The 57,671-nt window shown below is 51.2% G+C and carries 50 protein-coding genes and 1 tRNA gene (2 of these 51 running past the window's edge); 26 read left to right on the forward strand and 25 right to left on the reverse strand.

Features of this window, described 5'->3' with window-relative positions; genetic code table 11:
* Positions 1–1,098, forward strand: partial view of an ammonium transporter gene (amt, locus tag ABXS88_RS09625; RefSeq protein WP_353671827.1) — the 3' portion only. 480 nt of this gene lie to the left of the window's left edge; only the last 1,098 of its 1,578 coding nucleotides appear in the window; the start codon falls outside the window, past its left edge; it ends in the stop codon at positions 1,096–1,098.
* A gap of 12 nt (positions 1,099–1,110) precedes the next feature.
* Here amt and ABXS88_RS09630 read toward each other — a convergent pair whose 3' ends face one another.
* Positions 1,111–1,395 (reverse strand): hypothetical protein, encoded by a 285-nt coding sequence (locus ABXS88_RS09630; protein WP_353671828.1) that lies wholly within the window; start codon positions 1,393–1,395, stop codon positions 1,111–1,113.
* A 103-nt stretch (positions 1,396–1,498) separates the two neighbouring features.
* On the opposite strand from ABXS88_RS09630, the gene ABXS88_RS09635 reads away from it, so the two are divergent.
* The gene (locus ABXS88_RS09635) at positions 1,499–2,242 is read left to right on the forward strand and encodes a hypothetical protein (RefSeq protein ID WP_353671829.1); all 744 of its coding nucleotides are present in this window, start codon (positions 1,499–1,501) and stop codon (positions 2,240–2,242) included.
* Positions 2,243–2,261: 19 nt separating this feature from the next.
* On the forward strand, positions 2,262–2,768 hold the full coding sequence (locus ABXS88_RS09640) for a hypothetical protein (RefSeq protein ID WP_353671830.1): 507 nt from the start codon (positions 2,262–2,264) through the stop codon (positions 2,766–2,768).
* A 124-nt stretch (positions 2,769–2,892) separates the two neighbouring features.
* On the opposite strand, the gene ABXS88_RS09645 is transcribed toward ABXS88_RS09640, so the two are convergent.
* From ABXS88_RS09645 to ABXS88_RS09660, 4 genes are all read right to left on the reverse strand, one after another.
* A complete protein-coding gene (locus ABXS88_RS09645) occupies positions 2,893–3,138 on the reverse strand; it encodes a toxin-antitoxin system HicB family antitoxin (RefSeq protein ID WP_353671831.1) in 246 nt (81 codons plus the stop codon).
* On the reverse strand, positions 3,135–3,563 hold the full coding sequence (locus ABXS88_RS09650; protein ID WP_353671832.1) for a putative toxin-antitoxin system toxin component, PIN family: 429 nt from the start codon (positions 3,561–3,563) through the stop codon (positions 3,135–3,137). Before ABXS88_RS09650 ends, ABXS88_RS09645 begins: the two co-directional genes overlap by 4 nt.
* Positions 3,564–3,766: 203 nt before the next feature.
* Positions 3,767–4,360: a Uma2 family endonuclease gene (locus ABXS88_RS09655; protein WP_353671833.1), complete on the reverse strand. Its 594-nt coding sequence runs from the start codon at positions 4,358–4,360 to the stop codon at positions 3,767–3,769.
* 172 nt (positions 4,361–4,532) lie between these two features.
* Positions 4,533–5,939, reverse strand: a complete 1,407-nt coding sequence (locus ABXS88_RS09660; RefSeq protein ID WP_353671834.1) for an ammonium transporter — start codon at positions 5,937–5,939, stop codon at positions 4,533–4,535.
* Between the two features lie 1,002 nt (positions 5,940–6,941).
* Here ABXS88_RS09660 and ABXS88_RS09665 point away from each other — a divergent pair.
* The 3 genes from ABXS88_RS09665 (at position 6,942) to ABXS88_RS09675 (ending at position 10,111) form a co-directional block, all read left to right on the forward strand.
* Positions 6,942–7,940, forward strand: coding sequence for a multicopper oxidase domain-containing protein (locus tag ABXS88_RS09665; RefSeq protein ID WP_353671835.1), 999 nt, complete (start codon positions 6,942–6,944; stop codon positions 7,938–7,940).
* A gap of 141 nt (positions 7,941–8,081) precedes the next feature.
* Complete coding sequence (locus ABXS88_RS09670; protein ID WP_353671836.1) at positions 8,082–9,101, forward strand: helix-hairpin-helix domain-containing protein; 1,020 nt, start codon at positions 8,082–8,084, stop codon at positions 9,099–9,101.
* Positions 9,098–10,111: an FTR1 family protein gene (locus ABXS88_RS09675; RefSeq protein ID WP_353671837.1), complete on the forward strand. Its 1,014-nt coding sequence runs from the start codon at positions 9,098–9,100 to the stop codon at positions 10,109–10,111. The genes ABXS88_RS09670 and ABXS88_RS09675 overlap by 4 nt, the downstream gene beginning before the upstream one ends.
* 184 nt (positions 10,112–10,295) lie before the next feature.
* Here the strand turns inward: ABXS88_RS09675 and ABXS88_RS09680 are convergent, their stop codons facing one another.
* The 4 genes from ABXS88_RS09680 to ppk2 form a co-directional block, all read right to left on the reverse strand.
* A complete protein-coding gene (locus ABXS88_RS09680; protein ID WP_353671838.1) occupies positions 10,296–11,210 on the reverse strand; it encodes a DUF6515 family protein in 915 nt (304 codons plus the stop codon).
* 30 nt (positions 11,211–11,240) lie between these two features.
* Positions 11,241–12,041, reverse strand: a complete 801-nt coding sequence (locus ABXS88_RS09685) for a DUF2092 domain-containing protein (RefSeq protein ID WP_353671839.1) — start codon at positions 12,039–12,041, stop codon at positions 11,241–11,243.
* 100 nt (positions 12,042–12,141) lie between these two features.
* Complete coding sequence (locus tag ABXS88_RS09690; RefSeq protein ID WP_353671840.1) at positions 12,142–13,842, reverse strand: SulP family inorganic anion transporter; 1,701 nt, start codon at positions 13,840–13,842, stop codon at positions 12,142–12,144.
* A gap of 59 nt (positions 13,843–13,901) precedes the next feature.
* Complete coding sequence (gene ppk2, locus ABXS88_RS09695; RefSeq protein ID WP_353671841.1) at positions 13,902–14,717, reverse strand: polyphosphate kinase 2; 816 nt, start codon at positions 14,715–14,717, stop codon at positions 13,902–13,904.
* Positions 14,718–15,055: 338 nt separating this feature from the next.
* Here ppk2 and ABXS88_RS09700 point away from each other — a divergent pair, with 338 nt between their 5' ends.
* From ABXS88_RS09700 to ABXS88_RS09710, 3 genes are read left to right on the forward strand one after another with little or no spacing between them, the layout of a single operon-like run.
* On the forward strand, positions 15,056–15,685 hold the full coding sequence (locus tag ABXS88_RS09700) for an S-layer homology domain-containing protein (protein ID WP_353671842.1): 630 nt from the start codon (positions 15,056–15,058) through the stop codon (positions 15,683–15,685).
* A gap of 57 nt (positions 15,686–15,742) precedes the next feature.
* The gene (locus ABXS88_RS09705; RefSeq protein WP_353671843.1) at positions 15,743–16,345 is read left to right on the forward strand and encodes a VWA domain-containing protein; all 603 of its coding nucleotides are present in this window, start codon (positions 15,743–15,745) and stop codon (positions 16,343–16,345) included.
* Between the two features lie 3 nt (positions 16,346–16,348).
* Complete coding sequence (locus ABXS88_RS09710) at positions 16,349–16,729, forward strand: hypothetical protein (protein ID WP_353671844.1); 381 nt, start codon at positions 16,349–16,351, stop codon at positions 16,727–16,729.
* Between the two features lie 4 nt (positions 16,730–16,733).
* Here the strand turns inward: ABXS88_RS09710 and ABXS88_RS09715 are convergent, their stop codons facing one another.
* Positions 16,734–18,221: a thymidylate synthase gene (locus tag ABXS88_RS09715; RefSeq protein WP_353671845.1), complete on the reverse strand. Its 1,488-nt coding sequence runs from the start codon at positions 18,219–18,221 to the stop codon at positions 16,734–16,736.
* A gap of 108 nt (positions 18,222–18,329) precedes the next feature.
* Here ABXS88_RS09715 and ABXS88_RS09720 point away from each other — a divergent pair, with 108 nt between their 5' ends.
* Positions 18,330–21,332: a DEAD/DEAH box helicase gene (locus ABXS88_RS09720; protein ID WP_353671846.1), complete on the forward strand. Its 3,003-nt coding sequence runs from the start codon at positions 18,330–18,332 to the stop codon at positions 21,330–21,332.
* Positions 21,333–21,365: 33 nt separating this feature from the next.
* Here the strand turns inward: ABXS88_RS09720 and fumC are convergent, their stop codons facing one another.
* Positions 21,366–22,766 carry a class II fumarate hydratase gene (gene fumC, locus ABXS88_RS09725; protein ID WP_353671847.1) on the reverse strand — a complete coding sequence of 467 codons (1,401 nt, stop codon included), beginning with the start codon at positions 22,764–22,766 and terminating at the stop codon, positions 21,366–21,368.
* 197 nt (positions 22,767–22,963) lie between these two features.
* Between fumC and uvrB the strand changes: the two genes are divergently transcribed.
* Positions 22,964–24,970, forward strand: coding sequence for an excinuclease ABC subunit UvrB (uvrB, locus tag ABXS88_RS09730; RefSeq protein ID WP_353674805.1), 2,007 nt, complete (start codon positions 22,964–22,966; stop codon positions 24,968–24,970).
* On the opposite strand, the gene ABXS88_RS09735 is transcribed toward uvrB, so the two are convergent.
* Positions 24,967–25,185: a hypothetical protein gene (locus tag ABXS88_RS09735; protein WP_353671848.1), complete on the reverse strand. Its 219-nt coding sequence runs from the start codon at positions 25,183–25,185 to the stop codon at positions 24,967–24,969. The genes uvrB and ABXS88_RS09735 overlap by 4 nt on opposite strands.
* 383 nt (positions 25,186–25,568) lie before the next feature.
* Between ABXS88_RS09735 and ABXS88_RS09740 the strand changes: the two genes are divergently transcribed.
* From ABXS88_RS09740 to mraY, 8 genes are all read left to right on the forward strand, one after another.
* Positions 25,569–26,696, forward strand: coding sequence for an EAL domain-containing protein (locus ABXS88_RS09740; RefSeq protein WP_353671849.1), 1,128 nt, complete (start codon positions 25,569–25,571; stop codon positions 26,694–26,696).
* 54 nt (positions 26,697–26,750) lie between these two features.
* Positions 26,751–27,893, forward strand: coding sequence for a response regulator (locus ABXS88_RS09745; RefSeq protein WP_353671850.1), 1,143 nt, complete (start codon positions 26,751–26,753; stop codon positions 27,891–27,893).
* 73 nt (positions 27,894–27,966) lie between these two features.
* Complete coding sequence (locus ABXS88_RS09750) at positions 27,967–28,389, forward strand: TerB family tellurite resistance protein (protein WP_353671851.1); 423 nt, start codon at positions 27,967–27,969, stop codon at positions 28,387–28,389.
* Between the two features lie 98 nt (positions 28,390–28,487).
* On the forward strand, positions 28,488–29,573 hold the full coding sequence (locus ABXS88_RS09755; protein WP_353671852.1) for a calcium/sodium antiporter: 1,086 nt from the start codon (positions 28,488–28,490) through the stop codon (positions 29,571–29,573).
* A 3-nt stretch (positions 29,574–29,576) separates the two neighbouring features.
* Positions 29,577–31,022 (forward strand): DNA repair protein RadA, encoded by a 1,446-nt coding sequence (gene radA, locus ABXS88_RS09760; protein ID WP_353671853.1) that lies wholly within the window; start codon positions 29,577–29,579, stop codon positions 31,020–31,022.
* Between the two features lie 73 nt (positions 31,023–31,095).
* On the forward strand, positions 31,096–31,743 hold the full coding sequence (gene purN, locus ABXS88_RS09765; protein WP_353671854.1) for a phosphoribosylglycinamide formyltransferase: 648 nt from the start codon (positions 31,096–31,098) through the stop codon (positions 31,741–31,743).
* A gap of 75 nt (positions 31,744–31,818) precedes the next feature.
* Positions 31,819–32,070 carry a DUF3134 domain-containing protein gene (locus ABXS88_RS09770; protein ID WP_353671855.1) on the forward strand — a complete coding sequence of 84 codons (252 nt, stop codon included), beginning with the start codon at positions 31,819–31,821 and terminating at the stop codon, positions 32,068–32,070.
* Between the two features lie 33 nt (positions 32,071–32,103).
* Positions 32,104–33,213: a phospho-N-acetylmuramoyl-pentapeptide-transferase gene (gene mraY, locus ABXS88_RS09775; protein ID WP_353671856.1), complete on the forward strand. Its 1,110-nt coding sequence runs from the start codon at positions 32,104–32,106 to the stop codon at positions 33,211–33,213.
* Positions 33,214–33,274: 61 nt separating this feature from the next.
* Here mraY and dapB read toward each other — a convergent pair whose 3' ends face one another.
* The gene (gene dapB, locus ABXS88_RS09780) at positions 33,275–34,102 is read right to left on the reverse strand and encodes a 4-hydroxy-tetrahydrodipicolinate reductase (RefSeq protein ID WP_353671857.1); all 828 of its coding nucleotides are present in this window, start codon (positions 34,100–34,102) and stop codon (positions 33,275–33,277) included.
* Positions 34,103–34,189: 87 nt separating this feature from the next.
* Here dapB and ABXS88_RS09785 point away from each other — a divergent pair, with 87 nt between their 5' ends.
* Entirely contained in the window at positions 34,190–35,473 is a 1,284-nt protein-coding gene (locus ABXS88_RS09785; RefSeq protein ID WP_353671858.1) for a cyclic nucleotide-binding domain-containing protein, read from the forward strand.
* A 42-nt stretch (positions 35,474–35,515) separates the two neighbouring features.
* Here ABXS88_RS09785 and ABXS88_RS09790 read toward each other — a convergent pair.
* A tRNA-Arg gene (locus ABXS88_RS09790) sits at positions 35,516–35,589 on the reverse strand.
* Between the two features lie 151 nt (positions 35,590–35,740).
* On the opposite strand from ABXS88_RS09790, the gene ABXS88_RS09795 reads away from it, so the two are divergent.
* Positions 35,741–37,078 carry a hypothetical protein gene (locus ABXS88_RS09795; RefSeq protein ID WP_353671859.1) on the forward strand — a complete coding sequence of 446 codons (1,338 nt, stop codon included), beginning with the start codon at positions 35,741–35,743 and terminating at the stop codon, positions 37,076–37,078.
* Between the two features lie 33 nt (positions 37,079–37,111).
* Here ABXS88_RS09795 and bchH read toward each other — a convergent pair whose 3' ends face one another.
* From bchH to nfi, 6 genes are all read right to left on the reverse strand, one after another.
* Entirely contained in the window at positions 37,112–40,807 is a 3,696-nt protein-coding gene (gene bchH, locus ABXS88_RS09800; RefSeq protein WP_353671860.1) for a magnesium chelatase subunit H, read from the reverse strand.
* Between the two features lie 75 nt (positions 40,808–40,882).
* Entirely contained in the window at positions 40,883–41,812 is a 930-nt protein-coding gene (locus ABXS88_RS09805; RefSeq protein WP_353671861.1) for a hypothetical protein, read from the reverse strand.
* A 72-nt stretch (positions 41,813–41,884) separates the two neighbouring features.
* Positions 41,885–43,609, reverse strand: coding sequence for a single-stranded-DNA-specific exonuclease RecJ (gene recJ / locus ABXS88_RS09810; protein WP_353671862.1), 1,725 nt, complete (start codon positions 43,607–43,609; stop codon positions 41,885–41,887).
* 32 nt (positions 43,610–43,641) lie between these two features.
* Positions 43,642–44,997 (reverse strand): Mur ligase family protein, encoded by a 1,356-nt coding sequence (locus ABXS88_RS09815; RefSeq protein WP_353671863.1) that lies wholly within the window; start codon positions 44,995–44,997, stop codon positions 43,642–43,644.
* Positions 44,998–45,017: 20 nt separating this feature from the next.
* A complete protein-coding gene (locus ABXS88_RS09820) occupies positions 45,018–46,301 on the reverse strand; it encodes a methyltransferase domain-containing protein (RefSeq protein ID WP_353671864.1) in 1,284 nt (427 codons plus the stop codon).
* A 22-nt stretch (positions 46,302–46,323) separates the two neighbouring features.
* Positions 46,324–46,971 carry a deoxyribonuclease V gene (nfi, locus tag ABXS88_RS09825; RefSeq protein ID WP_353671865.1) on the reverse strand — a complete coding sequence of 216 codons (648 nt, stop codon included), beginning with the start codon at positions 46,969–46,971 and terminating at the stop codon, positions 46,324–46,326.
* Positions 46,972–47,033: 62 nt separating this feature from the next.
* On the opposite strand from nfi, the gene ABXS88_RS09830 reads away from it, so the two are divergent.
* Positions 47,034–47,339 (forward strand): hypothetical protein, encoded by a 306-nt coding sequence (locus ABXS88_RS09830; RefSeq protein WP_353671866.1) that lies wholly within the window; start codon positions 47,034–47,036, stop codon positions 47,337–47,339.
* Between the two features lie 3 nt (positions 47,340–47,342).
* Positions 47,343–48,821: a DEAD/DEAH box helicase family protein gene (locus ABXS88_RS09835; protein ID WP_353671867.1), complete on the forward strand. Its 1,479-nt coding sequence runs from the start codon at positions 47,343–47,345 to the stop codon at positions 48,819–48,821.
* A gap of 118 nt (positions 48,822–48,939) precedes the next feature.
* Here ABXS88_RS09835 and ABXS88_RS09840 read toward each other — a convergent pair whose 3' ends face one another.
* Positions 48,940–51,453 carry a S8 family serine peptidase gene (locus tag ABXS88_RS09840; RefSeq protein WP_353671868.1) on the reverse strand — a complete coding sequence of 838 codons (2,514 nt, stop codon included), beginning with the start codon at positions 51,451–51,453 and terminating at the stop codon, positions 48,940–48,942.
* 233 nt (positions 51,454–51,686) lie between these two features.
* Positions 51,687–52,112, reverse strand: a complete 426-nt coding sequence (locus tag ABXS88_RS09845; RefSeq protein WP_353671869.1) for a hypothetical protein — start codon at positions 52,110–52,112, stop codon at positions 51,687–51,689.
* Positions 52,113–52,166: 54 nt separating this feature from the next.
* On the opposite strand from ABXS88_RS09845, the gene cofH reads away from it, so the two are divergent.
* Both cofH and ABXS88_RS09855 read left to right on the forward strand, forming a co-directional pair.
* Positions 52,167–53,333: a 7,8-didemethyl-8-hydroxy-5-deazariboflavin synthase subunit CofH gene (gene cofH / locus ABXS88_RS09850; RefSeq protein ID WP_353671870.1), complete on the forward strand. Its 1,167-nt coding sequence runs from the start codon at positions 52,167–52,169 to the stop codon at positions 53,331–53,333.
* A gap of 51 nt (positions 53,334–53,384) precedes the next feature.
* Positions 53,385–54,257 (forward strand): fructosamine kinase family protein, encoded by an 873-nt coding sequence (locus ABXS88_RS09855; RefSeq protein ID WP_353671871.1) that lies wholly within the window; start codon positions 53,385–53,387, stop codon positions 54,255–54,257.
* On the opposite strand, the gene ABXS88_RS09860 is transcribed toward ABXS88_RS09855, so the two are convergent.
* Positions 54,254–54,913, reverse strand: coding sequence for a GUN4 domain-containing protein (locus tag ABXS88_RS09860; protein ID WP_353671872.1), 660 nt, complete (start codon positions 54,911–54,913; stop codon positions 54,254–54,256). The genes ABXS88_RS09855 and ABXS88_RS09860 overlap by 4 nt on opposite strands.
* Before the next feature lie 89 nt (positions 54,914–55,002).
* Here ABXS88_RS09860 and ABXS88_RS09865 point away from each other — a divergent pair, with 89 nt between their 5' ends.
* Positions 55,003–55,995, forward strand: a complete 993-nt coding sequence (locus tag ABXS88_RS09865) for an aspartate carbamoyltransferase catalytic subunit (RefSeq protein WP_353671873.1) — start codon at positions 55,003–55,005, stop codon at positions 55,993–55,995.
* Here the strand turns inward: ABXS88_RS09865 and ABXS88_RS09870 are convergent.
* Together ABXS88_RS09870 and ABXS88_RS09875 are read right to left on the reverse strand one after the other, a co-directional pair.
* Positions 55,992–56,420 carry a hypothetical protein gene (locus ABXS88_RS09870; RefSeq protein WP_353671874.1) on the reverse strand — a complete coding sequence of 143 codons (429 nt, stop codon included), beginning with the start codon at positions 56,418–56,420 and terminating at the stop codon, positions 55,992–55,994. The genes ABXS88_RS09865 and ABXS88_RS09870 overlap by 4 nt on opposite strands.
* Positions 56,421–56,583: 163 nt before the next feature.
* Positions 56,584–57,671, reverse strand: partial view of a hybrid sensor histidine kinase/response regulator gene (locus ABXS88_RS09875; RefSeq protein ID WP_353671875.1) — the 3' portion only. It continues 85 nt past the right edge of the window; only the last 1,088 of its 1,173 coding nucleotides appear in the window; its start codon lies off the right edge, out of view; its stop codon occupies positions 56,584–56,586.

The following is a 57,671-nucleotide window of genomic DNA, read 5'->3' on the forward strand; positions in this document are numbered from 1 at the left end:
GCGGGCTCAACGGTGGTGCATAGCCTGGGGGCCTGGGTCGGCCTGGCAACCATTTTACAGATTGGCCCCCGTCAAGGACGATTTCCCCAAGCGGGGGAAGCCGTCAAAATTCAAGGCTCAAATATGCCCTTTTCTGTACTGGGAACCCTGCTACTCTGGTTTGGTTGGATTGGTTTTAACGGCGGCAGCACTTTTGCGCTGAATGACCAAGTACCCAGTGTCATCGTCAATACGGTCATGGCAGGGGCCGGGGGCATGATCATGGCTATTGCCTTGAGCCACTTCAAGGAACGGGCCGTGATGGTCGAGACTTTAATGAATGGTTCCTTGGCCGGATTAGTGGCGATTACCGCCGGGGCCAATGTAGTTTCCACACCGATGGCCGTGATTATTGGCGCAACTGGGGCCGCGGTCATGGTTTTAGTTGTTCAATTGCTCGAGCACTGGCAAGTGGATGATGCGGTGGATGGTATTGCGGTACATGGGGGCGGTGGCATCTGGGGAACGCTCTGCGTGGCCCTGTTTGGCCAGTTGGATTTGATCGATACCGGCCTGAGTCGGGGCAGTCAATTGTTGGTGCAACTTTTGGGGATTGTTAGTTGCGGCCTGGTGGCCTTTGGCATCACTTGGCTGGTGCTGGCGGGCTTAGGCCGCGTTTATCGGCTTCGCATTAGTCCAGAAGAAGAGGATATTGGCCTGAATGTCTCAGAACATCGGGCTACCACCGAAACCTATGATCTTTTCCAAGTGATGGATCGTCAAGCTAGAACCCATGATTTAAGCCTGCGGGTTCCCGTCGAACCCTTTACGGAAATTGGCCATATTGCCCTACGTTATAACCAAGTGCTAGAGGCCTTTGAGGCGCGGCACCATCAAAGCGTCGAAGATTTAGCACAAATTTATTATGTTACGGCGGCCCTCGTGGCAGCTATTGAGCACAACACCTTTCGGGCCGATCAATTGGGTCTAGAGGAAGTTTGTGCCCGCACCGATGAGTTGGGGGCCTTGGCCCGTGCCATTCAACAGATGGCCGAGGCATTGCAGGCCAAGGAACAGGAACTCGCTGAGCTGCGCTCTATCGAGAATCCTAAGGCCTGATACCAGCCTTGTTTAGTCCCGGTGGCGTTCCGGCTGGCCGTAGCGTTGGCCGTAGTAATTGATAATATCTTCAAGTATTTGCTGGCCCTGGGGGCCTAAATCCGTCGGATAGCTCAAACGCAGGCCACCGACCTGACTCTGGGCGTAGTCAAACTGGGTTGCGGTCTGAGGCAGAAGTTCTGTCGCTATCCCCTCGACTTGACGGAGATGAGCGGCAATTTCTCGGTACACCGCCAGCGGCAGTTGGGGATAAATGAGGGTTTCTGTTTGAGTCTTGAGGGTCGTTTCCAGTGTCATAAGAATTGAAAAGTAGTGTGATGTTGCTACTGCCAGGCCAGAACTTTTCTGCTAATATGGGAGCAGTGTTCATGAGTTATCATGTTCTGGTTGAGGAGCGACAATGAAAAAGTTTTGGCGATTTTCTATCGGTATCTTACCGTTATTTTTACTGGCAAGTTGTGGCGGGGCTCCAGAAGAACAAGCAAATACCCCAGCCTCCCCTGCGCCTACGACGGGGCAAGCTAGTCCGCCTCCTGTCCCATCGGCCAATGCTCCGCTCCCACCAAGCACTGAGACGCCTGATCAAACAATTCTCTCCAGTGCGCAAATTCAATCTGCGGGATTGATTCCCTCCACTAATCCCCAAGAGAGATTAAAAGATATTAAAAAAACAAGAAATAATCCCTTCGAGTTGATGCCGGTTCCGGTTATTAAGGTTCAAAAGCCAGTAACTCCCGCTAACAACAACCAGCCCCAAGCCCAAGGAAGCAAGCCTGCAAACGCATCGAGCCAAGTCGCAATAAAGCCAGGTCAGGCCGGTTCCATGACCAATCGTCCTGGGTTAGGAACTGAACCCATTATTCCGGCACTTCCCAATACAAAAGAAGCCGAGAGTGTCGTTGTGTACGGCATTATTGATTTTCCTGAGTATCCCGTTGCGATTATTCAAACCGGAAATGAACCCGTTGCCCAGAGTGTGACTGCTAGAACAACCCTCCGAGACCCTCTTAAACCCTCAGAAGTTGTAGCAGTAGAATCCATTCAGGGTAATACCGTGAGCTTGGGACAAAATGGACAAACTATCCTTAAACAGGTGGGCGAAGAGTCAAAAACCATGACCAAGACTGGCGTAACTCCGCAATAATCCATCCTCGAATATATCTATGTTCAAGTCGTATATTCCTCAGACCATAGCTTTAATAGGTTTTGTTTCTCTAGTTCCTTGGCCGGCTGAAGCCAATAACATCGCAGAGTACTATCCGCCTGGCCGTGGGGTTTGCTACATCATTACGAACGAGCGACAGAGCTACAATTTGACCAAAGTACGACCTGGGGTTTATGGTATACCCCCTGTTTGTGATTTCTCAACCTATAAAGCACCTGTACCGACCAATCCTACCAACGCGCCATCCAGTTCTCCTGATTCAACGACGTCTAATCCGGCTAATCCAATCGGCCAAAATCAGATTACGCCAGCGCCGCCACCCCCACCAGTCGCCCCTGCGCCGCCACCACCTTCGGGCTATCAGCGCTTTTCAGGAACTGCTCCTGTTGATCCTAATAACACCAATAATCCATCCTCTTCCCCTCCCCCTTCGGCTTATCAGCGCTATACGGGAACAGCCCCAACGGGACAGACTGGAACCAATAGTACTAATCCTCCCAATTAAAGCTACCGATTTTTCCGCCTCTGCCTCTGGCATGTTCCCTAGCTAAGGGCCGGCTGGAGGTAACCTAGCTGGGTTGTCACGCTTTAGAGATTTGTCATAACAGGCGGCCAAGGGGAGCGATTGGTTAAATAGTTGGCATCTGGTCGTAGGCCTCTGCCTCAACGTCAGGTACTTTAGCCAAGATTGCCTCATATTTTTCGCGATTTCCCCGTTTGGCCCTTTCCAGTAGATAATTTTCCGTCATTAATGCTGAAAGCTTCTCCGCGATCGCTGTAGATATAAATTGATCGATAGAAATTCCATCGCGGCTTGCTAGATCGTACAGGCTTTTCTGTAATGAATCAGGAATTTGAACTTGAATGGTACTCATGGCAACTTTCCTATGCGTCGTAAGAAACTGGAAGGCTCAAGCAGACTTAGTCCAAATTGCTCAACGCCTGCAAAGTCACGGGTGTTATATGTAATTATACTTTGACATCCTGCTTTAACGGCAAGCTCCAAGACCATATCGTCTTTGGGATCACGCAAGAAGGGTCGCCAAAGGAAGAAAATTTCATGAGGTATTCCAACCGAGCAGTAGAAATCAATTAGGTCATCTAATTCTTCTCGATTCAGACGAAGTTTTGGCAACTCGCGCAGCAAGACATCTGTATATTCCAAGACAAGAGGGACTGACAGGTGAATATCAAACTGTCCAGTTCCTATCATGGTAAGCACTTTAAATGCACTGCCACGCCTAGATCTCAGACCCGCAACAATGACGTTAGTATCAACAACAACTTGAGGAATTGACATTTACATCTACAGGCATCAACACTTTAAGTAACCAAGAATTCGATTGGGTTGATTGAGTTAATAGTTAGAAACGAACAGCCTACTAAACACAGTAATAAGCTAATCGTGATTAACTGTGGCATTTTGTTGAGCATAGCCTATTTGGCCAGCTTTATAATTTCCGTCTATCAGCGCTACACAGGAACAGGCCCTCAGCCTACACCTTAGAGCGCCGTCTCTTCCTCTAGCGTTTCTAGAGTGACGTTTTCATAAATTACTGTCACAGGACAGGCAAAATCAATACTGGCAATCAGCAGGGTGTCATCGCTTTCAAAGTCCCGGTAGCCCCACATCTCTGCGGACTGCCTTTGATACATTTCCACTAGTATTTGATCGGTATTGATCAAAAGATATTCCTGCAAACTGGGAAGCTGACGATAACATCTCAGTTTGTGGGTGCGGTCATAGCTAGCTGTGCTGGGAGAGAGGACTTCTATCATTACCTTGGGGTGTTGAATCCACTTCGTTGCTTGCTGATCATCAGGGTGACAACTCACCACCAGATCAGGATAAAAATAGCGATTCTGTTTTGGAGATCGCACTTTGACATCCGACATATTGACACGGCACCCTCGTTTTTGGAGGTGAGAACGCAGGGCCAGGAGTAGATTAATAGCAATGTCGTTATGGGGAATCGTCCCGCCGACCATGGCAATAATTGCACCGTCGATATATTCGTAGCGCGTATCCTGCTGTTCCTCCCAGGCGAGGTAGGCTTCAGGGGACATGGGGGCCGGAAAACTAGAATGAGCAATCATGATTTTTGATGGGTGAGGGGTTCAAGGGTTAGCCGCACCCCAGGTTCTTGATAATCAGGGCCATCGTCGCAAAAATGGGGTTACTGTTCAATGATAGGGCTAGCTTCTAATCAGCCAGCATTTAAAAACCCCGCTAAAGAACGGGGTCTGTCGATAACCAATAGACTAACGCTTAATGTCCACCGCTAAGACCACCTCCAAACTCTTCACCGTAGGCCTCTTCACCGTGGTCATTAATATCCATGCCTTGCAACTCGGCCTCTGGTTTTAAGCGTAGCCCTACCACCAGATCCACTACCTTGAGAATGATAAAAGTACCTATTCCAGCAAAAAGATAGGTCACAACAACTGCCAATATCTGAATTAAGACTTGTTGTGGATTGCCCGATAACAATCCATCTTTCCCAGCACTATTGACGGCCGTTGTGGCAAACACGCCAGTGAGAATGGCCCCCACTGTACCACCAACCCCGTGAACAGGGTAGGTATCCAGACTATCATCAATGCCGAGCTTAACCTTATAGCTAATGGCGAAGAAACAACAGGTGGCTGTAATGGCGCCGATTAAGATGGCAGAGAGTGGAGTCACAAAACCGGCCGCTGGCGTAATTCCCACCAAACCAGCGACAGCTCCCGTTGCAGCGCCGACTGCCGTAGGTTTGCCCCGTAGAACTTGTTCTAAAATAAGCCACATCACCATTCCAGCCGCAGCCCCAGTATTGGTACAGACAAAACTAATTGTTGCCAGTCCACCAGAGGCCAACGCGCTACCGCCATTAAAACCAAACCAACCAAACCACAATAAACCTGCCCCTAACAGAATGAAAGGAACATTGTGGGGAGCCGACAAGCGATCAGGGTAGTTTTTCCGCTTACCAATCACGACCGCTGCCACAATTGCCGAAACACCGGAGGCAATATGCACCACGGTTCCTCCTGCAAAGTCTAGTGCATTAACTCCCCCTAGAAGGCCAAGAAAACCACCTTTCCCCCAAACCATGTGGGCCATAGGAGAGTAAATAAAGGTAGACCATAAAACAACGAAGAGAACATAAGCTTTAAAACTAATGCGCTCTACAATGGCCCCAGAAATCAAGGCCGGAGTAATAATGGCAAACATTCCCTGAAAGATCATGAAAGCTTGGTGCGGGATCGTTGGTGCATAGCTGAGTAACTCTTCCGGTGCACTCCCCTTCAGGTAATCTGTGGTTTCTACGCCAACACCATTTAAAAACATCCATTTAAAACTCCCAATGAAGGGATTACCGGGATCAAAGGCCAGGGAATAACCCCAGAGGATCCACGTCACGCCCACAATTCCCATGAGAATAAAACTCATCATCAGGGTATTGAGAACATTCCGTTTGGCCACAAAGCCTCCATAGAAAAAGGCCAGGCCTGGCGTCATCAATAAAACCAATGCAGAAGAAGCGAGCATCCAAGCTGTGTCGGCTGCCACTTGCGCAGTTGCCAGCTTTTCGTCCAAAGTGGGTTCTGCTCCAACCCCCAGTATCGGTAAGGTTACCCAAAGAATGAGGCTGAGGACGCCCACTGAAGTGATGTACTTTATTTTATTCATGTAAAGGTTTTATTCCTCTAGACAAGCTGTGTGACTTATGATTTACTTTGCCATGCAAAAGAGCGATGGCTTTTTAAAGAAAGTGCGAAGTTCATACCTAAACGAAAATTGATCACCTCCAGGAAAATTGAGTCAAAAAATAAACCCTTTGCTTCTTTATTTGGGAGCTTACCAGGTAATCATTTCAGCGCCATCTAGAAATGAGGGGCGTTGACTTCCTTCGGTAGAAGAAGGCTTGCCATTTTTTTGATATATGCTAAAAGGCAAAGGGCTTATTAAGATGTCTATTTTGCAGCTCTGTGCTTACGATTGAATCAATTCTATTTTTACGAAACAGTATCAAGGAATACATAAATAGCCTATCTCAAGGTTATCCTTTGACCGCACTAGGGCTAGACTCGAACAGTAAACTAAAGTCAGTAAACAACTTGAACTAATTTGCAGAGATTTTTATGACTCAGATTCCTGGCGTGTATCAAGTTATTATTTTTTAGATATTGAATCTAATTTATTAATCGGTATAATGTCTTTTTTGTTTTTATCAGACGGAAAAGTAAAAAGTGCTAACTCAGTCTTGGAAGGTATTTATAAATTGTCCTGAAATTCTTATTCTACAAGTGTTTCGGTCAAAATGACGGGAATGCCCAAATAACTTATATATTTTGAACTATATCAAATTTATAAATAGGTTCTTAGGATTTTAATTTTAATTAAAATACAGCCTAAATACAGAGAATAGCTAGGCAAATTTTAATGATTAACAACAACTTTTTTGTCAGAATGTTTTTTGTAGCGAGTTGGTTGTGTCTTTTCACTACAAGTAATCCCGAGAAGAAATAGCAGAGTACAAACCAGGTCATTGTAATAAAGTTCTCAGTGGATATGCTTGCAGCTTGAGCACGCTTGAAAATTTAACAGCCATTCAGAAGCTGAATTTAACTGAGAAAAACTCGCTATAGTAAGATGTTTACTAAACTGATATTACTTTTCTTTCCAGTTTTTATGTTTCTTGATAAATTCTCGCTTTTCCGTCCCAATCGCCGTCAATTTCTGCAATGGTCTATGGGGGGCGCTTTAGGGATTGGAGGAAGTTGGCTGGCCTGGCAAGGCGTTCAGTCTCATGCTTCCCGTTCAGAAGTGGCTATTCCACCGTTACCCCAACCGATTTCCCCGGAGGCGACGAATCCCCTCATTTTTTTACGACACTTTGACTACGGCACGGTTAAAGAAGAAAACGGGCAAAGGATTCGAGAATTTCGGGCAGAAGCTCGTACCTCGACCCTGCAGCTCAATACAGCAGTCTCCCAGGTCACCTGGAATCTAAACGGACAAGTCCCCGGCCCTACCTTACGGGCCAAAGAAGGCGATCGCATTCGGGTTATTTTCTATAACCGTGCGGGTCATTCCCATTCTCTACACTTTCACGGAATCCACGAAGCAGAAATGGATGGGATTAAACCCGTTCGTAACAATAGCGTGTTTATCTATGAATTTAACGCGCAACCCTACGGCGTACATCTTTATCACTGCCATATTGCCCCTGTCACCCGACATATCAGCAAAGGACTCTACGGAATGTTCATTGTTGATCCTCCCGATCCCCGTCCCCCCGCCGATGAAATGGTATTGATTATGGGCGGTTACGATACCAACGAAGACCACAAAAATGAACTCTATGCCTTCAATGGGCTACCCAGTTATTACATGAGCCATCCGATTCCCATTCAACAGGAGCAATTGGTTCGCCTCTACTTGCTCAATATGATCGAGTATGACCTCGCGGCGACTTTTCATCTCCACGCCAATTTTTTTGAGGTTTACCCCACGGGCATGACCCTTAACCCTAGTTACAAAACTGATGTGATCACGATGGGGACGGCAGAAAGACATATTTTAGAGTTTGCTTACCGCCATCCAGGACGCTATATGTTCCATCCTCACCAGGACGCGATCGCCGAGGCAGGCTGCATGGGGCAATTCGAGGTTATTGAAAAAAGTTAGCTATCTCAAAAATTTTTCTCAGAATGTTGCTAATTTTTCTCAATAATCTGGTAAGGTATCTAAAGTTGGGGATAATTAGCCCTAGGTAACGCCCCTTAAGATCTCACTTTTATTTGTTTTTATCAATCCAACTTGACTGTTATGATTTTTTCCCGTCGTTTGTGGGCAGTAACAGCTAGTCTTGCTTTGCTAGCGGCCTGTGGTGAAGCCACTCCTCCCACCTCTAATACCCCTCTATCCTCTAGTACCAGTCCTGCGGCTAGTCCAATGGCCAATAATTCCCACTCGATGGGTCACAGCAAGCCGATTAATATTAACAATGCTATTTTGTCGGAGTTAGACAAGTTAGAGGCTAAATTGGGCATTCCCGCTCTCTCCAACCAAATTCAGGCTAGTCGTCCCTACGGTAGCACCGAGGAATTGGTGTCTAAAAAGGTGTTGACCCAAGCACAATTCGACCAAATTAAGGACATGGTGACCATTGAAGATGTTGTGTTAGAGGGAGAGGCCAAGGATGTAGATTACATCACTAAATTGGGCTTAATGAAAGGCCATTTAATTGTGGCCCATGAATTATTAATTCTGAATAAACCAGCTCAAGCGGAACCCCATATCGGTCATCCTGTAGAGGAAATTTATGCAGACGTGGAAGATCAGTTGACGGAAAGAAACGTCCCTGAATTTAAAACGACGCTGATCCGTCTGCAAGATTTGGTGAAGGCGGGGGCGAAGGATCCAGCTAAGGTGAAAACGGAATTTCAATCTTCTTTAAAATCCGTTGATCAGGCGATTGCCATTTTACCCGAAACGGAACGTCAAAATCCTGTGTTTGTGTTGAAGGTGATTAATGGGTTATTAGATACCGCTAATTCGGAATACGGGGCGGCTATTGCTAACAATAAGATTTCTGCTCTGATTGAATACCAAGATTCACGTGGTTTTGTGATCTATGCGGAAGAATTGTATCAGGAGATTGCTCCTGCCCTAGCGAAAACTGATCCTAAGGTTAATGCTGAAATCAAAAAAAATTTAACCACCTTAAAAACGGTTTGGCCCAGTGTGGAAGCCCCTGCCAAACCTGTGAAAAGCCCTACTGAAGTTACGGCTCTAATTAAAAATATTGAAAAATTAACCACTCCGCTTACTCAAAAATCCTCATGAACTTCAGTGCCGCCTTGCCAACTTTTATTATTACCCTCCGCGAAGGGGTAGAAGCCGCTTTAGTGGTCGGTATTGTCCTAGCCTACCTCAAAAAAGCTCGACAAACCCGTGCCAATCGTTGGGTCTATGGGGGGATCGGTGTTGGAATTTTGGCCAGTGCCTTAATTGGGGTGTTTTTTAATTGGTTAATTCTGCGTTTACCCGAAGCAAATCAAAAATATACCCCTGTCATTGAACCGTTACTGGAAGGTAGTTTTAGCCTATTAGCGATTGTGATGCTCAGTTGGATGTTAGTTTGGATGACTAGGCACGCTCGGCAAATGCGCCAACAGGTGGAGGGTAAATTAGGGGTGGTTTTTAAAGGAAATTTAGGAGAAGAATGGGGGATCTTTACGCTCGTTTTTCTGGCAGTGGTTCGAGAAGGGTTTGAGTCGGTTCTTTTCATTGCCGCTAAATTTCAACAGGGTTTGTTTCCCGCATTAGGAGCAATCGCGGGCATTGCGGCTTCCGCAGGCATTGGTATTTTACTGTTTAAATGGGGCGTGAAATTGAATATTAAATTATTCTTTCAGGTCATGGGGATTTTTCTCCTGTTTATTGTGGCAGGGTTAGTGATCACGGCTCTGGGCCATTTTGATGTCGCATTACATACCCTGGCCAGTATGAATCGTTCCTCAGAATCTCTGTGTTTTTTCTATGAGCGCTTTGCTAAACCCTTAGATCAAAATTGTATGCTAGGGCCAATGGTGTGGAATTTTAGTCAGATTCTCCCAGAGGATCAATTTCCTGGCATTATTTTCAATGCTTTATTGGGGTATAGTCAGCGCCTTTATTTTGTTCAGGCGATTGCCTATGGCTTTTTTATCATTACAGTGGGCGGTCTTTATTTTCACAGTTTATCAGGAGGTTTAGGGATTCTCTATCCCTTCTTACCGAAATTGGGCCAAGAGAACAAAGCTAAAGCTATGGAAAAAATAATCATCAGAGAGATTACGAAATTTCCCCCTTAATCCTTCTAATCGGAGAGGTCGGTGCGTAGTAGCCACTTCTATTGCCTCATCATTAAACTTTTCATTGCAGCCAATGATGAGATGAAGAGGTATTATGCAGGGCGATTTGCCCATTACTTACGCTCTAGTGGAGGATCAGACTGAGAAAGAAAATGGCAAAATAACACTAAAGAACTGTAATTGCTTAAAGTTGAACAACTTGATAGACCATAGAGCCATTCTGGAAAAAGGGCTGATAATAAATGCCGCTACAGTCATAATATTGCACACCATTAGAGCTAAAGGTTGTACAACCGTCAGGTAGGTAGGTCACGATGGCCCCCGGTGGCGGCGCAACAATCGTGTATTCGTTACCGCTGGGTTGTAGATAAACCCCATCAGAATACATATAAGAAGTAGAACCGATATACACAGTGTCGTAGTAGGGGGGCGGACTGGCGATAGCCGATCCAATAACCAGGCCGGTAGTTAGGCCAACCCATCCCCAACCAGGCGGCGCATAATAGCCACCTCCATACCAACCACCGCCCCGCCAGTAACCATAGTTATCGTTGACAAAATTCTGGCGGTTATTTTGTCGATTGGTGATTTGGTCTTGACGATTCGTACTGCGATTTGTGCGATTATCTTGGCGGATATTCGTGCGGTCTGTACGGTTCTCTTGGCGATTATCTTGACGCTGAGTCCGATCGCTTGAGCGGTCTTGCCAAGTTGTTTGGCGATTGTCTTGACGTTGCGTCCGATCATTTTGAAATTGGGAACGATCTACAGATTGACGGTTGTTTTGGAATTGACCTCGATTACTGCGGTCAAAAGACGAAGAAGAACGATTTTGAAATTGTGAACGATCTACAGATTGACGATTGTTTTGCAACTGACCCCGATTACTACGGTCAAACGAAGAAGTAGATCGGTTACTGAAATTACCTCGATTTTGCATGTTACCACTACGATTCACCCGTGGAGAAGCCCCTCCGCCTCGATTTCCACCGCCACCACCACCTCGGCCGCGGGCTAATACTTCATTTGTTGAAAATAAAACTGAACACAAAACCAAGATACATAAAAAACTTAAACTAAGTTGTAGAGACTTTTTCATTACTCAACCTCCTTAAGCAACATTCAATTATTAATTATTAGGGGTTAATTTCAATTTATCGGTCGGAATAAAATCAATCTTGATGTCATCAGGAGAGGGTGAAAAATTAAACGTATTGACTGGAATATCAGGATTAAAATTCCAGGTAGAAAAGATAGCAGTATACTGAGGAGAATTGGGCAAATTTTTATAAGTGATAATGGCTTTTCTAAGTAACGGCTGTTCATCTTGAGTCAGCCACATTTGATAATCTCGAGTGCTTCCAAGAAGGAGTAAGTGATACATCTCTTCCCGGTTTACCATATCCATCCCTGCAAAAATAATATCTGTTACATTAGCTTTTAAGTCAGCACAAGGATCACTCGCAACTAGATTAGACATTGGAATGGTGACCCCATATTTTGCTTCTACATGATCAAGGACTTCATCTAGGGTTTTTGGCGCCGTTTTAAAGCTGTAATATTTCAGATTGGGCTCTTGTAGAGTAAACGTTAAGCCATTGTAATAAAAATTAGTGGTGCGTTCATCCCCAACATAGTCTGAACGAAGATGATTAGGTTTTTCCACAAAAAGAGTTTGGTAGGCACTATATTGAATTTTGCCTCCATCTTCTAAATTGTCATCGTAGGTAATATCCATCTCGACGCTAAAGTTTTTTTGGCCCTTGAGAAAATCACAGACCTGATCTAACAATTGATCTGCGGTTCGAGGGGCCGTTGGGGTCTCTGCCGGGGGACTGGGAGCGCTTGGCTGGGCTAAGAGTTGCGGGTGATCTAAACCGAGGGAAACCCAAAATGATGCCAGGGCCAAAAGTCTAAGAAAGTAACGCATAGGAAGACAGCAAACTAGCAACTAAATACTAGAATACCATTACTCTAGAAATCCATAGGGAAATCCCCTAAAAATGTAACCATTATTTACAAAAGAAAAATCAAGGATTCTGCCTTTTGAATTCAGCAATTAATGTATCAATCGTAATCATTCGGTCTAAAGACCCTATCTTTTCTTCAAGGCCCTCTGCCCGTAAGCGGTCTCTCACAGAACCATTGGCATTCACAAGCTGTAAGGTGATGCCTTGCTTAGCCAGTTTTTCAGAGAGGACGGCTAACCAACGTGCGGCGGGAGTATCAATGTTAGGCGATGAGCCTAGGTCAAAAATCATCCCTTGAATCGGTATGTCCCCTTGGTCAAGGCGCCGCCATAAATCTTTTTCAATATTTTCAAAATTGAAGTATAAAAGTGAACCATTGACTCGATAAATGAAAACCCCTGGAATCAAGTGATTATTGGGATGACGTTCGTAGTCACTAAATTGATTTGTCCCCGGAATTTGACCCAGCACAGCCGTCGTTGGATGAGCCGCGCTATGGATGAGCAAGAGCAGAGAGGCAATGGCGGCTAGGAGAACGCCTTTGAGAACCCCTAGCAAGAGGACTCCCACCAAGGCAATTAAGGCAACCCGAAATTCTAAGCGGCTAACTCGTTGCAGGTGGCGTAACTCACGGAGATTAATTAATCCCTTGACCGCAACCAGCACAATGGCGGCTAACACCGCCGTCGGTAAATTACGGAAAAACCCAGTAAAAAACAAAAGCACTAAAGCAATAATACAAGCGGTAATGACGATGGCTAGGGGCGTTTTGGCACCGGCTTTCTCATTGACAGCCGACTGGGAAAGACCACCCGCAATGGGATAACCTTGCCCCAGACCCGCGGCTAAATTGGCGGCCCCCATGGCCAAAAGTTCCTGCTCTGCCGAGATACTGTAACCGTGTTTAATCGCAAAACTACGAGCGGTGGAAATGCCCTCCACGTAGGACAGTAAAAAACAAGCTAGGGCCAAAGGCAGTAGGGTATTTAAATCCCCTAGACTCCAAACGGGTAGGCCCAGAGTTGGTAGGCCCTGGGGAATTTGACCCACAACATTGACGCCTTGGGCCGGTAAACCAGTGATCGCCATGGCCCCAATAGCTAAAATCACAACAGCCAAAGAAACGGGTTGGCCTGGTAACCAGATTTCTCCCAAAAGCAAACAACCGAGGGCCATTACACCCACCAGTACAGTAGGAAAATGAATGGCCTGCCAATGCTGGGATAGATCCCAGAGACGGGAAAAAAAGTTGTCTCCTCCGGCCGGTACCCCTAGGAACTTCGGCAGTTGGGTCGAGGCAATTTGTAGGGCCGCACCGGCTTTGAAGCCGGTCAAAATGGGTTCAGAAATAAAATTGACAATCTGAGATAGCTTGAACAGCCAGGCCAGCACACAGATGATCGTGACTAAGAGGGCCGTTAGAGCGGCCAGGGCCTGGTAACGATTGGGGTCATTGCTGACGAGAGGAGCTAGGCTAACCCCCACCAGAATGGAAATGGCCGAGGTTGGCCCGATGGCCAATTGACGGGATGTACCCAACAGAGCGTAGCCGAAGGCCCCTAGCATATAGCAGTAGAGGCCGACTTGGGAGGGGAGGCCCGCCAGGGAAGCATAGGCCAAAGCCACGGGAATCGCGTAGGCTGCCAGGGTCAAACCGGCCACCAAATCCGATTTCAGCCAGGCGGGGTGATAGTTCGGCAACCATTGAGTAATGGGAAGGATCTGCTTCAGGCGCAAGGAGACTAGAGCGTTAAGGAGCATAGTAGGGATTCAGACAGCATTAGGGAGCCATCGGCTAGTGACTAATACACAAAACTGGATCAATACCGTTGAGGAATGAAGTGTCGTTTCTCTGGGGAAAGTTGGTCATCGTAGCAATCCTTGAGATGGCGTTTCCCCAGATTGACTTTTTCCTTGGGCATCTCTTCGTAGGGAATTAAGCTCAGAAAATGACTAATGCAATTGAGGCGTGCCCGTTTTTTATCATTGGCTGGCACAATATACCAGGGGGCATAATCTTTGTCAGTAGCCTCAAGCATGGCATCTCGGGCCCGGGAATAATCATACCAACGCTGGTAGGATTCAATATCCATGGGACTCAGTTTCCATATTTTACGGGGGTCATCAATACGATCCTTGAAGCGCTTTTCCTGTTCTTCGATACTGGTATCCAGCCAATACTTGACGAGTAAAATTCCCGATTCAGTAATGGCCCGCTCCACAATGGGAATGTATTGCAAGGTACGGACATAATCTTCTTCGGTGCAAAAATTCATTACCCGTTCAACGCCTACCCGGTTATACCAGCTCCGGTCAAAGATCACCACTTCCCCTGCCGCTGGAAAATGCTGGATGTAGCGCTGGATATACATTTGCGTTTTCTCCCGCTCTGAGGGAGTGGGGAGGGCCACCACTCGAAAAACCCGAGGACTGACTCTTTCTGTGATGCGTTTAATGGTTCCGCCTTTCCCTGCCGCATCGCGCCCTTCAAAGACGACAATTGTCTTCAGCCCCTGGGCCTTGACCCAGTATTGCAATTTCACCAACTCTCCCTGGAGCTTGGCGATTTCAGCTTCGTAATCCTTTTTAGAGAGCTTTTCTGTCAAATCTGCGGGATGTTTAACCTCTTTTTTCATGGGGACACCTGTTGAATGAAAATGTTATTTATTGTTAAGATTTATTGCGAATCCTAAAAATACATTGCTTTTTTACTTTGCTTAAAACTCTCTGATAGCACATCGTGAGTTTTCTATTTTTGGAAAAACATGAGGGGAATATTTACATCATAAAAGATTTTCTTGAAAAGTATTTTTTGTCTTGTCCTTGCTGTAAAATAACTTTGTCAATAGGTCTCTATAAAAGCATGAAATCTTCAAAAAACATTAAGCTACTGACCGTTATGCTTAGCGGCGTTGCCGGTTTTGCTTGTCTAGGTTTTGCACCAAAGCAGTCAACAGTTTTATCTCACAGGTCTTTGCCATCTCTCATGGCCCAACAGATGACCATTACCTTTAGTGATATTGATAGGAATGTTTACAAAAGTGAGATTTTACAAGCCGCACAACTAGGTATTGTTCAAGGCTTTCCCGATGGCACCTTTCGTCCCAATCAACCTGTTACCCGAGAGCAGGCCGTTTCCATGATTGTTGATGCGATTAATACCCTCACACCGGTTGATCTGAAAGCTACGCCGACGGCGCCAGTGCGGCCCTTTACCGATATTGATAGTAGTCGTTGGAGTGCCGCCAAAATTAGCTGGGCCCAATGGAATATTTGGCCAGCAGGAACCCCAACCGGAAAATTCCGCCCCACCGATAATATTACGCGAGCGGAGATGGTGAGTTTTCTGCGGCGAGCGGCTGAGCGGATCAAAATCAATCTGGGCCGTTCTCCCGCCTTAACTCCCACTCAAAAGCCGCTACAGTTCTCCGATGTTTCTGGTTTTAATCAACAATTAACTCTACAAATGTCGGCCTACTGTCGCGTCGCTTCTCCCGTCAATGAAAAGGAAAATAAGTTCGCCCCTAACCAGCCTGCAAACCGAGACTATGCAGCAGCGGCTATTATTCGGACGTTGAACTGCGTTAAAAACGACAATAAATAGATCGTCAGTGTTGGCCCTGGTTATAATAGGGCCACTGTTAAAGCTTGTTCTATCTCCATGCTAGAGAAACGCGACTATACCCTGATCATTGATAAAAGTGGGAGTATGTCTAGCCTAGAGCCCCAAAGCCAGAAAAGTCGCTGGCAAGTGGTTCAGGAATCGACCCTGGCCCTGGCCCGTAAATGTGACCAACTCGATCCTGATGGCATTACGGTGTACCTCTTTTCTGGGCGCTTTCGTCGCTACGACAATGTTTCCGCCACGAAGGTAGAGCAGATTTTCCAAGAAAATGAACCCATGGGGGGTACCAACCTCACGGCAGTTTTGCAGGATGCCGTCAATCAATTTTTCCAGCGCAAGCAGGCCGGCCAAGCCAAAGCGGGAGAAACGATTCTGGTGGTTACCGATGGTGCGCCCGATGACCGACGCTCGGTTTTTGAGGTGATCATTGAGGCCAGCCGTCGTTTGGATTCCGATGAAGAACTGGCTTTTTCTTTTATTCAAGTCGGGGCCGATCCGGGGGCCAGTCAATTCCTCCAGGCCCTGGATGACCAACTCCAGGGGGTCGGGGCCAAGTTTGATATTGTCGATACTATCTCCCTCAGTGACATGGAAGACCTGACGCTAACGGAAGTCTTGCTGAATGCGATCCACGACTAGACCATGGATTCTGTTGAATCACTGCTAGCGGAACTCCGCCATCAATACTCTAGTCCAGCGGCCAAGGATTTGGGGGTAACTCCCCCTGAAACCAAGGCCCCGTCCCCAGCCTCGCTAGATCAACTCCTAGCCAGCCTAGAAGCCTTCGGGCCAGCGGTTTCCTCTTCTCCTGTAGCACCGGCCCCAGGGCCAAATCCCGAAATCCAAGGCTTACTCCGTCAACAACAACAGGCCCAGCAACAGCAGATCATGGCCCAGGCCCAGGCCTGGTTGGAAAAACTCGACCCCCTTTCCAGCGAAGGCCTATGGTTTACAGAATTTGCCAAAAAGTATCCTTCTCCTCTGCTGGCAGCCATGGAACTCCTGCAACACCAAGAACGCTGAGTTGCTAATCTTCCTGCAACTGGAGGGGTTGATCCTGTTGGTAGCGATGGCCCTGGCCAAGCCGGAGGGCCAGTTCTGCCTTCTGGAGTTCCGTTCCTAGATACAAAGCATGTTCCACCTCTAGGGCCGGACAGGCCGCGGCCAATTGTCGATAGAGGCCCTGGGCCGAAGTTCCACTGTAGCAATTCACCACTTCCCCAGACCCCGGTGTGAGGTGTTCGATCTGAATTTGCGATCGGTTGATACTAATTAAAAAACTGCCCGATGGGTCTTGGTAGGCCCGCTGTTGGTGCAGGCGGCGGTATTCTTGGTCAATGATTTGGTCGGCGTAGTCCCAGCAATCACTATAGATATGGGCACTCTGGCTAATGATGATCAACGGCCCCATTTTTAAGTCGGGCTGGTTGACCTGTTCGAGAATGTGCCGTTGCAGGGCCCTTAGGCCCATGGCGTTGGCGGGCCAGGCCGAAAACATATCGTTACTGCGGAAGGTCGCCGTAAGAGACAATTCCCGATCCAGGATTCTCAGCCAAAGATGATTCAGGCAGGGGGGACTATCACTGTTTTCGTAGTCTTGGACGTCCCAGAGGGACATCACCACCCGCGAGGAATCCGGTTCTTGCTTTAACTTATTGATGGCCTGTTGGATCTGATCCCGCCCAAACCAAGACCTGAGGCGTTGGCCATAGGTATATTTCACCCCTTCTTGGCGGGGGGCATCCGCCAGCATTTGGGCAATGTAGTCCCCCATAAATTGCGGCTGGATCGGCAGAAAGTTGGGCTCCGGGAAGTAAAAGTCCTCTGGTTCAGCGGTGACAATGGCCGTTAAATCAATTAATTCCTGCCATGGGCCGTACTGGGTGGGCCGAATGGCCCCCGTGGTTTTAATGCGGTGCAGAATTTTGACCCAGGTGTGGGCAATGGTCGGGCCTTCCACACGATGACCGTAACGAGGGCCGGGTAATACGGTCGGGATGGCTTGGGGTTCTGGAAAAACCTGGGGCTCTCCCCAGGGCGGAAGAGGGGCCTGCTGGGCCAGTTGTTGCACCTGGGCAATCACCGCTGTTGGATGATGACACAAGTAGGCCTGGATGGAATGGCGTAACTGTTCCAAACTCTCGGCTGGAATATCCCGGTCGATATAGCCCCGGACTGAGGAATTGATCAGCCAACAATCCCGCCCTGTATCGCTCTGGCCGGGCCGAAATCCCTGGCTAAAAAAATCCGCCAGACACTGGCAACTACCAGCATTACGGTCTTCCTGGGTGGCCGCCAACATCACCAAACAACGAACCTGGGGATTGGCCAACAGGTTACGCATCAGGGGACTAATGCCCCGCGTGGCACTGTAGAGATTGCCAATCACAGCATAATCCGCTGGGTCTAGGCGTTTGGCCAGACTATGGCGCAGTGTCCAACCCGTGATCACAGCCACTAGGCCCTGGCCACAAATTAATTGATTTGGTTGGTAGTGGGGCGTATAGACAGACATGAATTTTAGGCAGAAAGACGGAGCGGCATTGGAGACATCCCTGGTTAGAATTAGGCTAAGACCAGTCGCAAGTTAGACTGTTCTCTATTTTTCTCTACAATAGACTTTGTGAAGACTTATTCCTTCCCCTCTCTTGCCCCGGCTGATTATTTTAGCTTTCCCCTCGATGCCTTTCAATTAGAGGCCATTGCCGCTTTGGATGATGGGCGCTCGGTGGTGGTCTGCGCCCCGACGGGTTCGGGCAAGACGGTAATCGGGGAATACGCGATGTACCGGGCCATGGCGCGGGGAAAACGCATTTTTTACACGACCCCCCTCAAGGCCCTATCGAATCAAAAAGTTCGAGATTTTCAAGAAAAATTGGCCAAGCTGGGCCTGGAAGATGCCGAATCCGCAGTAGGCCTGATTACCGGCGATGTGGTGATCAATGCCAATGCCCCCATGGTGGTGATGACCACTGAGATCTTCCGCAATATGCTCTACGAAACCCCCATTGGTGAAGTGGGGACTTCCCTGGAGGAAGTGGAGACCGTCGTCTTTGATGAGTGCCATTACATCAGTGACCGGGGCCGGGGGACGGTGTGGGAAGAATCGATTATCTATTGTCCTGCCAGCATTCAATTAGTGGCCCTGTCGGCTACTATCGGCAATCCCGAACAACTGACGGAATGGATCAACCAAGTGCGCTCCGGTAAATCCCTCAAGGCCCTGTCCTTTAGTGAAAAAAAGAAAATAATCGCCTCCTGTGCCCTGGTTAATTCCGACTATCGCCCGGTTCCCCTCCACTTCCATTTCAGTACTCGCAAAGGCCTGTTTCCCCTGCTCAATGCTCAAAATACCGGGGTGAATGCCCAGTTACTCAAGGCCCAACCCAAAGGGCCAAAACGCCGCCTGCGTCGAGAGGAATGTCCTTCCGTTGTGACCATTCTCGAACAACTGCGGGAACGGGATTTTTTACCCGCCATCTATGTGATCTTCAGTCGGCGCGGCTGTGAGCAGGCGGTTCAGGAACTCAGCCACCTCAATTTGGTCAATCCAGAGGAATTTGAGACGATTCAAATCCAACTGCTCAACTTTTTCTTTGGCCAAAATCCCCGCCTCCGCCAACAGTTACAGGCAGATTGGCTACCGGCCCAGACCGATTTCGTCACGGCCCTGGAGGCCTTTTTTCAAGACCCCCAATCCCACGTTCAGGAACTGCTGACCTTGATGGCCCTTAATCCCGAACGCACCTACCAGCTTTGGCAATGGATTGCTCAGGTTTCCCCCATGACCCGCTTTGAGCAAATTGAACCCCTCCTCAGGGGCATTGCGGTTCACCATGCCGGCGTTCTCCCCAGTTGGAAGGAACTAGTGGAACAACTCTTTGAGCAGGGCCTGATCAAGGTGGTCTTTGCCACGGCTACCCTCTCGGCAGGGATTAATATGCCGGCCCGCACCACGGTAATTTCGGCCCTCTCTAAACGCACCGATGATGGCCATGCCATGCTGGCCCCGTCGGAATTTTTGCAGATCGCAGGCCGGGCCGGGCGTCGTGGCATGGATGAGGTGGGCCATGTGGTAACAGTACAAACGCCCTTTGAAGGGGCCAAGGAAGCGGGTTTTCTGGCCCTGGCTGGCCCAGACCCCCTGCGCAGTTGGTTTACGCCGTCCTACGGTATGGTCTTGAACCTCCTGCAAAAACATAGTCTGGAGCAAGCCAAGGATTTATTGGAGCGCAGTTTTGCGGAATACCTGGCCCAGTTTGAACTTGAACCGACCAAGGCTGCCATCGCCGATATTCTTTCCCAGTTGGCCCAGTGGGATGTAAAACTGGCAGGCATCCAGGAGCGGGATATTCGCAGTTACGAAAAATTTCGGGGCCGCCTGCGGGAAGAGGAACGTCTGCTGAAATTATTGGAACAACAGGCGGAAAAGAATCGGAAACAAACCCTCAAGGCCCTCTTGCCCCAACTCCAACCCGGCCAATTGCTCTACCTCAAGGGCCGTTTTATCAAAACCCATCAGCCCCGCTTAGCCGTCGTAGCCCTGGCGGTTCCCCGCACCCATAAATTGCCCGACCTCGTTTGCTTGGGTCAGGATAATCGTTGGTATTTAGCCACCGCCGCGGATGTTTTCGAGATTTTAGAAGGCTCTAGCTTGCCGTTACCCGTGCTAGATTTGCCACCCTTGGATATTTTGGCCCCCGGTAAACCCCATAAAGGGGATGAAGCAACCCAGGCCCTAGCTGATCAGTTAAACCCTAACACCTATCCGTTGGCCCTGGCCCCAGAGGTGTTGGAACAACAGGCCCGAGTGGATCATGTCCAACAACTCCTGGCGGTTCATCCTCTGCAATCCCATAAACATCCCGGCCGCCTAATCGAGGGTTACTATGAGCGCCTGAAACTACGGGAGGCCTTGGAAAAACGCCAGCACGACTACCAGCGGTTACAGTCGCGCCAATCCTACTACTGGCAAGAATTTCTGGATCTAATCACCATCTTGCAAGACCTGGATGCCCTAGACGAGTACGAACCAACTATCCTGGGGGAAGCCGCGGCCACCCTGCGGGGGGAAAACGAACTGTGGCTGGGCCTAGTCTTTATGTCAGGGAAGCTCAATGACCTGGCCCCGGAACACCTCGCCGCTGCCGTCAGTGGCCTGGTGACAGAAACCCTGCGGCCAGATACCTGGAGTCGCTGTGTGGCCCCGCCGGAAGTCCTTGCGGTTTTTCGCCCTAGTAAGGATTTGAGCCTGCTGAACTTGCTTCTACGGTGTCGATGTTGGCACAGTCCTGTCCTGTGGGAAATGGCCCTGGTGGCCTACTACCTCGGCCGCATCAATCTCTGGGAAATTCGTCGAGAACTGATCAAGACCCAAAATCGCCATGGCATTACCATTCCTCTCTGGCTAGAAATTGAATTAATGGGCCTGGTGGAACAATGGGCCCTAGGCCTGACCTGGGAACAACTCTGCTACCAAACCAGTATGGACGAAGGGGATTTAGTCCGGATGCTCCGGCGAACTATCGATTTGCTCTGGCAAATTCCTCAGATCCCCCATATTTCCCCTCGCCTGAAAAAAACGGCCCGGCAAGCGGTCAGTATGATCCGACGTTTTCCGGTGTAGAGGGAACCGCTATCCCTGTAGCAGACAACCTTTCTAAGGGGCCAGCATAGTTTTGGGGTTAACCCATTGATCAAACTCCTCTGCACTCAGAAAACCAAGTTCGACACAGGCCTGTTTAAGGGTCTTTTGTTGTTCGTAGGCCGTTTTGGCTACAAGGGCCGCCCGGTCGTAGCCAATATAAGGATTCAAGGCAGTGACCAGCATCAATGAGTTTTCTAAAAAATGCTGAATTTGTTGACGATTGGCCTGGAGGCCGAGCAGGAGATGTTCCCGGAAACCATGGCAAGCATCGGTTAAAAGCTGAACCGACTGCAAAAAGTTATGGATGATCACGGGTTTAAAAACATTGAGTTCAAAGTTTCCCTGGCTGGCCGCAATGGCAATGGTCGTATCGTTGCCCATCACCTGCACACAGACCATGGTCATGGCCTCACACTGGGTCGGGTTGACCTTGCCCGGCATAATCGAGGAACCAGGTTCATTGGCCGGCAGGATCAATTCTCCTAGGCCGCAACGAGGGCCAGACCCCAACCAACGTAGATCATTGGCAATTTTCATGAGGGAACAAGCCAGGTTTTTCAGATTCCCACTGGCTCCGGCCAAGGCCTCATGGCCTGCCAGGGCCGCAAACTTATTGGGTGCAGAAATAAACGGCAGGCCGGTGAGGTGGGCAATTTCCTGGGCCACGCGCTCCGCAAATTCAGGATGACTATTTAAGCCCGTACCTACCGCCGTTCCGCCCAGGGCCAATTCGTAGAGGGGGGGCAGGCTTAGGTTCATTTGGTGGAGGTGATGGTCTAGATGGGCTCCGTACCCGGAAAACTCTTGCCCCAGACTCAGAGGGACCGCATCCATCAGGTGGGTACGGCCAATTTTGATAATATCGGCAAATTCCGCCTGTTTTTCAGTCAAGGCTTCCCGCAGGGCCTGGAGACTGGGAATTAACTGTTGCGTTAAGGCCTCCACCGCGGCAATGTGCATGGCTGTCGGAAAGGTGTCGTTGGAGGATTGGGACATATTGACGTGATCGTTGGGATGGATTGGATCTTTACTACCCAATTCTCCCCCCGCAAGGGCGATGGCCCGATTGGCAATCACCTCATTGACATTCATATTGGTTTGGGTGCCACTGCCCGTCTGCCAGACCCGTAGGGGAAAATGCTCTAGGAGTTGGCCGGCGATGATTTCCTCCGTCGCTTGAACGATTAGGGCCGCTTTCTCCGGGGGTAATTTGCCTAAGTCCTGATTCACCCTAGCCGCCGCTTGTTTGAGTAGGCCAAAGGCCCGAATTAACATCGGGGATATGCGCTCGGTGCCAATGGCAAAATGTTTGAGGGAACGCTGGGTCTGGGCCCCCCAATAGCGATCTGCTGGTACGGCAATCGGCCCCATGCTATCGGTTTCAATACGGGTGGCGCAGGATTCATGACTCATAGACTTTCGGCAAGGCATCTTTTTCCCTACCCTAGCAGAAGCCTGGCCCTGAAATCGATGCCTCTATTACCAGTTATTAATGGGCTTAACGGCCCTAGAGAAGATCAATCAGTACAGCACCATTTTAATAAACGCTCCCTGGCGTCCAGCCAAATCAATAGAATAGGTAAAGTTTGCTTATTGGCCCCTTGACGATGATGGCTTCTCCTTTTCGGCTCCATGCCCCCTTTCAGCCTACCGGCGACCAACCCACGGCGATCCAGTCCCTAGTACAATCGTTGGAACAGGGCCATCGCTTTCAAACCCTACTGGGGGCCACGGGAACCGGCAAAACCTTTACCATGGCGGCGGTGATCGAAAAAATTGGTCGTCCTACCCTGGTGTTGGCCCACAACAAAACCCTAGCGGCCCAGCTTTGTAACGAATTGCGGCAGTTTTTCCCCGAGAATGCCGTGGAATACTTTATTAGTTACTACGACTACTATCAGCCCGAGGCCTATATTCCTGTTACCGATACCTACATCGAGAAAACCGCCTCCATCAACGAAGAAATCGATATGTTGCGCCACTCGGCCACCCGTTCCCTGTTTGAGCGCCGGGATGTGATCGTGGTGGCCTCGATTAGCTGTATTTATGGTCTGGGAATGCCAACCGAGTATTTGAAGGCCGCCGTCCCCCTGCAAGTGGGTAAAGACCTCGACCCGCGCCGACTAATCCGCGACTTGGTGAATGTGCAGTACAGCCGCAATGATGTGGAATTGCAACGGGGCCGTTTTCGTCTTAAGGGAGATGTATTGGAAATTGTGCCAGCCTACGAAGACCGGGTGGTACGGGTGGAGTTTTTTGGGGATGAAATTGAAGCAATTCGTTACCTCGACCCGCTGACGGGAGAGATCTTGCACAGTTTAACCCAATTAAATATTTACCCCGCTCGTCACTTTGTCACGCCAGAGGAAGAAGTGGAACGGGCCTGCCGTCAGATTAAGGAGGAATTAGAAAGCCAGGTGGCGGCCCTTGAAGGTCAAAATAAAGTGCTGGAGGCCCAACGGCTGAGCCAACGCACCCGCTATGACCTAGAAATGTTACAGGAAGTGGGCTATTGCAACGGAGTGGAAAATTATTCCCGCCATTTAGCTGGACGACAAGCGGGGGAACCGCCGGAATGTTTGGTGGATTATTTCCCCGAGGGCTGGCTCTTGGTGATCGATGAATCCCACGTCACCATTCCCCAACTGCGGGGTATGTACAATGGCGACCAGGCCCGCAAGAAAGTCCTGATCGACCATGGCTTTCGCCTCCCCAGTGCCGCCGATAACCGTCCCCTCAAGGCCGAGGAATTTTGGCAAAAGGTGAAACAGTGCGTCTTTGTTTCTGCCACGCCCGGGGATTGGGAAGTAGAGCAGTCCCAGGGCCAGATTATCGAACAAATTATTCGACCGACGGGCGTTCTCGATCCCGAAATCTTTGTACGGCCGACCCAGGGCCAAGTCGATGACCTCTACGGCGAAATTCAAGACCGGGTTCAGCGCCAGGAACGGGTGTTAATAACCACTTTGACCAAACGGATGGCCGAGGATCTGACGGAATTTTTTACCGAGCGCAACGTTAAGGTGCAGTACCTCCACTCAGAAATTCAATCTATTCAGCGCATCGAAATTCTACAGGCCCTGCGGGAAGGGGAATTTGATGTATTGATCGGGGTCAACCTCCTCCGGGAGGGCCTGGATTTACCGGAAGTTTCCCTCGTGGCTATCCTCGATGCCGACAAAGAAGGCTTTTTACGGGCAGAGCGGTCTTTGATCCAAACCATTGGCCGGGCCGCCCGTCACATCCGGGGCCAGGCGATTCTCTACGGCGATAACCTCACCGACAGCATGGCGAAGGCCATTGCCGAAACCGAACGCCGACGCAAAATCCAGCAGGCCCACAACGAAGAGCACGGCATCACGCCTCAACCCATTCAGAAACGGGCTAGTAACGCCATTCTTAACTTTTTGGATATTTCCCGTCGCCTCAATGCCCAACAACTCGACCTAGCCTGTGAGCAAAGTGAGGAACTGTCCCTAGAGCAACTGCCGGAGCTGATCCAACAACTGGAAGAACAGATGAAAGACGCGGCTAAAAATCTGGAATTTGAAAATGCGGCCAAATATCGAGACCGTATCAAGCAATTGCGCGAGCGCCTACTGGGCCACCATGCTTAATCTCTGGCCGGCTGATCCTCTGAGGCAAATTCAAAAATCCATCCCAGGAGATAGGCATTTCTACTTGTCTTTATGGCCTTGGGGCCGGAAACAACCTTCATGGGAGAGCAAATTTCTTCAGTAGAAACACCGTTGACTTTTATCTCTTGTTTATTAAAAAGTGAAATAGTCTGACTAAGCCGGCCTTTTTTCCCAAAAACAGCGCCTGGAGACAAGGATTTTATTGAAAAAACCTAGTATAGCCATTGATTAGACCCCATTGACGAACCACTGTATTGCGTATAAATACTGATTGTGACCCATGCTCAATCCAAGCTAGGATTAATGTCATAAATATAATATTAACTTTTGTTTATCAAGCTTGCTCATTTCATCATCTCGTGGTAAAACGAGCTTCTTAAAAGTGAAGTGGGCCTTGGTCACCTAAGCAACTGCCGTTAACCCGGCAACGGGTTAATATAATCTAGCAATTAACCTGCCCTTCATCTGGATGCGGCCCCCGTCACCACCGCCTCTTGAATCCTCCCGGTAATGGTATCGCCTGCTTGTTACCGGTGCTTAGCCCCCTACTATATGTATGCGCCCCTCCTCCCGTTTTGTGAAGTTATCAATGGTTCGTTCCTTGGCTGAGCCTAGCACTCTCAAGGAAAAGCTCATCGCTCAAAGCACTAACCCTGGCATGACCCCTAAACCCCCTTTGCTCCACCACATTTTTTTTAATTATCTCCAGGCCCTTCTAGCTTGGTTAAGCCAGCATAAAAATTCTGTTGGCCATCACCTCAAAGTTTTTGTGGCACAGCAGGTGGGGTCTCGGCTATTACGGTTGGCCCGGTGGATCGAAATTAAACTAGGGATGACGATTGCCGTCGATGCGACAACCGAGAGTTTAAAAACTGCCATGTTGCCATCACGCTCCTACAACTTTGCCAAGGAGTTGAGCCGAGCCCTAGATAGTGAGCAATTCACCTTAGACTACCAACCGCAGGTTGACCTGGAAACAGGACAATTTTTAGGCGTAGAATCCCTCGTCCGTTGGCATCATCCCCACCTCGGTCGGGTTTCCCCCGCAGATTTTATCCCCATTGCCGAAGAAACGGGCCTAATTGTCCCCCTCGGTTACTGGATTTTACGAGAGGCCTGTCGCCAGTACCAGTGCTGGCAAGCATCGGGAATCCCCGCTTTTAAATTATCCGTTAATTTATCAATTCGCCAGCTACAAGAGCCTAATTTGGTCGAGCAGATCCGCTTAATTCTCTCAGAAACTGCTATGAATCCCGCGAACCTTGAACTCGAAATTACTGAGAGTTTTATGATGACCGATACCGATAGCGCCATCAATACCCTAATACAACTCAAAGAATTGGGATTAAAAATGGCCATTGATGACTTTGGCACGGGCTATTCTTCCCTGGCAACCCTTAAAAATTTACCGGTTCACACCCTAAAAATTGATAAATCATTCCTAGATGATCTGGCTGTCACCAACAAAAATTGGGTTATCTTAAATAGTATTATCGATCTGGGACACCGCCTAAGGTTGAAAATTGTAGCCGAGGGGGTCGAGAGTCACGAGCAAATGAGTATCCTCAAAATCATGAATTGCGACTATGTGCAGGGCTATTTCATTAGTCGTCCGCTCAATCTAGAGGGTATCAATCATTACCTTGGCCGTTTTTTAGCCGACCAGAGTTTTCATCAAGAAATGCTGATTCCTAGCTATCGCTAGTCAAAAAAATTTCCCCGGCATTCTTTCGTTCCTTTCCACCCCAACTATAGTGCGATGAGTGTAATGTCTCCCCTCCCCAGTACGAGCGCCATCCAAACCATCCAAGAAATCCCTTACCAACTGTTGCGCCAACTAGTTGCCGATAAAGTAACCGGGAAATTAACCATTCAAAATCCTTTTGATGAGTTTGTAAACTGGCAAATTTATTTAGGTAACGGTAAGATACACTTCGCCAACAGCGCCGCTGGTTCCATTGAGCGTCTCAACTATCTCCTTGGGAGCCATCTCCATCAGCGCAAAATTACGCTTCCTCCCCAATTGACCGATGACTATCGTTATCTTTGCGACCTCTGGAAACAAGAAATTTTCTCTTTTCAGCAGACGCGGTCGATCCTGACCCAGTTTACCCAGGAGGCCCTGGTTCAGATTCTTTCTCTTCCTAAAACAACCTGTTACCTCGATCCCAAGGGCGGCCTAGAACAACTCTTTTTAAACTTGAATCTAGAACAGGTGATTGCCCCTGTTCAGCATAAGATCCGCTATTGGTGGGAGCTCCGCTCGGAGGTCAACTCTCCCTTTCAACGTCCCCTAGTGGAGGATTGGAATCGTGTACAAACCACTCTGGCTAAGGCCCATCATCAGAGTAATGGTTGGCTCAAGAAACTTCACCATGCCCTAGAAAGTCTCCAATGTCTCTACGGCATTGCCAGTCAAACCCAACTGAGTACTTTGCAACTGGCCATGCTTCTGCGGCCGCTGATTAAAACTGGGGAAATTACCATGCTCCCCTACCAGGAGATCCAGACGGATAACCGGCCCTTGGTGGTTTGTATTAATGACCGTCCGGCCATTCAACGCATGGTGCAATACACGCTGGTAGCGAATGGCTTTAAGACGATGGCCCTCGAAGACCCCTTCAAGGCCCTGGCGATTTTGCTGAGTCAACAACCCAGTCTTGTTTTTATGGATGCCCAGATGCAGGACATGAGTGGCTATGAACTCTGTTCCCTCTGCCGCAAAACCCCCAGCCTGAAGGATTTACCGATTATCATGCTCACAGATAACGATAATTTGATCGAACGTCTCAGGGCCAAGCTAGCGGGTGCATCCGGGTTTCTCCAGAAACCTTTTTTGCCCCAAGAGCTGTTGCAGTCGATCCAAGGGCAACTACCTGCCCGCATCAGCCTTGAGGGTTGATGGGTTCTCACTCTAGGGATTGTGGGAAGATAATGAGTAATATACCCAACAGTCAGCGGGAGGGATTCAGCCCATGAGTAGTCAGCCAAAGACAAAGCAATTGCTCAAGATTTTAATCGGTGCGGCCTGGATTGATGGGGTTATTCAACCAGAAGAACGTACTTACCTTAAACAACGGGCAGAAGCATTACAGTTGGCCGAGGATCCCGACCTTAAGTTTTTATTATCGGAACTGAAGCCTGTTTCTGCGACGGAATGCTACCAGTGGTTAGAAGCCTATCTAGGGAGCCATCCCCAGGCCGAAGACTATCAAGAACTCCTGGAGGCCCTTAGTGGTCTTCTCTACAGTGACGGTGATATTCAAACCCAAGAAGCCAAACTACTCAGCATGATCCAGGATCTGGAGCCCCATGCTGAGTCTGGCAAAAATCCCTTCGATAAAATTCTGGGTCATATTCAGGCCCTCTATCGTCGAGCGATTAATCTATCCCCCTAGAAATCCTTTGACCTAGGCGCCCGATCCCCAATAATGGAAATACTGCCCTGGGAGCTTGCAAGCAATGGGCCTGTTTTTTAGTGATCGGGAGCATAGGGATGACATTGAGCACCTTTGGGGTATTGGTACTAGGATTGGCTTTATTGGTGGCAGGAGCCGAGATTTTAGTCCGGGGGGCCTCGCGCATTGCCTTGATGCTAGGGTTGTCGCCGCTGGTGATTGGCCTGACCATTGTGGCCTATGGCACTAGCTCCCCGGAATTGGTGGTCAGTCTTCAATCGGCCTTTGCCAATCAAGCAGATATTGCCCTAGGGAACGTCGTTGGCAGTAATATTTTTAATGTTTTATTTATTCTCGGGGTTTCTTCCCTCGTGACCCCCCTGGTGGTTGCCCAGCAACTGATCCGCCTGGATGTACCAATTATGATCGGGGTCTCGGGTTTAGTCTGGATGTTTGGGGCCGATGGCAAGCTGAGCCATGTCGATGGGGCGATTCTGGCCCTGGGCTCTATTCTCTACACCGCCTTTCTGATCATCCAAAGCCGTAAGGAAAGTAATCGTGAGGTTCAGAGTGAGTACGAACAAGAGTATGGCAAGCCCATCCAAGGTTCCCTCCCGCAAACCCTGTTTCAGATTGGTTATATTGTTGTCGGCCTAGGCCTACTGGTGTTGGGTTCTCGCTGGTTGGTGGAAAGTTCTGTGGCCATTGCCCGGAGCTTAGGCCTAAATGAATTGGTGATTGGTTTAACCTTGGTGGCCGCCGGAACCTCTCTACCCGAATTAGCCACTTCTGTTATTGCTAGTTACCGGGGAGAACGAGATATCGCCGTGGGTAACGTCATTGGCAGTAACATTTTTAATATTTTGGCAGTACTAGGTTTTTCGGCGTTATTGTCTCCTTCAGGAATTGCAGTTTCTCCTTCTGCTCTTCATTTTGATGTGCCAGTAATGTTCGCAGTGGCCCTGTTCTGCTTACCCGTGTTTATTACCGGACGCCTGATTTCCCGCTGGGAGGGCCTGCTCTTTATGGTTTATTACGTGGCCTATACCTGCTACCTCGTTCTGGATGCTATGCACCATGAAAGTTTAGACTTTTTCAGTCGCATCCTCTGGTTAGTGGTCATACCCGCCACGGTTTTAGCGGTCGGCTTGTCTTTTCTGCCCTCCTTCCGTAAATCTTCTTAGGCCATGGCCAAGCCTCGGAGTATCTATGTCTGTAGCCATTGTGGGGCGGATTATCCTCAATGGCACGGTAAATGTCCGGCCTGTGGCACCTACAGCAGTTTGCAGGAACAGGCCCTTCCGTCTAGTGCCAGTCAGTCCGTGGGCCGACAGCGCCCCGTTGCGAGTCGCACCACGAAGTCCAAGGCCGATCCCCGTCCCCACCAGGCCCTGACCTTTTCTCAGATTCCCGAGGAAGACCAGGGCCGTTTTGCCTCGGGTTACGGAGAACTAGATCGCGTTCTCGGCGGCGGCATTGTCCCTGGGGCCTTAATGCTCATTGGTGGCGATCCCGGCATTGGTAAATCAACCCTCTTACTGCAGGTGGCCTTTCAGTTGGCCCAGCGACTACCCCGCATTCTCTACATTTCTGCGGAGGAATCGGCCCAGCAGATCAAATTACGGGCGACCCGTTTGGGGGTCACACCACCGACCGCTGAGCGGGGAGCTTCCGGCTTGAGTGAACGGTTATACCTGCTGGCAGAAACCAACCTGGAGGAAATTCTGCGGGAATTGGAGGCCCTGCGTCCCCAAGTAGCAGTCATTGATAGTATTCAAAATCTCTACTTTCCGGCCCTCAGTTCGGCCCCGGGTTCCGTGGCCCAGGTTCGAGAATGTACGGGGATTCTGATGCAGGTGGCCAAGCGCGATAACATTAGTCTGTTTATTGTGGGCCATGTCACCAAGGAAGGGTCCATTGCTGGGCCCAAGGTTCTAGAACATTTGGTAGATACCGTCCTCTATTTCCAAGGCGACCGCTATGCCTCCCATCGACTCCTGCGGTCGGTGAAAAATCGTTTTGGGGCCACCCATGAGATCGGGATTTTTGAAATGGTGGAGGCGGGCCTACAGGAGGTGAGTAATCCCTCCCAATTATTTCTGGGCAATCGAGAAGATCCAACGTCGGGAACCGTGATCACCGTAGCCTGTGAAGGCACCCGACCCTTGGTGGTAGAACTCCAGGCCCTGGTTAGTCCCACCAGCTACCCTTCGCCTCGACGTTCTACGGCGGGGGTGGACTACAACCGTCTCCAGCAAATTTTGGCTGTCCTGGAAAAACGGGTTGGTATTCCCCTATCTAAACTGGATGCCTATGTTTCTGCGGCGGGGGGCCTGGAGGTGGATGAGCCAGCGGCAGATCTGGGGGTAGCTCTGGCCCTAGTGGCTAGTTTTCGAGATAAAGTGATCGAGCCCACCCTGATTGTCCTCGGGGAAATTGGCCTGGGGGGTCAAATTCGAGCAGTATCCCATCTCGATCTGCGTCTTAAGGAGGCCGCTAAACTGGGCTTTAAGCAGGCCCTGATTCCTAAGGGCCAGGTACCGAGCGAAAAACTGGGGCTGAAAATAACGCCCGTGGCTAAAATTTTTGAGGCGATTGTGGCGGCCCTGCCCCCTCCAGCCAAATCGGACTAGAGGCCGTGGCCTTTATTCCTGTGACGGTGTCTGAAGCCTCCTTGGCAACTGCTAAACTTTGTCTGCAACCTTCATGATTTCTCCTTCTCCTGTCATCCCTAGTCTTGTTTCCCCGGCCCTGACCCTAGCCGACATTCCCCAACCCCATTCCTTGAAATTAGGGGTTCTCGCTTCCGGTAGTGGCAGTAATTTTGGGGCCATCGCCACCGCCATTGAAGCCCAGGCCTTAAACGCTGACATTCATTGTTTGATCTACAACAATCCCCAGGCCAAGGTCAAAGAGCGGGCCCAAGAACGGGGTGTTGCCGCCCACTTGCTTAACCACCGTGACTACGCTTCCCGTGAGACCCTCGACCAGGCCATTGTGGCCACCTTCCAGGACTACGATGTGGATTGGGTGATCATGGCCGGCTGGATGCGTATTGTTACCCCTGTCTTGCTCCAGGCCTATCCCCAGCGGGTGCTGAATATCCATCCCAGTTTATTGCCCAGTTTTCGCGGTGTGAGAGCCATTGAACAGGCCCTGGCCGCTGGCGTTAAAGTGACAGGCTGTACCGTTCACTACGCGGCCCTGGAAGTGGATAGCGGCCCCATTATTGCCCAAGCGGTGGTTCCCATTTTGCCCGATGATACCCCGGCCAGTCTCCATGCCCGTGTCCAGGCCCAGGAACATCACCTTTTCCCTTTGGCCATTGCCCTCGCGGGCCAATCCCCGTTGTAGCCCCAGGGAATAGTGGTAAACTCGGAAGGCATAGTGTATGATGACAACTCTTTTTGCACGTCACGATTGGCCCCGATGTCTAAATATAATCCCTCCGTCCGCCAGGAACCCCGCTACGAACCCGCCGCCGTTTTACCCATTACCCGCGATACTTCCCTGCTCGACTGGCTCCAGGCCACCAACCGCCTCATTCCCCGGGAGCCCCTAGAAGAATCCTCCCTCGACTTGCTAGAGGAAGAAGTGGACATTACCGAACTCATGGATGGCGATGACCATCTCTACGATGATGATGGCGATGATGATCTCGATCTCAGTGACGATGATTAATAACACTCCGTTGTAAGGTTGCGTGGAGAAATTATGGTGGAGGTTAAGTCCCCAGCGGAAAGCCTGCTGAAAAAGCCAACTGGTACCAGCTTATTAATTTTACTAACGGCCCTTTTGGCCGGACTGGCCTGGGGCCTCCCCACCCTGACCGACTCATCATCGGAGCAGAGCCTGGCCCTACTTTTGCCCCTCGGCTTTAGCGCTCTGGCCAGTGGTCTTTTGGGGTATTGGATTGTTCCCGTATTGCGTCGTCTCAAAGCCGGACAAGTGATCCAAGAAGATGGCCCCCAGAGCCACCTCAAAAAAGCCGGTACGCCCACCATGGGGGGAATTTTTTTTGTGCCAGTGGCCGTGGTCATAGCCCTGGTATGGACTCAATTTGACCTGGATGTTTTGGCGGTTGCCCTAGTTACCCTCGGCTATATGGCCATTGGTTGGATCGATGATTGGCAAATTCTACGACAACAATCCAACAAGGGCCTGACCCCCCGTCAAAAACTTTATCTCCAGATTGGCATTGCGGTGCTCTTCTGTCTGTGGCTCTTTTGGCAACAAACGCCCCAACTCCTGCCCCGCATTACGGATGTGCAGTTGCCTGGTTTAATCCTTCCCCTAGGTTTTCTCTTCTGGTTATTGGCGGGTTTTACCTTGGTAGCGGAAAGCAATGCCACCAACCTGACCGATGGGGTAGATGGCCTAGCGGCGGGCACTTCGGCCCTGGCTTTTCTCGGTCTTGGGGCCTTGACGGTGATCGATGCGCCAGAGCTTGCGGTTTTTTGTGCCTGCCTGAGTGGCGGTTGTTTGGGTTTTGTCCTCCATAACCGCAATCCGGCCAAGGTGTTTATGGGGGATACCGGTTCTCTGGCCCTGGGGGGCGGCCTAGCGGCGGTGGCAGTACTGAGTGGCCATCTCTGGGGCCTACTCCTCCTCAGCGGTATTTTTCTGGCCGAGTCTCTATCGGTAATTGCCCAAGTGAGTTACTACAAGGCCACCAAAGGCCCGGACGGGAAGGGTAAGCGCTTGTTTAAAATGGCCCCGCTCCACCACCATCTAGAACTGAGTGGATGGGCGGAAACGCAAATTGTCGGCTTGTTCTATCTCGTCAATGCCTTTTTAGCGATCCTTGCGGTTATTACCTCCTAGAGACGTTTTTGGACAGAGAATTCGCTCTACGGACAGTCCAGGGCCTGGAATTGGTGAACGCTTAGAGCAGTTTTTCTAGACCATAGACAAGGCTCTTTAACTGGGTGACTTTGCGGATACCCAGCAAAACCCCCGGCATGTAGCAGGCTCGGTCGGTGGTGTCGTGGCGTAGGGTGTAAATTTGGCCCGGGGCCCCAAAGATAATCTCCTGGTGAGCGAGAAGACCGGGCAGACGCACACTGTGGATGGGAATATTTTCTGGCCCCAGGCCGCCCCGGGCCCCCTGAATCGTTTCTTTTTCTGGAACTGAAGGGGGATTATAGGTTTTTCCCAACTCCGCTAGCATCTCGGCGGTTTTAATGGCCGTACCACTGGGGGCATCGGCTTTTTGGTTGTGGTGCAGTTCAATAATTTCCACATGATCAAAGTAGCGGCTGGCCTGGATAGCGGCCTGTTGCATCAGGAGAACCCCAATGGCAAAATTGGGCGCGATTAAGCAACCGGTGCTGGCCTTTTCGGCAAAATCGGCTAATTCTTGGATTTGCTCAGCGCTGAGCCCGGTGGTACCGACGACAGGACGAACCCCGTAGGCAATGGCAGAGCGGACATTTTCATAGACAGCATCGGGGTGGGTGAAATCCACCACGACCCCCTGGACTTTTTCCTGGGTGGCTAGTACCAAAACACTCTGGAGGTCGTCCAGCACGGGGACTTCCAGGGGACCAATACCAATAATGTCGCCAATGTCTTGGCCCCGTAGGCTGGGATTGGCATCCACGGCACCAATGAGGGTCATATCCGGTGCCTGGGCCACCGCTTTAATCACTTCTCGGCCCATTTTGCCTACCGCCCCACTAACAACCACGGGAATGGGATGATTCTCTGCCATAAAAATTGAGCTATTGTTGAACTGAGGGTCAGTATAATTGCTGGATCCATCAGAGTATAGTTTCCGCTACAAAGTCAAGAGTAAGCTGTGATCACGGTGGCCAGTGCGGCGTTTTTTCAGGGAATTCTCGGGGCTTCCAGTATGGCCCTGGGGGCCTTGTTGGCCATGGTCTGGAAACCTGGTCGTCAAGTATCGGCAGCGATTATGGCCTTTGGAAGTGGCACCCTGATCGCGGCCCTAGCCTTTGAAATTGCGAGCAAAGTCTATCAAAAGTCTAATTTTTGGGTATTAATGGCGGGTTTTTTAGTAGGGGGCCTGCTATTTACCAACCTGAGTCGCTACATTGATGAAAAGGGGGGATTTCTCCGCAAACCGGCCGCTAGTCGTCGCTATGTAGTGGAACATTACCAGACCCGGCCCCTCAGCCTCATGGAATGTTTAGACAGTAGTGAAGTCCTGCAAACTCTACCGGAAGCTGAAAAAAGCCAACTGGCTCAACTGCTAACTCCCCACTACGCAAAACCCGGGGACTGCCTCTGCCAGGAAGGAGACCCCGGTGACTACTTCTACTTCATTGCGGTGGGCATCGCAGATGTCTATAAAGGCCAAACCTGGATTAGTCGCCTGGGGGCTGGGGAGATTTTTGGGGAAATGTCCCTGCTGACCAACGAACCCCGCTCCGCTACGGTGATTGCGGCGACCCCCATGGAATTGTATCGGCTTGACCCGCAGAATTTTAGCCAAGTGCTCACCCAGTCGCCCCATTTAGCCTTAGCCATCAGTCGTACCCTGGCCCGTCGTTTGCGGCGCACGGAAGAAGTCAAACACGAGCAAAAACCCGAATCTCTGATTGAACAAGTCCCCCTCTGGGAACCCCTCGGCCTCAGCAACCATTGGCAACAGGAAAACTCGACCCTGGAAAAATTGACCCAGCACTCGGCCCCTATGGCTATTTTGGTTGGAACACTGCTAGATAATATTCCCGAGGCCATGGTGATCGGAATGAATGCCAATCTGCACAGTTTTGGCAGTGCCTTTTTATTTGCGGTCTTTATCTCAAATTTTCCTGAGGCCCTATCTAGCGCCTTTGGCATGAAGCAAGCAGGGATTTCCTCCCACCGTATTCTTTACTTGTGGTTAGGGGTTGTCTTTTCAAGTGGCCTAATAGCGATTGCTGGCCATTGGCTACAGGGCAGCTTATCTGATACAACGGTATCTCTAACGGAAGCGGTGGCCGGGGGGGGGATGTTAGCGATGCTAGCCAGTACCATGATGCCCGAGGCCTACGAGTTAGGAGGCAGTTCCGTCTCCTATGCCACGATTATCGGTTTTTTGATGGGCTTTTGGATCTCAACAGGGGGGTTGGGCTAAAAACAAACCTCCCAGGAATGGGAGGCGCTTTCTCTTTTCTGACGGGCTTGGAGGGACTCGAACCCCCGACCTTGTGGTCCGTAGCCACACGCTCTAATCCACTAAGCTACAAGCCCTGGTTGTTTTCTCAACAGTTATACAGACTATCATAAATTTCTCGAAATAAGCAAGGGTTTCTGGGCAATAGGGCCGCTAGATTTTAGTTTTTGTTTCCTCCGTCCCTGGGACAGAGCGCCTAAACTAAAGATGTTGAACTGGAGCAAGTCCATGCGCCTCAATCACCAAGCCCAAAACCTATTGCGACGTGAAATTGACCAACAGGCCCAATCCCTCAATCAAGATATTCAACGACAAATTGTGCTGAAACGGTTGGATAAGTTGGCCCAGGAGCCCGGTCAACCTTTGACGAAACCAGAGCTAGAACAAACCTTGGTGGATCTATTTCCCCAGTTTAATCCCCAAGTCCTGGCCCAGGCAGCCAAGGTCAATCAGCGTCGGCCTTGGGGTCTAGGTTTAAAACTTGCCGCCGGTCTGGGGCTCGGAGTTCTAGGATTATCGGGCCTGGTATGGTTAGTGAATCTTCCCTATCCCATGATTCGACGGCCTGTTGCGAGTACGGCTCCCCTACTCCTGTTGCCCAGTTACCTGAATATGGATCGTAACTACCGGGAGGCCATTGCCCACGTCGAACAGGCCGACCAGTTAGTTAACAATGCCACTAGTGCAGCGGATATTAACCTGGGGGCTGAAAAAGTGAAGTTGGCCCAAGAGAATTTGAACCAACTCCCGGTCTGGTTCCTGGGGTATGAACCCGTCCAAATTTGTAGTTTTATGGGCTGTTCGTGGCATTTTACCTTCGATGAATTCAGTAGGGCCCGGGCCCAAGTGGGACGCATGGAGGCCCGTATTTTCCAAGAAACCAACGCCCTCAGCCAACTCCAGACGGCAGAAAGCACCATTCAAACGGCCCAGAGTACCTATCAAAGGGCGACGAATCCCCAACAACAACGCCAGGCCATTAACGATTGGCAAACGGGCCTCGATCAATTGTCTCTCATTCCTCGCCAGACTCTGGCCGGAGAACAGGCCGAAGGAAAGTTCCGCAACTACAGTCAGGCCTTGCAACCGATTGCCGGCCAGACTACCGGCGCTCAGAAAACTCAGACCTTAGTGGCCGCCGCCCAACAATTCGCCACCCTCGCCCAGCAGGAAATGGGCAAAGGCCCCCACAGTGTCCTGGAATGGCAAACCATCCAAACCATGCTCCAACAGGCCATGGAACGTCTCCAGCAGGTTCAACCTCAGGATCCTTTCTACCTAGAGGCCCAAACGTTATTGGCCCAATATACCCAGCGTCTTGGCCAGGTGCAAAATCAACTCCAACAAGAACAGTTAGCTAGCCAGGCTCTAGACAACGCCCAGCGGGAAATTCAGGCCCTGATTGCCAGTGGCCCAGTGACCGCAATCCCCCAGCAGAGAAATCAGTTCAAAAGCCGTCTCAATGGCATCCTGACCGAACTGGAGAAGGTTCATCCTGGCACTACAGCTTATCCCCAGGCCCAGGAATTAATCAAACAGGCCCAGAGTACTTTGAAAAAGCTCTAGTCCACTGTATTTCTTAAACTCGAGCAAACTTTGTTAGACCGTGATTCCTTCCAATTCCTCCTCTGTTAGGTTATACAACTGCCGTAATTTGGCAATTTTTTCTTCATCTGCTGGCCAAAAGCCCCGCCCGTGGGCCTCTAGCATCCGCCCGACAATATTGCGAAAGGCTTCGGGATTAGCCCGTTGGAGTTTCTCCGCCATGGCTGGGTCAAGGGCATAGGTCTGGGCCGCTTGGTCATAAACCCAGGTATCGGTAAAGTTCACTGTTCCGCTCCAGCCCAATAGGGCCGTCATCCGTTGCGAGACTTCATAGGCTCCCCCTGACCCCTGGGCCACCATTGCCTCGGCCCATTTAGGATTGAGCAATTTACTGCGGTATTCCAGCCGCAACACCTCCTCCAGTTTGCGGGGGGTCGTGTCCTGGGAAAAGCTCTCGATGAAATTAGCCGTCACTTTGCGGCCCTGCTGTTTTTCCGCCGCTAGTTTGAGTCCTCCCGTATTGCCGTAGTATTCCTGAATATCGGTCAGGCCATACTCCACCGAGTCGATCTGTTGCACAATGCGGCCACTGGTTTGCAGGAGATGTTGCAAAACTTCTGGCCGAGCTTGCCCTCGGTCTTGACGGCCATAGCTAAATTGATTGCGGCCCTGCCAAGTCTGAGCCAGTTCATTATCCGTTTCCCAGTTGCCTTCCACCACTTGGTCATTCACCAGGGAACCAAAGTCCCCGGCGGGATTGGAAAAAAGTCGGGCACTGGCATTGGTCACTCCCTGGGCCTGGAGAGTAAGGGCATGTTTGCGGATAAAGTTTTGCTCCCTGGGTTCATCGGCTTTGGCGGCCCGTTGAAAGAGGTCATCCAGTAATTCCAAAATATTGGTAAAGGTATCGCGGAAAATCCCGGATAGATTGGCCAAAACATCAATGCGGGGATGGGTTAACTGTTCCAAGGGAATTAATTCGTAGCGGACAATGCGGCCGGTTCCTTCCTTAATCGGTTCAGCCCCCACCAGTTCCAATAAAATGCCCAGGGATTCTCCTTTGGTTTTAATGGCATCCAGGCCCCAGAGCATCACCGCCACGGTTTCAGGATAGTTGCCATTTTCCGCCAAGTGTTGGTCTAGAATTTTCTGGGTCATGATCCGGCCCCGTTCGTAGGCCGCGGTTGAAGGCATCCGGTAGGGATCAAGGGCATGGATATTACGGCCAGTGGGTAAAACGCCCGCACCATCTCGGAGCAGATCGCCGCCAGGAGCTGGTGGAATATATTCCCCATTCAGGCCCCGCAGTAAATTAGTAATCTCGTCGGTGTTTTGTTGCAATAGGTCTCGAATCTGCAAAGCTTCCTGGAGAGTTTGCCCCCGACCATTTGCCAAGGACAGTAATTCCCCATCGCTCTGATAGCCGTAGGCAATGGCAGTACGTTCCCGCTCCAGGAGTCGATCACCAAAATAGGCAGACAGATAACCATCCAATTGTTCAGGACTAGGGGCCTGGCCAAGAGTATGTAACCCAGAAGAAAAAAGCCGCTGTTCCACCACCTGTAAATAGTCATAGACCTGGTAAAAATAGGCCTGGAGGGCATGCCGACTAAAGAGACGGGCATTTTCTGTGGTGAAATCAATGCCTAATTTTTGGCCTTCCGCAAAAACACAATCTTTTTCTAAGCCCGCATCAACAACTTTTTGCACAATGATCGGGGCCAAGACCTGATTTTTATCCGGATCTTCCCGATATTCGCTGATTAAATCCCGCAGGGTCATTAATTCTTTGTAGAGGCCCGCCCGGCCATAGGGAGGCACATTATGGGAAATCAACACTCCGTAACCCCGCCGTTTGGCCAACATTGATTCCGAGGGATTATTGGCAGCGTAGAGGTAAAGATTGGGCAGATTGCCGAGCAAAATATCGGGCCAGGAATAGCTGGTATTGCCCAGAGAAGAACCCGGCAACCATTCCACTGTGCCGTGCATACCGAAGTGAACCACTGCATCGGCCTGCCATTCCTTTTCCAGCCACTGATAAAAAGCAGCGTACTGGGGATGGGGCGTTAAATCCTTCTCAAACATTAAACGCATGGGATCGCCGGCCACACCCAAGGGGGGTTGTACGCCTAACCAGACATTCCCTAGCTGAATCCCGCCCAAATAGAACTGCTCACCGTAGGTACGAATCCCCGTATCGGTCAAGGACTGCCATTGTTTTTCGATGCGTTGGGTCAGCAGATAACCGAGCCATTTTTCCAGGGCCTGGACGCTGACACTTTTCGCCTCAATATCCGCCTTGGCAATACTCTCATCCGCCGCCTTCACCTGGGCAATCAAGTCTTCTCCACTAGCGGGTAATTCCCCGATGTTGTAGCCTTCCTTTTGCAGGGCCTGTAGGACTTTGAGTAAACTTTGAGGTACATTGAGCAAAGCCGCTGTTCCGGTGGCCCCGTAGCCGGGGGGAAAACCGTAGAGAATAATGGCAATCCGGCGCTCAGCCTTCGGTTTGCGTCGCAATTTGAGCCAATTTTTCACCCGACTGGTCAGACGTTGTACCCGTTCTGGAATTAGATAAATCTCATCTCCCACTAGACCCCCGAGGGGAACGGTATCAATGGCCCCGTCCAATTCTGGCAGAGCGTAGAGCACCACACTTTGCAGGCCCCCAATGCCCCGTCTTGTCCAGGAGTGAATATCTTGGATCAGCAGGGGTGCAGCGATGAAGTAGGGGACATTCTTGCGGCTGAGGATTTGCTTGGCCACTTCCACCTGTCGTCCGGCCTCCATGGAACCCGCAGGGCCACCGACGAGGGGAAAACCAATGGTGGAGATAATGGCTTCAACCGGAACCGCTTCCTTATTAATTTTGACCCCTGGTAAAGCTTGTTCATCTCGGCTGGTGAGCCAATCCCGCACAATGATATGAGCTTCAACCCCGTTAATAAAAATCGGTAGGGGCAATAAGCCTGCTTCCTCAAAGGCCTGAATTAACTGGGGAATGTAGCGTTGCTGGGTAATAACGTGTTTACGGTACAGCAATAAAGCCACCACGGGTTTCTGCCCACCGCCCCGTTGTTGATACCAGTGGAGATAATCCCTGGGACTGGTGAAGTAGCCCTCATAGTCACGATGCAACAGGCCCTTGTTAGGGGTTTCCTGGACGGGGGGAATTTCTTGAACAGATAGACCTAAATAATTTTCGGCCAAGGCCCAACAGAGCGCCGCCACATTTTTCTGGCCCCCGGCGTTCCAATAACCATAGATAATCAGCCATTGCCGCAGATCCTGCACCTTACGGGCGGGAATAAATTTGAGCAATTTCGGGCCAGTTTTGAGAAAACTGAGATAACCCGCTAACTTATCCTCCTCTCGGCCACTGGAGAACTTGCTCAGGATCATCTGGATCGGTTTCGGCATCCCCTGGGGCTTATCGCCGATGCAAAATTGTCCTAATTGAGTCAAAGCCATCAACTCCAGGGCCGACTCAAATACCAAACGAATGGGAATCTCTTGAACTCTGACCCTCAACCATTGCACCTGGTCGTAGTCAAAGATCAGGCTGGCAAAAAAAACGTCGGCTTCAGCTAAGGCCGCTTCGACCTGTTTCGCTTGACTTTGCAAATCTCGGTCGTTAAAGGTCAGGACTTCTAGGCCTGGACAACCCTGCTGGGCTAATTGGGCGGCTTGTTGGTACAGACCCCGATTAAAGGCCTCAAAGCCCGTAATGATCACGATCCGTTTCATAATGTTCTCCGGCTAGACCATTACTTAGTATTTTAATTCTTGTACAGTAGTTAGAGTGGGCAAAAGAGACGACGACTAGGTGGGTTGGCCATTGAGCTTAAAAAAATTGGGATGGGTCGTCTGTAACCCAGCAGCCATCTGGTGGCCTCCGCCCCCCCAGGCCTGGGCAATGCGACTAACATCGGCCCCGGTGGATAAACTCCGCAGACTCCAGCCATGATTGGTGCCACAGGCCGCAGTAAAAAAGGCCTGGGGATAGAGACGCAGTAACTCTGCACAAATATCGGAGGTATAGCGGCTTTCCTGATCCGTTTGGAGATACACATGGGGAATGTGGGGATAGCCCGCAATAATACCGATTTGATGGCGTTGCATCACCTGCTGAATAATCCGGTCTTTTTCCTGCTTTACACTTTTGCCGTACTCGACGGCAACTGCGACAAAGTCGGCCCCGAGGGCATAGTAACGGTCATAGACCTCAAAACTCCGGCCCGTGGCGGTATAGGAAAGGTGGACTAGTTCTGTCTGGGGCAGTTGATGAAGCCAGAGGTCGCGGTCACGCACATACTGCAAAAAAAGGGGAACCGGTTCCTCCGGAAAGAAATATTTCCAGGTAATGGTAGCTCCGCATTCCAGCATATCGAAGCCGAGGGTCAGGTTCCCTTGTGTTTGAAAGATCATTTGTTCTAACTTTCTGGGCTGGAGTAGGCCCCCGAGCATTTCCTGGGCCGTTTTGTGGTGGTCGAGCAGGATCACCTGATGGCCGTCGGCTAACCAGGCCTGAAGAACCTCAGCGGGAAAGGAAAAGTCTACAATGTAGAGCGCTCGCGGTGAATGAGGATCGACAGAGGGAATCGGTTCGTTATAGGCACAACCCACAATTTCAATGGCCGGTGGGGGCGATTGTTGTTTCAGGTAGCGGTGACAAACCCAACTAGCCGCACTGCCATCGGCGCAGTCAATACCGGGCTTAACTTGGTGATAAAAAATAGTGGCATCCACCATGGTCACGTCGCTCTGAATCGTTATAAATACTAGGATACTGGCTTCGGTTCGTTCTCGGATAGGGGCCAGGGCCTAGGGAAGACGACAACCGACAATTTCCAGTTGCAATGTCTTTTCGCCGCGATAGTCATTGACCTGAAGCTTATAGGCCAGGTCGAGACAGGCCGGCAAAGGGGCGTATTCTCCCCAGCGCCAGGCAATGCCCTTTAGCTTTATTTGACCAGGGCCATCGGTTAGGGTGAGTTGCAGATGCTTTTGCTCCTTGCCAACCCGTCGTTGTTCCAGCAGGCGCACCTGGGGTGTCCAAAAGACAGGAAACTCATTGCCAATGCCCCAGGGTTGTAATTGATCAATCTGTTGACGTAATTCAAAGGTCAAATCAGCAAATCGGGCCTCGGCATCGATCTTGACCAGGGGCCTAAGCTGTTCGGGCTGGAGATGCTCATGGGCAAACGTCCGTAACCGCTGCTGAAAGGCCTCTAAATTGGCCGCCGCTAGACTAAACCCCCCAGCGGCCCGATGGCCTCCAAATTTTCCCAACAGGTCTTTACATCGATCCAGGGCCTCGTAGATATGAAATTCCTCCGTGCCCCGAGCCGAACCACGAATCTGGCCCTCACCTTCCTCTGTGGCGATAAAAACTGGTACGCCGTAGCGTTCCACCAGACGCGAGGCCACAATGCCGATCACCCCATGGTGCCAATGGGGATGCACCACTAGTAAAACTCGGTCTTCTTGCCAGAGAAGGGGGGTCGATTCAATCAGCTTAATGGCTTCCTGTTCAATGGTTTCGCACAGGGTCTGGCGTTGGCGGTTGGTCTCTTCGCACCGCTGGGCCTGTTCTTGGGCCAGGTCAGGATTAGTTGTAGTCAGGAGTTCAATTACCCACTGGGGATTGCCAATCCGTCCGACGGCATTGATGCGGGGGCCAAGCTGAAAACCAATATCGTCGGGTTGCAAGCTTTTTTGGCCGACTTGAATATTTGCCACCTTGATCAAGGCCTGGACACCCAGGATTTGGGACTGGGGCAGGAGACGTAGGCCGCGTTTGAGCCAGCGCCGATTCACGCCCACCAGGGGGGCTAAGTCTGCAATCGTACCCAGGGTGTATAGCTCTAGGAGTTGAGAAGTTAGGCCTGTCAGTTGACCGAGGCGTTGGGCGGTGGTAACGGCCAAAATATAGGCCACACCCACGCCAGCCAGACCATGGTAAAGGGAGGTTGCTGGCAATAGCTTCGGGTTAAGAATCGCTTGAGCTGGGGGCAGGATTTCCGGTAAGTCATGGTGGTCGGTGATGATTACCGTTAGACCCAGTTCTACCGCTAGGGCAATGGCCCCATAGGCAGAAATGCCGTTATCCACTGTCAAAATCAGCTTAATGCCCGCCTCTGCAAATTCCCGCACAATACGCTCGTTAATGCCGTAACCATCGGTCATACGACTGGGAATGGCGTAATCCACCTGGCCCCCGAGGAAACGCAGGGCCCGCAGAAGCAAGGCAGTACTGGTCATGCCGTCGGCATCGTAATCCCCACAGATTGCCACGGGGAGTTTTTCTTGAATGGCCTGACTTAGGAGTTCCACACTTTTTTCCAGGTCGGGAAACTCCGTTAAGGGATTCGGCAGAGCCAGGGCCTCCGGGTCACGAAACACCGCCGCTTGGGCTGGGTGGGTAATACCCCGATTGACGAGCACTTGGGCCAGTAGGGGGGCTAGGCCTGTGGCTTGGCTGATGGCCTGGACGGCATCGGCCGGCGGCGCGGCAATTTTCCAGCGTTGGCAAGGTAGAGAGGGCATCACTATCAAGGGGGGAATCGGCAGGCAAGGCCCTAGAGAATTTTGCGGCCCGTCAGAATTTCTCGGACTTTCAACATTGCCGAATAGGTCGGCAGAATATGCAGAGTTTCCAGGTCAGGAGTATGGTCGAGGGCCTGTTGGATGGCCAGGGCCAGGTCGGGTTCCACTAAAAGCTGGAATGAATCATCGGCAGCTAAGCTATCCCGACTGTACTGCAATCGCAGGGCCATGTCGTAGAGGCGGTCACCGCTGACAATAAAAGTACCACCGGATTGCACCAGAGCCTCGGTATCCACATCCCAGATCCAAGAGACATCAGTGCCATCAGGAATGCGGTCATTGAGCACCAGCAAAACCGTCGAGGTTTCACCCTGGGCCTTGAGGTCATTGACGGCACGGATGGTTTCATTCATGCCCACGGGGTTTTTGGACAATAAAATGCGAACGGCTTTCCCCTCAATGGTCAATTCTTCCGCTCGGCCAAAGGCCGCTTTGAAGTTTTTAATATTGTTGAAAATCTGCGGTGTGGCAATGCCCAATTCCTGGGCCACCAGACCAGCTGCCAGGGTGTTGTACTTGTTGTAAACCCCGATCAGGATTTGGGGCCATTCACTACTATGGAAAGCAGGCTGACTTTTGCTAAAACCGCAACCTGGACAAGAAAAATCTCCTAAATGGGAGAGATACACGCCTTGGTAGTCGAGGGGATGGCCACAGCGGGGGCAGTAAATAGAATCAACAGCATGGGGAATGGCTTCGAGATAGAGTTTCGGTTCCGCCAGGCCGAAATAGCGAACGGTTTGGGGTAACTGTTGGCCTAGGTAGGAGAGGGTCGGGTCATCCGCATTGAGCACCACCACCGTTTCCGGGGGCAGGGGGGTAATGGCAGCCTGCCAGCGCTGACTAATGCTATCGACTTCACCGTAGCGGTCGAGTTGGTCACGAAACAGGTTCAGGGCCAAGATCACCCTAGACTGACAATCCTGGAGCACCAGGGGCAAGACATTTTCATCGACCTCTAGGATGGCAAAGTCCGTCTGTAATTGGCCAATCAGGTTGGTATCAGCCAGCAGGGCCGTCGCCAAGCCATTGATTAAATTGGCCCCCGTGGCATTATGAGTTACTCGCAGACCCTGGTCTTCTAGGATCGTGCGCAGGAGCAGGGAGGTCGTCGTTTTACCGTTGGTTCCCACCACCAAGATGACCCCCTGGCGAACCTGTTGGCAGAGCAGGGCCAGCAAACGGGGCTGGAGGCGGCGGGCAATGGCCCCCGGCATCACACTAGCGGCCCCGAGGCGGAGGAATCGGACAAGGGCCGTAATCGTTTTTGCTAGGCCAACAGCCAGGCCCAGACGAAGGCGGTCTCCTGTGGAAAGTTTACTACCCATAATGCCGTGAAGAGGGTGGACTAATCCCCTACTGTACAGGGATTTGGCCCCGTCAATTGTAGGCGATAGACCACCAGGCCGAGGAGACGCTGATCGGTGGACTGGGGATCAACCTCCGAGGGCCGAAAGGGATTGAGGATCACTAGCCGGAAGGAAAGAATCGGCTCTTCCCCAGGACGGGGTTGAGTTAGGGTCGCGGGCAGGAAAAACTGAATCCAGCGCCGTCCCACCAGGGTAAAACTGCCTACCAGATAGCTTTCCTGCCAGAGTTGAAAGGTTATTTCCCGGCCGCCACTATTGGCCTCCAGACAAAAGGCATTGGCCCCAGGGGGAACCCGGAGACGCACCACCGCCTGAGCTTCTGTCCAACGGAAATGGGGCGGTTCATTTTCGAGGGGATACCAACCTTCTCCCAGTTGGATCTCCTCGCCCTGGCCCATGACGATCTGGGTTTTCGTAAAACGATTAATGTTGCTGGCATGGCCCCAGAGATGACTGTAGAGCCATTGGGGGTACTGGGGATAATGACTTCCCGGTAATGCCCGACAGAGGGCAAAGAGATTATCTCGATAGCTGCGCCAGGGTGGGAGGGCTGTCAACCACTGTATCCAGGCTGGACTGGGATAGACATCATCCACCGTCACTTGCACCTCAAAGTTGTGGCACTTGAGCAATTCAGTCAATTCGTGGGCCGTAAACTCCCGGTTGTGGCGGCCATAGACCCCGTAACCTGAATAGCTGTGCTGGATATTCCGGCCTTGCAGGAGTGCCAGTACATTTTTGAAGCTAGCAATATTGGGGGTGGTTAACAATAGATAGCCGCCGGGTTTAAGCAAACGATGGATTTCCGCCAGCATAAAACTGGGATCCATGATTAAATGTTCGATAATTTCACAACAGAGAATAATATCAAAAGCCTGGTCTGGAAAGGGAAAAGGGTCGGTCTCCAGGTTAAAGAGGGGATAGGTATATTCGTGGTCTTCCTGATAGGCTCGACTACGAATCCTCTCTGTTTTAGTCCCTCCTCCTGGGGTGCGATAGTCGGCAAAGAAATTGGCGGTGCTAACGTTATAACCAAAATATTTTTGAATCAAAAAGGTCATAAAGTAAGGAGAGGCCCCTAGTTCCAGTACTTGCACCTCACCGGATAGCACGGGTAACTGTTCGAGGGTTTTGCGGAAACGCTGTAGGTGGGAATTAATGTATTCTTCCCCTTCTTGGGAGCGGCCCAGTTGCTCAAACAGGTCAAAGCTGAGCAGATAGGTTTTGAGTTCGGAATCCGGGGGCAGGGAGGAAATCGCCATGGCAGGGGATTGGGGAGGATACTCAAGCAGAATAGGATTTACTCAGTTTATCCGCTAGGCGGGTCGGTTCTGGTAAACGATAGCGGCTTAAACAGGCCTTCACGTAATCTAAGACGGTGGGTAGGTCAAGACGATGGCCTTGGGAAATGTAGAGGGGCCTGACCCCAACACGAGAGCGCAGAACCGCACCGATGGTTTCCTGCTGATCCATCAGGGGCACCCACTGGCCTTTTTCAAGAGGCACCGGGTCATGCAGGCCGACCAAACGGGATTTGGCCACGGCAATGGTGGGTTTATCGAGAACCACGCCTAGGTGACAGGCCAGGCCAAAACGACGGGGATGGGCCAGGCCCTGGCCATCCACCAAAATCATGTCCGCTTGCTGGTGTAGTTTATGCCACGCTGCCAACAGGGCCGGTAATTCCCGAAAAGAGAGATAGCCAGGGATATAGGGAAAACTCGTGAGAATTTCCGCAACGGCTGTCTCTAGAACCTCCAGGCCGGGATAGCTCAGGACAACGATGGCCGCCCGGCTCAGACGGCCCTTTTGGGGAAAGGCCACATCCACCCCGGCAATGGTCTGGGGCGGGGTGAATTGATTATGGAGAATGACACGATGGCGCAGTTCTGCCTGGATTTGCTGGGCCTCGGCCAGAGAGGGGATCACCATAGGGAGAGAGCAAGCTTGATAATATAAAGTTAACCTTTGGCCCTTGCTTAGACTTAAAAAACATGTCCAATCCTTCCGATAGCGAGACGAAAATTCCTCAAGTTGAAGTGGATTTTGACCCGGCTTCTGTTCCCACCCTGACGGAAAAACTCGGCCAACTACAACGGCAATTCCAACAGTGGTTTGCGACCCTACCCAACCCGGCCAAGGTCGCAGTGGTCATTGCCCTAATTTTTGTGGCCCTTTCCCTCTTGACCAAAGTGCTACACTTGGTCGCCTCCCTGATCAGTGTGGCTATCATGGCCCTGGTGCTGTACGGGCTCTACCGCATTTTTCTGCGCCCCGATTCCTCGAATCTGCGCCCCTAACCCATGGCCCGTTCTCCGACACTGACCTACGACCGTGGAACCTTGTTACTTCATCCGCCGCCGAGGGGCCAGGCCTGGATTCAATTTGTCACCTGGGATGACCGTGTTGAAAAATTTCGCCTGCCGGCCTACCGCTACCGGGCCTTGGTGGAATGTCTCCAAGCTGAACAGATCGAATTCATCGACCAGGCCAGGGCCTTTAGCCCCCTGGAACTGATCCCCAGTATTGAGCGACAACCCTTTCCTCACCAAGCAGAGGCCCTCAAAGCCTGGAAAAAGGCTAATCGTCAAGGCGTCGTCGTTTTACCCACAGCGGCTGGCAAAACCTTTGTGGCCCAATTGGCCCTTCAATCGACCCCCCGAACAACCCTGGTGCTGGTGCCAACGCTGGACTTGATGCACCAATGGTACGAGCAAATGACCAAATTGTTTCCCCAGACGGAGGTGGGCCTGCTAGGGGGCGGCTCGAGCGACCGCAGTCCGATTTTGATCTCGACCTACCACAGCGCAGCGATCCATGCCGAAAGCCTGGGGAATCGCTATGCTCTGCTCATTTTCGACGAATGCCACCATTTGCCCAGTAACTTTTTTCGGGTGATTGCGGAATATTCCCTGGCCCCCTACCGTCTTGGCTTGACCGCGACTCCCGAACGCAGTGATGGCAGTCACCAGGAGTTAGACCATCTGATTGGCCCGGTGGTGTACCACAAAGTTGTGGAAGACTTGGCCGGAGGAACCCTAGCTGAGCATCGAGTGGTGCAGATCAAGGTGAAACTGTCGACTGAAGAACGACAACGCTACGACCAAGCGATCCAGACCCGCAATGACTTTCTACACCAGACAAAAATTAGCTTGGGTAGTTTAAGCGGTTGGCAACAGTTTGTGATAGTCAGTGCTGGTTCAGCCCAGGGCCGCCGGGCCATGCTGGCCCACCGCGAGGCGAAGGAAATCTCCCTAGGTACCGAGGGTAAACTGCGGGTACTGGCGGAGATTTTGGCGGAACATCAACCAGAACCGATCTTGATTTTTACCAACGACAACGCCACGGTCTATTGCATTTCCCAACAGTTTTTGATTCCGGCCCTCACCCACCAAACGTCAGTCAAAGAACGCCACGAAATTTTGTCCGCGTTCCGTGCCGGTCAATACTGTGCCCTCGTAACGTCCCATGTTTTGAATGAAGGGGTAGATGTCCCCAGTGTCAAAATTGCGGTGATCCTTTCGGGGACAGGTTCCACCAGGGAGTACGTGCAACGGTTAGGACGAATTCTGCGTAAGCATCCCGAAGGGGCCAAGTTGGCCCTGCTCTATGAAGTCGTGGCGGAGGATACCAGCGAAGAAAAAACGGCCCAGCGGCGTAAGCAGGCCAGTTACCGCCCAGAAGGGACGGTGCGGCAGTTGGAGCTATTACCTGGCCAGCAAGTGCGTCCGCTCCGAGCTGCCGAGGGCGGAGACAGCTATGGTTGGGAGGAAGAAGAGTAGGTATTACACTAAATCCCTAAAGCTCGACTACATCACTAGACCTCACTGTCCCCTTGCTAAGGGCAGGTGCCGGAGGCGGAGGGGTAAGGATCTGTAGCCCTAATTTGGAGGATTGGTATTATCCATAGGCTAATAGTTTCGGGGCCAGAAGTTCCGCATCTTGACTGTCGAGATAGCGCGTTGGCCAAAGGGCCAGGGAATCAGCTTCATTCCCGACCTGGAAGAGAGAATCAGTCTCCGTAGGGGTGAACGAAGTCATCTCTGCAATCAAGGCCGGAGAACCGGGAATATTGGCTGGCTCCATAGGATTTTTCTGAGTCGGCCCAGTGGCGTTGCTCAAACTTAAGAAAACAGAGCTGTTTGAGTCAGTCACCGCTAAGCTTTCCAAGGATTGGACGGATAGACTGCCTGTCCCCAGACTGCCCACTCCTGCGCTATTAGCCGTCAACACATTGCCGGAGGTTTGCATCAGAATTTTTCGGACTTGGGCATCGGTCAAACTCGCCTTAGCACTCAGCATTAGGGCCACCACGCCTGCAACATGGGGCGTCGCCATAGATGTGCCACTGAGGGTTGTGTAGCTATTATTGGGCCGGGTGGAGTAAATGTCGACTCCTGGTGCATCGACAAAGACCATAGCAGAATTACTACCGGCCTTATTAGAAAAAGAGGCCATCGTATTGTTTTGGTCAACGGCTCCCACGGCAATGCCCCAACTCGTGGCATAGCGGGCTGGGAAAATCGGCTGGGAGGTTCCGGAATTACCAGCGGCCATCACCACAATCGCCCCTTTACTGCTAGCGTATTGCACCGCAGATTGTAGTTCGTTGCTACTACTAGAGCCACCTAGGCTTAGATTTAGCACCTTGGCTCCATTATCAACGGCATAGCGAATGCCCTTGGCAATATTGCTCAAACTGCCAGAACCCGAGTCATTGAGTACCTTCACCGGCATGATTTTGGCCCCGTAGGCGATGCCCGTCACACCAAAATCATTTCTTTCCCCTGCAATGGTGCCAGCGACATGGGTTCCATGGCCATTGCCATCCAGGGTGTTGCTATTGTTACTAGCAAAGTTCCAGCCATAGACATCATCCACGTAACCATTGCCGTCGTCATCTCGCCCGTTACCGGGAATTTCGCCGCTATTTACCCAGATATTGTCGTTGAGGTCGGGATGGTTTCGGTCAACCCCTGTATCCAGAACTGCGACGATAACGCCTTGGCCGGTGTAATTTTGGGCCCAGACCTCTGGGGCCTTAATTAAATTGGCCCCCCAATCATTCGCACCGCCAAAGGTGGGGACATCGGCAAAGGGGGACTGACCTAAGGCGCTGGCCACCGCCGCTGCGGCATTGATCAGGCCATAACCAGAGGTAGAACTATAGTTGGCGGTGGTATCGACGGTAGGAGGCGGGGGAGGAGCAGAGACAACGACTTCCGTGGCACTCAGGCCCAGGATATAGTCTGTATTGCTATTGCTGTAAGGATAGACCCGGATGTAGTAGGTTCCTGCACTCAGTTGTTGGGTAATACTTTCCGTCCCTGTTCCCCGTGCTTGGGCCGTTTGTAGAGAATTGCCATTGCTATCGAGGAGTTGCACATCGGCATCGCTGACAAGGCCCGACAAACTCAGATTAAAATCACTGGTTTTGCTGAGGCTAAATCGGTAGTAATCGTTGGTATCCTCGGCCCCGACATAGTCACTAAAGTTAGTTGGTGTTGAACTAAGGGTAATACTGCGGGCTGTGGCGAGGGTATTGCCGGCATTATCTGCTGGGGGGGGGGGAGGCGGTGGCGGCAGAATAACTTCAGTGGCACTCAGGCCCAGCGTATAGGTGGTGTTGCCGCTGTAGGGATAGACTCGGATGTAATAGGTTCCAGTATTGAGTTGTTGGGTAATACTTTCCGTCCCTGTTCCCCGTGCTTGGGCCGTTTGTAGAGAATTGCCATTGCTATCAAGGAGTTGCACATCGGCATCGCTGACAAGGCCCGACAAACTCAGATTAAAATCACTGGTTTTGCTGAGGCTAAATTGGTAGTAATCGTTGGTATCCTCTACTCCGACGTAATCACTAAAATTTGTTGTTGTCGGACTGAGGGTAATATTGCGAGCCTCATTTAAACTATTGCCGGCATTATCAACTGGACTGGGCGGCGGCGGCGGCGGAACAAGGGGAGTTCCTTGAACAGTTAAGACGTAGTTGGTACCACGAAACCAAGAACTGCGATTATAAACCCGGACGTAGTAGGTACCTTCAGTAAGTTGACTCGCAATTGCCTCTGCCGATGTTCCTGATAGTGTAGAACTAGCCAAGATGGTTCCCGCACTATTCAACAGAGCTACATCGGCAGCATTACTCAGGCCCGTCAAACTCAGGGCAAAATTATGGGTTGCATTGAGGGTAAAGCGGTAGTAATCATTGGCATCTGACCAACCAACGTATCCCGTGACGGCGGTGGGGGTTGTTCCTACTGTTAGAGGAGTGGCAGAACTGAGGGAGTCGTCTAGCGCATAAAAATCGGAGCCAGCAGGGCCACTGTCCCGAGTTCCCTTGAAATTGAAGCGACTGCTTTCTAGGCTTTGGGCCATTTCCTGAATCCAGGCCAGGGTTAGGACTGAACTACTCAAGGATGAGACGGGGGCAGCGGTATTGACGAAAGGGTCCCCTAGGTCGGGTGCCAAAGGGCTAGCATACGACTGGCCAGGATTAGTCGTCATTGCACTCAGATCTAGATTGGAATCCATAAACATAAGTCAGTCCCTTTTACGTAATCCAAAAATTTAAATAGTATTATCGTGATACTAAGATTCTAATCACCTATTCACTCCAATTTTAGCGAGGAAGAGGAAAGCTGGGTAGCTCATGGCTCTCGGTTGGTTCCTCGCGTGTGGACACCTCTTTTCGGAAAAATCCAGGGCCAAAGGGGATGCTTGGGGCCCTTGGCTTGGATGTGTTGTACTCGTCTTCGAAGACGTAGCGTTTCCCGAGGCGATAACCCCCAAAGGATATGGATACTTTGGCGTACCAGGACAGCAGCGGTTAGTCCTAAACAGAGAAAGAGGGCCAAAGCTGGGCCTAGCTGGAACATCAGAGCATAGCGCACCCCGGCCCAGGTAAAGTATTCCCACAACAAGCTAATATTCTCTCGAAATTGCCAGAGGGCCCAAGGGGCCAGGGTACACCAGGCTATCCCCACCACCAGCCAGCGTCCTGTTAACTGAGCATGATAAAGCTGGCGTAGCGGTCTATTCAAGGAGCGGAGAGGAGTCGGGGCTAATTTGGTCACGGCATTCCCAGGGAGGAGTAGGATAAATGGAGCGCTTCTTTTTATCCTATCGGAATGGCCTTTGTTTCCTATCACCAGTACCTAACGGATGCGTCCCCAGAGGCAATTCTTGAGTCAATTCTAGCTAAAGCGTTGGCCCAAGAAGACTTGACGCCGGAGGAAGGTTGTTTCCTACTCACCTGCCGGGATGACTCGGCTTGGTTGGCCATTCAGCAGGCAGCGGATCAGCTCCGGGCTAATCTGGTGGGGGAAACCGTGACCTACGTGGTCAATCGCAACCTGAATTTTACGAATATCTGCGAGCAACACTGTAGTTTTTGCGCCTTTCGCCGTGATGCAGAGGATAGTGGGGCCTTTTGGCTGACACCGGCCCAAATCCTAGCCAAGGTGGAAGATGCTATCACCCAGGGGGCCACGGAAATTTGTATGCAGGGAGGCCTAAACCCAGCGGCCCAGCTCCAGGGGTCTGCGTTAGCTTTCTACGAAGATTTAATTAGCACAATTAAATCGGCCTTTCCGGCCCTCCATCTCCACGCCTTTTCTCCCCAGGAAATCCAATTTATTGCTCGGCAAGACGGTCTGGATTTTGAAACTGTTCTCCAGACCCTCCAGACAGCGGGGGTCGATTCGTTACCGGGAACTGCGGCGGAGGTCTTAGTCGATTCCGTTCGTCACATCATTTGTCCTGAGAAAATTGATAGTCAAACCTGGCTCACCATTGTCCACCTAGCCCATCGTTTAGGCCTGCCCACCACCAGCACGATGCTCTGCGGCCATATTGAAACGCCGGCTCAACAGATCCAGCACCTGGAACACCTGCGCGCGTTGCAACAGCGAGCTATTGCCGAACAACTCCCCGCCCGGATCACGGAATTTATTCTTTTACCCTTCGTGGGAGAACTGGCCCCGAAACCCCTACGCCATCGAGTCGGCCGCGACCAACCCTCCCTCTCGGCAACCCTACATTTAACCGCAGTAGCCCGTCTTTACCTAGGCAAATGGATCGTGAATCATCAACCCAGTTGGGTTAAATTAGGCCTAGCGGGAGCTACCGAGGCCCTGCGCTGGGGTTGTAATGACCTGGGAGGAACCCTGATGGAGGAACATATCACCAGCATGGCTGGGGCCAAAGGGGGAACGGCCTTGACCGTGACCCAATTACAAGGGGCCTGTCAAGCCCTGGGGCGGCCCTACCGTCAACGCACAACTTTGTACCACTAATCTCTCCTGGCCACAAATACTGGCGGGAGCCCAGTCTCAAGCTCTGAATTTATGTGGAACGTTATTACCGATGCCATCGCTGTCCATACCGGCCGTCCCTTTGTCCTCGAACAACGGCGGCCCGTGAGCGGTGGCTGTATCAATCAAGGTTACTGCCTCCAGGGCCAGGGCCAAGCCTACTTTATCAAAATCAACCAATCCCACCAGGTCGATATGTTTGCCGCCGAGGCCTTGGGGCTTCAACAAATGGCCGCCACCCATACCATCCGCGTACCACGACCGATTTGCCATGGCGTGAGTGGGGGCCAGAGTTATCTGGTACTGGAGTGGTTAGACTTTGGCCCCGAGAGCGCCGAGACCTGGACAGAAATGGGACGACGCCTAGCAACCCTGCATGCGGCCCCTGGCCCCTTCAAATTCGGCTGGGAGCAAGATAATACCATTGGTTCCACCCCCCAGATCAACACCTGGACGCTCGACTGGGCTAGCTTTTTTACCGAACATCGCCTGGCCTATCAACTGCAACGGGCCCAGCGCAAGGGCGGGCAATTTCCCCAGACCCAACAACTTCTGGAAAAGAGCCGACGGCTTTTGGCTGCCCATCAACCCCAACCGGCCCTCGTTCATGGCGACCTCTGGTCAGGCAACGTGGCCGTTTTGACGACAGGAGAGCCGGTGATCCTTGACCCCGCCACCTACTACGGCGACCCGGAAGTGGATTTGGCCATGACAGAGTTGTTTGGAGGCTTTCCCGCCGCCTTCTATCGGGGGTATCAAGAAACGCGGCCCATTTCCACCGACTACCAAATCCGCAAAACGCTCTACAACTTGTACCATATTTTGAACCATTTTAATCTGTTCGGTGGCGGTTACGCGGGCCAGGCCCAGCGGATGATCCAACAGATTTTAGCGGGCCCGGTTTAAAGCGAGGGCCGGAGGGAGGGCTTGGGAGACGGCGTTGGATTGGGACTGGAGACAATCTTGCAGGACTGGAGGCGGCCCATCAGGCCAGTGTACTCTAGGCGACCGCCGTTGATTTGGTACTCATCCCGAGGATTGGGGAGATGACCCACCGGGGCCTGGAGCGTATAGTTTAGGTTTTGCTTGAAGATTGTCCACTGATTATTCTGGCGCCAGCCAATTTCTTCGCCAAATTTATCGTAGGCTTCTGGGGCCATCAGTCGTCCAGGACGATTGCCAGTTTTGACAAAAATATCGTATTGCACGGAAAAGCCAAAGCGGCCCTTAGAGGCGGTTTTCCAGAGAGTATCAATGGTTTTCAGATCCCAGCAGGGCAGTTTTTCAATATCTTCGCCTCGGAACCAGCCCTGGGCAATTCGACCAGCAGCAGTGAGCAAGAGACGATGGGTAATTTCATTTGCCTTCTGGAACTGCTGATTGTTGAGGGCCACCTGGAGGGGAGTATAGTCAATTTTGGTTTCCGGGGAAATGAGAGACGATTCGCTTACCAGCTTGGGGGCCGTGGGGGGTTGGGCCAAGGACAAGCTCACCCATCCAGGGCACATTAATGCCAAGGCTACCGCCAACGCCAGGTTTTTTTTCGTCGAAGACTGAATCATAAATAAAAGACTGAGCAACGGAAATATACGGGAAAAGCCATCCGAATCCTACAATAACATAGGAGTTTTTGCCCCCCGAGGGAATAATCGTGACTGGCTGGACAAGACCACATATCCTGAATTTAGCGGATTGGAGCGCGGCGGAGTTTGACATTGTCCTGCAAACCGCAGCGAGTATGGCACAAGTCCTGGCAGGACGGACGAAAAAAATACCGGCCCTCCAGGGCCAAGTGGTCACGAATCTCTTCTTTGAACCCTCGACCCGCACACGGAGCAGTTTTGAGCTAGCGGCCAAACGCCTGTCGGCAGATGTGATGAATTTTGCTCCTGGCAGTTCTTCCCTGACCAAGGGCGAAACCATTCTAGATACGGCCAAAACCTACCTGGCCATGGGCACGGATATTATGGTAATTCGCCACCAACAGGCCGGGGTACCCCAATTTATTGCCCATCAGCTAGACCAATTGGGAGCCGGGGTTAAAGTGTTGAATGCCGGCGATGGCCAGCACGAACATCCCTCCCAGGCCCTGCTCGACCTCTACACCATTACCCGCCAACTCGACCGGGATAATCCTCGGCTAGCGGTGCTCCAGGGTAAAAAAATTGCCATTGTGGGGGATATTTTGCATTCTCGAGTGGCCCGTTCCAATATTTGGAGTTTGTTGGCCGCAGGAGCCGATCTACACCTGGCTGGCCCACCGACCCTCTTGCCCCTGGCTTTTGCCCAGTTGCGTCCCGTCGATAGTCCGGGGCAATTAACTCTGCATTGGCATCTAGAACCGGCCCTGGTGGAGGCCGATTTTGTCATGACCCTACGCCTGCAAAAGGAACGCATGACGGCCCATCTGTTGCCCAGTCTACGGGAATACCACCAACAGTTTGGCTTGACCCATGCCCGACTCCAGGCCTGTCACCCCAGCGTCAAACTACTACACCCCGGCCCTGTGAACCGAGGTGTGGAAATGAGTTCGGAGTTAATGGATGATGCCAACCTGAGTCTGATCCAAGACCAAGTCACCAGCGGCGTTGCCATTCGCATGGCCCTGCTGTATCTCATCGGCACCGCTGGCCCTGAGGCCTAGTCGAGATAGCCCATCAAGGTACTGAAATCATCAATGTTGTTGGAGGCCACGGGACGGTTCCCCATCACTGAGTAGGTTTCGCTAATTTTGAGATGGCTGAGGGCGATGGGGCGATTGCCCGAAATGCTTAGGCTACCACTGACTTCCATGGTGCTGGCCGTAACGGGGCGAGCACTGCCGACCACATTGTAGGTATTAATCACCTTAAGGTGACTGGCCTCAATGGGGCGATTATTGGGAAGGTCGCTGGGTTTGTCCAGTAGTTGCAGACCCGTCGTTGACCGACTGACAGAGAGGGCCAAACTTTCTTTGTCGGTCTCCGTTTTGGGTTTGCGGTTCCGGGCGGCTGCCGCTTTGGCCGTCTCGGCGGTTCCGCTGGTTTCCGGGGTTACGGGGGGATTGGATTCAGGCTTTTCCACAGTCATCAGCTAGCGCTCCTTGATCTTAAATCTTATTTGTCTATGCCCACCAGGTCTTCAGGGTCTTGGGCACGGAGATGCCCATCCTAAAAGTGCTTGGGAAATATCGCTAGGGTTTAAGATACACTCTTTTTTGGCCCGACACGATAGGGATCGATAATATCCTTGATTATCCCAGACTATTGACCGCTTCCGGCATTTCAACTAGGGGGCCATCTTGGCTACAGGGCAGAGTAAACCAGATGGTGGCACCGGGTTCAGTCTGGGCCAAAACCCCAATTTGACCACCGTGGGCCTCGATAATTTGCCGACAGAGGTAAAGGCCAAGGCCCAAACCGAGGGTTCCCTGGGCCGGTTCTCCCCGTTGATAGCGCTCAAACAATTTCTCCGCTAGGCCAGGGGGAATGCCGATACCATTATCCTGAATCCAGCACCGAACCTGGTGATTCGCTTCAGCTTGGGCCCCGATGGTAATAGTCAAGGGGGCCGCATTGTACTTCAGGGCATTGGCCACCAGATTTTCCACTACGCGCCAAAAGAGATTATGGTCGGCCCAGAGGGCCGGTAGATGGGGCGGTAAGTCTATTGTTAACTGGGCCTGGTGTTGGGCCAGCAGGGGTTCCCATTCGGCCTGAAAATTGTGTAGGAAATCCGCCAGAATCAGGGGTTGTTTTTGGGGCACCATGGCGCCGACTTCAAACTGCTGGGTTTCCACCAGGGAATTGATCAGGGCCAATTGGCGGTCGCAACTCTGGGCCATGCGCTCTAGGATAGAACTAGGAATGGCCACAGCAGCCTCTAGGCCAGGAGCCGACTTCAAAAAATTCTTGAGAATCATCGACATCCCTAGGACGGGATTACGGAGGTCATGAGAAACGACGTGGAGATAAACCTGGAGGGACTGCTCAGCCCGTTGGCGTTCTTGGATTTCAGCCTGGAGTTGCTGTTTTTGGGATTGAATAGTCAGTTGATGCTCAATACGGGCAATCACCTCTTCTCCCTGAAAGGGCTTAGCGATATAGTCCGACCCACCCACCCGAAAGGCCCGGACTTTATCCAAGACATCATCAAGGGCACTAATAAAAATCACCGGAATTTCCTGAGTTTTAGGATTGGCCTTCAGTTGCTCACAAAGCTCATAGCCGTTTAAGTCCGGCATATTAATATCGAGCAAAATCAAATCCGGTGGGGCCTGGTCAATACTTTTGAGGGCAATGGCTCCTGACAGGGCCTTGCGAATTAGATAGCCCTTATCGG

This window comes from Synechocystis sp. LKSZ1, from assembly GCF_040436315.1.
Classification (GTDB): domain Bacteria; phylum Cyanobacteriota; class Cyanobacteriia; order Cyanobacteriales; family Microcystaceae; genus Synechocystis.

Bases quoted from the DNA above. Each gene is read 5' to 3' on its own strand.
- ABXS88_RS09860 (WP_353671872.1), bottom strand. From the start codon at position 54,913: ATGATTCAGTCTTCGACGAAAAAAAACCTGGCGTTGGCGGTAGCCTTG.
- purN (WP_353671854.1), top strand. From the start codon at position 31,096: ATGATTTCTCCTTCTCCTGTCATCCCTAGTCTTGTTTCCCCGGCCCTG.
- ABXS88_RS09830 (WP_353671866.1), top strand. From the start codon at position 47,034: ATGTCCAATCCTTCCGATAGCGAGACGAAAATTCCTCAAGTTGAAGTG.
- ABXS88_RS09675 (WP_353671837.1), top strand. From the start codon at position 9,098: ATGAACTTCAGTGCCGCCTTGCCAACTTTTATTATTACCCTCCGCGAA.
- ABXS88_RS09705 (WP_353671843.1), top strand. From the start codon at position 15,743: ATGCTAGAGAAACGCGACTATACCCTGATCATTGATAAAAGTGGGAGT.
- ABXS88_RS09835 (WP_353671867.1), top strand. From the start codon at position 47,343: ATGGCCCGTTCTCCGACACTGACCTACGACCGTGGAACCTTGTTACTT.
- radA (WP_353671853.1), top strand. From the start codon at position 29,577: ATGGCCAAGCCTCGGAGTATCTATGTCTGTAGCCATTGTGGGGCGGAT.
- ABXS88_RS09645 (WP_353671831.1), bottom strand. From the start codon at position 3,138: ATGAGTACCATTCAAGTTCAAATTCCTGATTCATTACAGAAAAGCCTG.
- ABXS88_RS09795 (WP_353671859.1), top strand. From the start codon at position 35,741: ATGCGCCTCAATCACCAAGCCCAAAACCTATTGCGACGTGAAATTGAC.
- fumC (WP_353671847.1), bottom strand. From the start codon at position 22,766: ATGAGTCATGAATCCTGCGCCACCCGTATTGAAACCGATAGCATGGGG.
- nfi (WP_353671865.1), bottom strand. From the start codon at position 46,971: ATGGTGATCCCCTCTCTGGCCGAGGCCCAGCAAATCCAGGCAGAACTG.
- recJ (WP_353671862.1), bottom strand. From the start codon at position 43,609: ATGCCCTCTCTACCTTGCCAACGCTGGAAAATTGCCGCGCCGCCGGCC.
- ABXS88_RS09770 (WP_353671855.1), top strand. From the start codon at position 31,819: ATGTCTAAATATAATCCCTCCGTCCGCCAGGAACCCCGCTACGAACCC.
- uvrB (WP_353674805.1), top strand. From the start codon at position 22,964: ATGGCTTCTCCTTTTCGGCTCCATGCCCCCTTTCAGCCTACCGGCGAC.
- cofH (WP_353671870.1), top strand. From the start codon at position 52,167: ATGGCCTTTGTTTCCTATCACCAGTACCTAACGGATGCGTCCCCAGAG.
- ABXS88_RS09815 (WP_353671863.1), bottom strand. From the start codon at position 44,997: ATGGGTAGTAAACTTTCCACAGGAGACCGCCTTCGTCTGGGCCTGGCT.
- ABXS88_RS09745 (WP_353671850.1), top strand. From the start codon at position 26,751: ATGAGTGTAATGTCTCCCCTCCCCAGTACGAGCGCCATCCAAACCATC.
- ABXS88_RS09640 (WP_353671830.1), top strand. From the start codon at position 2,262: ATGTTCAAGTCGTATATTCCTCAGACCATAGCTTTAATAGGTTTTGTT.
- ABXS88_RS09710 (WP_353671844.1), top strand. From the start codon at position 16,349: ATGGATTCTGTTGAATCACTGCTAGCGGAACTCCGCCATCAATACTCT.
- ABXS88_RS09630 (WP_353671828.1), bottom strand. From the start codon at position 1,395: ATGACACTGGAAACGACCCTCAAGACTCAAACAGAAACCCTCATTTAT.
- ABXS88_RS09665 (WP_353671835.1), top strand. From the start codon at position 6,942: ATGTTTCTTGATAAATTCTCGCTTTTCCGTCCCAATCGCCGTCAATTT.
- ABXS88_RS09855 (WP_353671871.1), top strand. From the start codon at position 53,385: ATGTGGAACGTTATTACCGATGCCATCGCTGTCCATACCGGCCGTCCC.
- ABXS88_RS09820 (WP_353671864.1), bottom strand. From the start codon at position 46,301: ATGGCGATTTCCTCCCTGCCCCCGGATTCCGAACTCAAAACCTATCTG.
- ABXS88_RS09755 (WP_353671852.1), top strand. From the start codon at position 28,488: ATGACATTGAGCACCTTTGGGGTATTGGTACTAGGATTGGCTTTATTG.
- ABXS88_RS09685 (WP_353671839.1), bottom strand. From the start codon at position 12,041: ATGCGTTACTTTCTTAGACTTTTGGCCCTGGCATCATTTTGGGTTTCC.
- ABXS88_RS09805 (WP_353671861.1), bottom strand. From the start codon at position 41,812: ATGGTGGATGCCACTATTTTTTATCACCAAGTTAAGCCCGGTATTGAC.
- ppk2 (WP_353671841.1), bottom strand. From the start codon at position 14,717: ATGAAAAAAGAGGTTAAACATCCCGCAGATTTGACAGAAAAGCTCTCT.
- ABXS88_RS09655 (WP_353671833.1), bottom strand. From the start codon at position 4,360: ATGATTGCTCATTCTAGTTTTCCGGCCCCCATGTCCCCTGAAGCCTAC.
- ABXS88_RS09650 (WP_353671832.1), bottom strand. From the start codon at position 3,563: ATGTCAATTCCTCAAGTTGTTGTTGATACTAACGTCATTGTTGCGGGT.
- ABXS88_RS09680 (WP_353671838.1), bottom strand. From the start codon at position 11,210: ATGAAAAAGTCTCTACAACTTAGTTTAAGTTTTTTATGTATCTTGGTT.
- mraY (WP_353671856.1), top strand. From the start codon at position 32,104: ATGGTGGAGGTTAAGTCCCCAGCGGAAAGCCTGCTGAAAAAGCCAACT.
- ABXS88_RS09870 (WP_353671874.1), bottom strand. From the start codon at position 56,420: ATGACTGTGGAAAAGCCTGAATCCAATCCCCCCGTAACCCCGGAAACC.
- ABXS88_RS09660 (WP_353671834.1), bottom strand. From the start codon at position 5,939: ATGAATAAAATAAAGTACATCACTTCAGTGGGCGTCCTCAGCCTCATT.
- ABXS88_RS09750 (WP_353671851.1), top strand. From the start codon at position 27,967: ATGAGTAGTCAGCCAAAGACAAAGCAATTGCTCAAGATTTTAATCGGT.
- ABXS88_RS09715 (WP_353671845.1), bottom strand. From the start codon at position 18,221: ATGTCTGTCTATACGCCCCACTACCAACCAAATCAATTAATTTGTGGC.
- bchH (WP_353671860.1), bottom strand. From the start codon at position 40,807: ATGAAACGGATCGTGATCATTACGGGCTTTGAGGCCTTTAATCGGGGT.
- ABXS88_RS09670 (WP_353671836.1), top strand. From the start codon at position 8,082: ATGATTTTTTCCCGTCGTTTGTGGGCAGTAACAGCTAGTCTTGCTTTG.
- ABXS88_RS09690 (WP_353671840.1), bottom strand. From the start codon at position 13,842: ATGCTCCTTAACGCTCTAGTCTCCTTGCGCCTGAAGCAGATCCTTCCC.
- dapB (WP_353671857.1), bottom strand. From the start codon at position 34,102: ATGGCAGAGAATCATCCCATTCCCGTGGTTGTTAGTGGGGCGGTAGGC.
- ABXS88_RS09635 (WP_353671829.1), top strand. From the start codon at position 1,499: ATGAAAAAGTTTTGGCGATTTTCTATCGGTATCTTACCGTTATTTTTA.